Raw genomic sequence first — 57671 nt, forward strand, 5'->3', positions numbered from 1 at the left:
ATAACGGGCTCGGCGTCATTTTCATCACGCATAATGTCCGCCACGCCTATGCCGTCGGCAACCGGTTCACGGCGCTGAATCGCGGCAAGACCCTCGGGACCTATTCGAAGAGTGAAATTGGCATCGACGATCTGCAGAACCTGATGGCAGGCGGCAAGGAGTTGCAGTCCATCTCCGAGGAGCTGGGCGGAACCATCTGACTAGACATTCCCGAACGAATATCCGGTTCGGCGCGATCGCGCCGCGCCACGATCCCTCATACTCATCAGCAAGGTATTACCCATGAGCGCTTCTGCGAACTCCTTCCCACTGGCGGCCTGCGCCGAGATGTTATGGCGTGACAAGCCGATCGAATGGCGTGCTTCCCGACTCAAGGATCTGGGCTTCGGTGTCGGCCTGTGGAACTGGCCGGAACATGACATCAGCAGACTTGAAGCGACCGGTGCGACCTTCACCATCATGAACGGTTATCTCACCGGCCGGCTCACGGATGACGAAGGCGCGGCAGAGTTGCTCAGCACGGCCCGGCAGACCGCCCGGGTGGGCAAACGCCTTGGCGTTCAGCGGCTGAACCTGCATGGCACGGGCCTTGGAGATCGCGGGCTGCCGGTGCAGCCTGTCGAGGTGGTCACGGGCGCCATGTGGCTAAAGGCGCGTGACACGCTTTGCCGTATCGTTGACCTCGCGGAAGAAGAGGATGTGGTTTTCACCCTTGAGAACCTCAACCTTCCCGTCGATCATCCCGGCGTTCCGTTCGCGCGCGCGGAAGATACGCTGGCGCTGGTTTCCAGCATCAACCACCCGCGTCTGCGCCTCAATCTCGATCTTTACCACGCCCAGATCGGCGAAGGAAACCTCATCGAACTCTGCCGCAGGGCCCTGCCGTGGATCGGGGAGATTCAGGTTGCCGACGTGCCCGGCCGCTGCGAGCCCGGTACGGGTGAAGTCAACTGGAACGGCATTGCCCGGGCGCTGAAAGCGATGGGCTATGCCGGGCCGGTCGGCATGGAGGCCTGGGCATCCGGCGATGCCGACGCAGCGCTCTCGGCTTTCCGCGCTGCATTCACAATCTGACAGCATAAACCCACAGGACGATCCCCATGCCCAAGATAAAACCGGTCAATGTCGGTCTCATCGGCGCCGGCCGCATCGGCTCTTTCCACGGTGAAACCGTCGCCCGGCGACTGGTCGATGCCGAACTCGTCGCCATTGCCGATCCCGCACCGGGTGCGGCAGCAGGTCTTGCGGAAAAACTCGGCGTTGACGCCGCCTATACCGACATTGCTGCATTGCTTGCACATCCCGGTCTCGACGCCGTCATCATCGCAACGCCGGCCCGTTTCCATACCAATGTTCTTGTTCAGACTGCCGAGGCGGGAAAAGCGATTTTCTGCGAAAAGCCGATGGCGCTGACGCTGGAGGATGCCGATCGGGCGATTGCCGCGGCACGCTCGGCCGGTGTTCCCCTCCAGGTGGGCTTCAACCGCCGGTGGGATCAGGCCTTTGCGGAAGGCCGGGCCGCGATCGACGCCGGCAAGGTCGGCGCGCCGCAGCTCATCCGCTCGCTGACGCGTGATCCCGGCCCATTCGCCGCAGACCCCGGCCGTATTCCGCTCTGGACGATTTTCTACGAGACCCTCATCCACGATTTCGACACGCTGTTATGGCTGAACCCCGGCGCCAGACCCGTCGAAGTCTTCGCCATGGCGGATGCGCTTGTCCGCCCTGACGCAAAAGGTGAAGGCTTTCTGGATACGGCGGTGGTCAATATCCGTTTCGACAACGGCTCCATAGCCGTTGCGGAAGCCAATTTTTCGGCGCTCTACGGCTATGACATTCGCGGCGAGGTTTTTGGATCGGCCGGCATGGTGACGATGGGCGATGTGCGTCGTTCAAGCATGACGCTGTTCGATGGGCGCGGCGTCTCGAATGAGACCTGGCGTCGCGATACCGATCACTTTGTCCATGGCTACACCGCGCAACTCGCCTCTTTCATAACGGCCGTTCATCAAGGGACGATGAGTGAAGGGCCGACGGGCCACGACGCACGCAACGCACTGGCGGTCGCCCTTGCCGCCATTCAATCGGTATCCCGGAAACAGCCCGTTGCCCTGAATTGAACCCTATGCGCGCTGGCTTGCCGGCGTGCTTTCCGATCGACAAGGAGCAGGCTCCATGCGTACGCGGCAGACCTTTAAAACGCCGACCAGCATTCAGGACATGAAAGGTCTGATCGTAACGGGGAGCCTGCGATTGTCGGAGCAGCAGGACCATGTCGCGCGAACCATTCTGGCTCGTCCGCATATCGTCGCCTTTGGAACGATCGGTTCCCTCGCCAGCGAATGCGCCGTGTCTCCATCCACCGTCGTCCGTGTCGCCAACTCGCTGGGCTTTGATAGGTTCAGCCAATTCAGGCGGGTTTTTCGCACGCACGTACTGTCGGAAGGAAAGGGGCGTAACATAAAGAATTTTCTATAGATTTTGCCCTGTGAAAGTGAACGTCGCAGGTTCTGCGCGGTGGAGAAGAAAAATGAATATTACCGAGATTTTGCCGGCGGGGGTTCGGCTCGCCGTCAGCCCACTTTCCTGGTCGAATGACGTTCTTGAGGATCTTGGAGCGGACATCTCACTGGAGAGCTGCCTGACGGACACTGCGGATGCGGGGTATCAGGGCATCGAACTCGGGCGGAAATTTCCGCGTGATGGGGCTGTTCTGCGACCTTTGCTTCAGCATCACGGATTGGCTCTGGCGTCTGGCTGGTACTCGGGCAAGCTTGCCGAGCAAAGCGCCGGAGAGGAGATGCTGGACGTTTTCTCTCATGCGGAATTATTGCGCCTGATGGGTTGCAAGGTGATGGTTTACGGAGAGGTGGCGATGATGTCTCCAGGCTCACCGCTGGACACGCCAATGTCACAGCGCTTGGTCATGCCCAGAGAGGATTTTCCGGCATATGCCCTGCGCCTCACGGAATTTTCCAAACGCCTGGCGGGGGATTTCGGCCTGCAGCTCGCCTATCACCATCATCTCATGATGGTTGCTGAAACTTTCGATGAGATTTCTCTTCTGTTCGACAGGGTTGGTCGCGAGACCGGGCTCCTTCTGGACACCGGCCATTCTGTTGCTGCGGGCTTTGACTATCAACGTCTCATCGAGCGTTTCGGTGACCGTGTCGCTCACATACATCTCAAGGATGTCCGCGGCGCTGTCATGGAAAATGTCCGGAACCACGATCTCAGTTTCAATGCCGCGGTGCGAAGCGGGATGTTTACCGTTCCGGGCGACGGCGTGATCGATTTCCAGCCCGTTGCTGCATTCGTGCGGGACAGCTGTTATCAGGGATGGCTGGTGGTGGAAGCCGAACAGGACCCGGCCGCAGCGCCGCCGAGAGATGCGGTGACACGCGCATTCAGGCATGTCGAGAACTTTTGGACGGCTGGGTCAACACCGCATGATGTGTAAATATACGCCTAAGTCCCCATGATCGAATGCCGTTTTGCTCGTCTCCGGTCCTCGGACGATCTGTTCAAGAGGTTCCGATTCGACATTAAGGACCAGCGGCCCCACGCTTTCCGGGCCAGGCTGTCAGCGCGACATCGACCAAAGCCTTTAACCTAGCCCTGCACGCACCGTCGCAAGCCTGCGCAGACATGCCCTGAATGATGGCGCCGTAAAAGCGCGCGAGCGTATCAGTGTCGGTTTGCGTGGGTAGTTCGCCCTCGCTGACGGCGCGGTCGAACCGTGTCTTGAGAATCTGTATTGCCGCCTCGCGCAATCCTGCCGTTGTGCGGGCGACAGAGGCGTTTGCTTCCGAATGCTGGAGAACGGCGGTGGAAACGATGCATCCGCGCGGCTTGTCGGGCTGGGTATGTCCTTCAGCAATATCGTAAAGGTAAGAGGCAAGCGCCTCATAGGCGGGTATTTGCGCCTGCAGCACTTCGGCGCGGCGTTCGCTTTGCTGCGCAATGCTATGATCAAGCGCCAGCCGGAACAATTCTTCCTTTGAACCGAATGTCGCGTAGAGGGACGGCGGGGTGATGCCCATCGCATGGGTGAGGTCCGCTATCGAGGTTCCCTCATAGCCGTGTTCCCAGAACAGCCGGGCTGCGACGTCGAGCCCGGCATTCCGATCAAGCAGGCGCGGTCTACCGCGTTGTTTTCGCGTCATTTCAGACATTTTTATATCGATCACTATAAAAATATTGACAGGTCATGGCCAGGTTTTATTATAACGATCGCTAGTTAAATCACAACGGAGTGATCCATGTCTCAGAAACTATCGAACAAAGTCGCCCTCATAACGGGCAGTTCACGCGGCATCGGCCGTGCCGTGGCTCTGGCGTTTGCGAAAGAGGGTGCAGGTCTTATCGGCGTCCATTATGGCGCGAACCCCGAGGCGGCACAGGCAACGATCCGCGAGATCGAGGCTCTCGGTTCGAAGGCGGTCGCTCTCAATGCCGATCTGCGGGCCGGGAAAGCGGCGACGGACAGCTTGTGGGAGCAGTTCAGGGAGGCCGCGGTCGCTTTCACCGGCTCGCCATCGCTTGATATTCTCGTCAATAATGCGGGCATTGCCCCGGCGACACCGTTGAAAGAAACAACGGAAGCCGCTTTCGACGAGTTGATGACGATCAACTTCAAGGCGCCGTTCTTTCTCATTCAGGCGGTTGCCGATCATCTCCGCGACAATGGCCGCATCATCAATGTCTCGACCGGTTTCACGCGCATCGCGGCGCCGACGCATCCCGCCTATGCGGCGTCCAAGGGTGCGCTTGAGACATTGACGCTGGCGCTCGCCCCGGAATTCGGCCGGCGCGGAATTACGGTCAATTCGGTTCTGCCGGGTGTTACTGAAACCGACATGAACGCCGGATGGCTGGCAGCGCCGGAGGCCCGCGCAGGCGCCGAAGCCCTGTCCGTCTTTTCACGTATCGGTCGCGCCGACGATATTGCGGACGTCATCACATTCCTTGCCTCGAACGATGCCCGCTGGACGACTGGACAGATGATCGATGCGACGGGCGGTGCGCGGATTTGATTCAGGCATGGCAAATATCCTTGGACGAGCGGCGTCGGGCAGTTTCGCCTGACGCCTACCGATACTAGCCGTGCTTGCGTGCCCACCGCAGATTCTGGGTTTGCCCTCCATAACCATAGGCATCGCCATCGACGGCGTGAACCAGCACATAGCTCGCCTCGTGCACGGGGCCCAGCAGGGCGTTCATCTCGTTATAGACCCGCCGGACCCATTCGGTCGTCTCGTCCTTTATGTTGGTGTGTTCCGTAATCGAAACCTCGACATAGAAGCTTCCGACCTTCTGGTCGGCGAGGCTCGATCCGGCGATGATCCAGTCATCGGGATCGGCGCTCTCGACGAGAACCGCGGTGACAGCCGGGTCCTTGTGCAGAATTTCCGCCGTGAGGCGAGAAAGCAGAGCCGCGACTTCCAGCTTTGGGTCGCGTCCGTTCCGGGGTTTGGTGTAGCGCGCTTTGATCATGGGCATGGTCTTGTCTCCTTGTTGCAGAGACACCTTGCGCAAATTTATTCATAATGAGAATATGGTATTGGATATTCCATACATAGCGATTTTATATGATTGACCTCGAAAGCGTTCGCCTGTTCATTTTCTCTGTCGAACTCGGCAGCCTGACAAAGGCGGCGGAGGCGGCAGGAACCGTGCAACCGGTCGTCAGCCAAAAATTGAAGATGCTGGAGCAGCGTGTCGGCCGGCGGTTGATCGATCGTTCGCCGCGGCATCTGCGGCTAACGGAGGATGGCCAGGTGTTTTTGCCGAAGGCTCGCGAGCTGCTCGCCAAACACGAGGAAGCACTGACCTTCGGTCATGAATCGCCGCTGCACTTTAGCCTGGCCGCCAGTGACCACGCGATTGGGGGCCGCCTTTCGACGGCCATACGGGCGATGCGCGCGGCACTCCCCGCCAATGCGGTGATTGACGTGAATATCGGATTTTCCCGGTACGTGAAGGAAAGTTTCGCGTCCGGACAGGCCGACGCCGCCATTATCCGGCGTAACGGCGGTGGCTCAGACGGCGAAATCCTGCGTACCGACAGGCTGGGATGGCGGGCCGCCCCGGGCTGGCGGCCACGCTCCAACAGCGCCATTCCGCTGGTGTCGCTGGGGTCCGGGTGCGGTGTCCGGGAAATTGCGGTGTCGGAGCTTAGAAGAGCCGGCGTGGAGTGGCGCGATGCTTTCACTGCCGGAAGCTGTTCGGTACTCCATGAAGGAATTCTTGCAGGCGCGGGTGTCGCGGCGATGGGCGATATTAGCGCCCGTGGCCTGCCTGACAGGGGTGTGGAACTGGGGTTACCTTCGTTGCCGCCTTCCGATATCGTTCTTCTTTCCCGCGCAAGAACGCCCGCACATGCATCGGCGATCAGAGCCCTGGCCGCAGCCGTATCCGGCACCGGCGACTAGGTTGAGTAGCGGTTCCCCGCCGCTTTTTGGGCAGTTCCGCTCCAGCCCATCAACAAGTTCGCCTCGTCGCGCGCGCGAATGATGACGTCAGCCCGCATTGCTTAAATCCATGTAAGCGGGTTCAAATTCGTGGCCATCGGGATCTGTGAAGGTGCGGAGATACATGAAACCCAGATCCTTCGGTTCCCGGACATCCGCTTGCCCACCTGCTTTTGCGGCGGCGCCAACCATGGCGTCGACCTCTTCGCGGCTGTCGCGCGAAAGGGCGATCAGCATGCCGTTTGTCGTATGGGCATCGGCGATCGGTTTGGCGGTGAAGGTCTTGTAATAATCGTGCCGCAGAAGCTGGAAGGTGATGGTCTCCGACCACACCATCGAGCTTGCGTCTTCGTTGGAAAACTCTTCGTTCTTCACGCAACCGATCGCCTCATAGAAGGCGGTTGAAACGGCCAGGTCTTTCACCGGCAGGTTCAGGAAAATCATTTTGGCCATTGTCTTTCTCCTCATGGTGGAACGGGGTTACAGGAAGGTCTGCTGAAAGGTCTCGCTCGGATGGATGCAGATGATCTCCAGCCGGTCAGTGCCGATATTTTCGAAGCGATGGGGGATATTGGCAGGCCCAACGACGATGTCTCCCGACGAGCCGCGCGCCCGCTGATCGCCGATTGTGAACTCGGCCTCGCCTTTGCGCACCACCCAGGTTTCGGCATAGGGGTGAACGTGCAGATCAGGGCCGCGACCCGGATCGGCATTGACGAGAAAGATGGATACGGCGCTTCCGTATTCGCATCCTTCATAACGCACCGTCCGGCTCTGGCCGGGGTTCGGTTCCTGATGACGGCGGATGGAAAACATCTGGTCTCCTCCCTGAGACAAAACTATCTTCGCGAGAAGATATATGTGCAGTTTATCTTCCTGTCAAGATATCTATCTTCTCGCAAAGATATATTCACGAAGCCGGCAAAGCCGTATATGGTTTTCGAAATGCTGATGGGGTGATGAGATGAAGCAGGCGATGCCGGACACGACGACGGATCGGACGATGGACGCTGACAGGGAAGATCATGTCGACCGTCTCCGTGGCCAGTGGGCGCGGGAACTGCCTGATATCGATACGGAACCGATGGCTGTCTTCGGGCGCGCCAAACGGCTCAGCAACCTTCTGGCGCCATCAATCGAAGAGACATTTGCCGGCTTCGGTCTCGACCGCGGCGAGTTCGATGTCATCGCGACATTGCGCCGGTCCGGACCGCCCTACCAGCTGACGCCGACGGAAATGTATACGACGCTGATGCTCTCCTCAGGCGGTCTGACGCACCGGCTTGATCGATTGGAAAAGGCCGGCCTCATCGAGCGCAGAAAATCGAAGCTCGATGGGCGCAGCGTCGTTGTCTGCCTCATGCCGGCGGGCATTGAGCTGGCGGAAAAGGCGTTTCGCCAGGACATGGCGAGCGAGCAGACTTTCCTGCAGGGGCTCACTCCGGACGAGCGCGATAACCTCGCGGCGCTGCTGAAAAAGCTGGTGCTGGATATCGAGGCCCGCGTGTAGCTTCTGGCGCAGTTCTTTCATTCGAGCGATCTGCAAATCAGAGGCTGTTTGCCGGCACCTACGGTTCGCGCCGCCATTGGCCGCAGCATGCCCTAGAAGCATCTCTCTCAAGCGATCACTGTGTTTTCCAGGTCTCGAGCAGCATCCGCACAAATTTTTCGGCGGCTGGGGAAAGAGCGCTGCTTCGTCTTTGCACGATGCCTATCGTACGGGAGACCACCGGGTTGACGATTGGCCGGGTGATGAGGAATGGGTGCTCGTCCTGCGGCGTTGCCAATCGCGGCAGGACGGAAATGCCAAGTCCGGCTTCGACGAGACCGAGCGACGTGTTGAGATGCGTCACCTCATAAAACCAGTTCAATTTTAAATTGTGCCGTGCAAGCGCGCTGTCGAGAAGCGTCCTGTTGCCGCTCGAACGGTCCACGACGACCAGCGGATAGGCCTCCAGCTGGTCCCATTCGATTGTCTCGAAAGCTGCCAGAGGGTGGTCTTTCCTCATTGCCAGCACGAAAGGGTCATCGATGAGGGGCTCGAATGAAAGCTCGGGATCGGAATTGCCCATCAGGTTGATGCCGAATTCCACCTCGCCTCTGGCTACCGCCTGCAGACCCTCATTGGCTGTCAGATCCCTGATCCGCAGCCTTATATGGGGATATTGCTGGCTGAAGGTCTTGATGACGGTGGGAAGAAAGTAAAAAGCGGCGGTGGGAACGCAGGCCATGGTGATAAGCCCGCGCCGTTGCGCGCCGTCCTTCATGGCAAAAAGCGATCCGTCAAATTCCTCGAGCATACGCCGAACGAGTGGCATGACTTCCTGCCCCATGGCGGTGGGGGCAACGTGGCGCGTCGTTCTTTCCAGAAGTGGCGCGCCAATCGCCTGCTCCAGTTTCTGGATACGGCGGGTAAGCGCCGGTTGCGAGATATGCAGCGCCTTGGCGGCCCTGTGGAAACTGGCCAGTTCAACCACAGATTGAAACGCCCGCAAATCCAGAATTTCACAATTGATGCTCATACCGCAATAAAACTCCAAAACATTGCATTTAACAGATTAGACTCTTTTGCTCATATTGCAACAACACGGCGCATTGATCCGCCAAATGCAATATTGAGGCAACCCATGAACGATCTGCTGAAGATACCCTGTGTGCTGATGCGCGGTGGAACGTCGCGTGGACCGTTCTTTCTCGCATCCGATCTTCCCCGTGATCGGGCAGACCGGGACGCGGCCCTTCTTTCCATCATGGGGTCTGGCCATCCGTTGCAGATCGACGGCATTGGCGGGGGCAATCCGGTCACGTCCAAAGTTGCGATTATCGGCCCTTCCACGGTCAGGGGCGCTGACATCGACTATCTGTTCGCGCAGGTTCGCACCGACAGGCAGTATGTCGACTATTCGCCAAACTGCGGAAACATGCTGGCCGCCGTCGGGCCCTTTGCCATCGAAGCGGGGCTTGTCGAAGCGCAGGGCAGCGATACTCTCGTGCGGATCCATAACGTGAATACCGGCAAGCTGATCGAGGCGAAGGTTCCGACACGCGGCCGCGAGGTTATTTATCTCGGCGACGCCTCGATCGACGGTGTTCCGGGTCTGGCGGCGCCCATCGCATTGACATTCATGGATGCGGCAGGTGCGAAAACCGGCAAGCTGCTGCCCACCGGAAAGCCGGTCGATCTGATCGATGGCGTCAATGTGACGGCCATAGACTGCGCCATTCCGATGATTCTCATCCGTGCAGCCGATCTCGGCGTGACGGGATACGAGGATCCGCAAACCCTGAGCGCTCACAAGAATCTCATCGCACGGATGACCCGCATCCGCATCGAGGCCGGAAAGTCGATGGGAATGGGTGATGTGAAAGACATGGTCATTCCGAAACCGGTGCTCATTGCACCGGCCCGCAGAGGCGGCACTCTCTCTGTACGGTATTTCATGCCCAACGAGTGTCATCCTGCACTGGCGACGACCGGTGCCGTTGGCATCGCAACCGCGGCTGTCACCAAAGGCTCCATCGCTTATGATGCGGCCGGAGGCCTTTCGGTGCCGACCCAGATCCGCATCGAACATCCCGCAGGCTGCCTCGATGTTCAGCTGGAGATGCGAAACGGCGCAATAACGGCCGGACTCGTAAGAACGGCGCGCAGGCTTTTCGAAGGCTTCGCCTTCGCCAAACCAACCGCTGCGATTGAAGACGCAGCCTAGACGCGGCCATAGTGGCGCAAAATATAGTCAAACCGGGAGGAGACCCTTATGCGTAAATATCTGCTTGCAACCGCGGCGCTCTGTGCGCTGGCGGCATCTGCCAATGCCGAATCCGTCAGGATGAGCGTTGGCTCGTACAACCTCAACAACCTGCCTTTCCCCGTGGCGGCGAGCCTTGGCTTCTACAAGGAGGAGGGCCTTGATGTAACGACCGAGAACTTTGCCCAGGGCGGATCGAAGGTTCTGCAGGCGCTTGTTGCCGGTTCCACGGACGTTGCCGTGGGCTTCTACGATCATACGATCCAGATGCAGTCGCAGAACAAGCACGTGGTCGGCTTCGTGCAGCTTGCCCGCAACTCGGGTCTGGTTCTCGCCGGCAAGAACGACACGGACTTCGACCCGGCCAAGCCTGAGACGATCAAGGGCAAGAAGGTCGGCATCACGTCGCCCGGCTCCTCTTCGGACTTCTTCATTCGCTACTACATGAAGCAGCATAATCTCAGCGACAATGACATCTCCATCATCGGTGTCGGTTCGGGTGCTGCGGCCGTTGCCGCCCTGCAGCAGGGCAAGATCGATCTGCTCGTCAATTACGATCCTGCCGCAACCATCGTCGTGGAGCGCGGGCTGGGCAAGATCCTCATCGATGCCCGTAGCGATCAGGGCGCAAGGGATGTCTATGGCGGCATCTATCCCACCTCGGTCCTTTACGCCACGCAGGACTATATCAATGCCAATCCGGAAGTGATCCAGAAGGTCACCAATGCGACGGTTCGGGCGCTGCACTGGATGAAGCAGCATTCTGCGGAGGAAATCGTCGCAAAGCTTCCCGATGATTTCGTGTCCGGCGACAAGCAGACCTACATCAAGGCCGTTGAAGCGGCCAAGGCGATCTTCTCCGAAGATGGCAAGTTTGAGCCTGCCGATCTCGAAACGCCGCTCGCCGTTCTGAAAAGCTTCAATGATGCGGTCGCCAAGGCGACGATCGATCTCAACACCACCTACACCAACAAGTTCGTCGAGGCCGCGGCCTCGAAGGCCGCAAACTGAGAGGCCGCCATGTCTTCGCCAGCCAGAAAGCTAGAACCCGTGACGGAACTCGAACCCCAGCCGATGGTGGCAATCGACGACGTGACCATGGCGTTCGGTTCGTTCGTTGCCGTGCAAAACGTAAATCTCAAGGTCGGCGATGGTGAGTTTCTCTCCATCGTCGGGCCGACGGGATGCGGAAAGTCCACCATTCTCAACGCGATTGCGGGCCTGTTGAAGCCAGCGCAGGGCAGGGTTTCCATCGACGGTTCGCTCGTCAAGGGCGTACAGAACAACATCGGATATCTGTTCCAGCAGGACGCGCTTCTTCCCTGGAAGACAGCGTTTCAGAATGTCGAGCTTGGCTTGATGTTCCGGGGCGTTCCCGAAAATGAGCGGCGCGTCAAGGCTCAGGCCTGGCTTGAAAAGGTCGGCCTCAAGGGCTTCGGAGACCGCTTTCCGCACCAGCTCTCCGGCGGACAGCGCAAACGCGTGCAGATGGCGCAGGCGCTCATCACCGAGCCGAAGGTCATCCTGATGGACGAACCCTTCTCGGCATTGGATATCCACACCCGCCACCTCATGCAGAACGAGTTGCTGCGCCTATGGCAGGAGGACCGCCGTGCGGTGGTCATGATCACCCATGATCTGGAAGAGGCGATTGCGCTCGGAGACCGGGTTGTCGTTCTCGCTGCCGGCCCGAAGAGCCGTGTCATCGAGAGCTTCCCTGTCGATCTCGAGCGGCCCCGCAACGTCGCGGAAATCAAACTCGATCCAAAATTCATGACGCTCTATCGCGATATATGGGCGTCCCTGCGTGGCGAAGTGGAGAAAAGCTATGCAAGCCGTTAATGTTCGTATCATCCAGATCGCTCTTCTGGTCGTGCTTTTGGGCGGGTGGCAGCTCGGTGTGACCTCGGGCGCCATCGACCGCTTCTTCTTTCCCGCACCCTATGACATCGTTAAACAGGTGATTGACTGGGTTGCCGATGCCGGTTTTTACAAGCATGTCGGCATCACGCTGAGCGAAACGGTGCTGGGCTATCTCATAGGTACAGGTCTCGGCGTCGGCGCCGGCGTCTGGCTGGGCCTCAGCCCCTTCGTCGCGCGGGTGCTCGATCCGTTCATCAAGGCCGTGAACGCCATTCCGCGTGTCGTTCTGGCCCCGATCTTCGTGCTCTGGCTCGGTCTTGGCCTGTGGTCGAAGGTTGCGCTTGCGGTTACGCTCGTCTTCTTCGTCACCTTCTTCAATGCCATGCAGGGCGTGCGCGAAGTGAACCCGGTCGTGCTTTCCAATACCCGCATTCTGGGCGCCAGGCGTTCGGATCTGCTGCGTCACGTCTATTTCCCGGCGGCGGCGAGCTGGATTCTGTCGTCGCTGCGCACCTCCGTCGGATTTGCAGTGGTCGGCGCAATCATCGGCGAATATCTGGGAGCTTCCGCCGGCCTCGGTTATCTGATCGCCCGCTCGGAAGGCAACTTCGATGCGGTCGGCGTCTTCGCGGGCATCATCATCCTGGCGGTCTTCGTTCTTGTTATTGACCTCATTCTGGATTTTGCGGAGAAGAGGTTGATTACCTGGCGACCCAATGCAGGCGAGGAGCGTCCCGCGTAAGCGGACTGCAACAAGACTATTTCCGTTGGGGCGGTCCGCGATCGCCCCTTTTTAAATGGCTGAGCCTTGCAAGCGAAATGGGGACGTCCAAATCCTTCATTCGTTGGACAAATTGCACATGCTGGACATCTACTACGCTGATTTCGACACCACCGTCATACCCTCGGACCCGGGCTGCCTGGAACTCGCCGGCTCCATCGATCTTGATGCGCACCGTTTACTTGCGGCCCTGTTCGACAAGGCCCGGCAGGCCGGCGTCAATCTCAGATATTTCGAAGATACGCTGCTTGAACCGAAGCAGGTCGTGATATTGCTGAACATTCTCCTGGCAAACGAACATGTTTTTGAAGGTAACGAACACGCGCTGGCCGCGTTCAATTCGATGCGTGATCTCCTGCAACGGGCTGCAAAGCGAGGCGTGGGGCTCGTGGCTTTTGCTGATTGAGTGCCGGTGCAGTGTTGTGTTCCTGGCGGTGAGATTTGTAAAAGTGCTGGGAAAAGTCTCCTTCCATATCTCGACACAGGGGGTTCTTTGGTGCTCCAAGGAAGGACGTATCCGCTGAGGAGCCCTTCATGAAAACAGTCACAAGTTCGTCGCCTCTGTCACTGGATGGCCCGCAATGGGCGAGATTCCGTCAGCGGGATGAATTGCGAAAGGCGATGCTTGAACGGCGCTTCGACGAGGTGGAGCGTATACTCGCGGCGCTTGAGGCGGCATGGTGGCAGTCCGACGATCTGGCGGACGATCACTATATCCATCTTTCGACTGATACGGGCCTGTTCGACAACGCGAGCGTCGACGCGGCCCTCAGACTGGAACTGCTCGATGCCTGGAGGCAGGCATACCCGGCTTCGTATCATGCAAGGCAGGTCGCCGGCCATTATTACTTCCGCCGGGCCTGTGACATCCGAACGGCGACCTGGGCATCGGATGTTGGGGAAGACCAGTGGGCCGCCGCCCACATGGCCTGCATAATTGCGGCAGAGCATTTGCTGAAGGCGATGGCCCTTTCCGCGCGGCCTGCTCTTGCCGCGGAAACCATGATGGAGATGAGCCAGTATCTCGGTCAGCCGGATTTCGTCGATGCGCTGTTTCTGGGCACGCCGGTTGAAAAGACGATAGCTCGCGATGAGTTGGGACCGGAGCTTTACGAAGCCGCATGCGCCCGGCTTGCCAGACACGGATTGACGCCGCCCGGTATCGTAACGGCGACGCTTCCTGCCTCGCTTCCGCCCCTGCAGCAGGGGGACGCCGAAAATCCCGGCTATTACTGGCTGCGCTACTGCCTTTCGCTGCGGCCCCGGTGGCCGGAAATCCTGGTTTCTTACGCGCAATATTTGAGCCCGCGATGGGGTGGCGATGATGGCGAGGTTGAAAAATTCGCCAAAGGCCCCTTATGTTCCGCACTGAGCGAACAGGAGCGCAATTCCGTGCGCTGGCCCGGGGTGCAGGATGCATTGACCATCCCCGATTATCCCGAACCCGGCGATACCCGCGAAATTGCCGCCCGGGAGAGGATTTTCAAGAATTGGCTGGCGCGGGATCTCACCGATCGCCTGCGTTTCGTTTCCCTCGGAAAATACGCCAATTTCACTCATTATTCTCTCCAGGACGAAAAACTGGCGCACCAGCGCCATGTCGAATCCATCCGTTACTGCAAGGCGCCGGGAACCTATCCGGCCATTGACGGCCCGTTCCGGGACTTCACCAATCTGATGCTGATCCAGCATTTCGAGGATCACGACGGCGCCTATGCAAACGTGCTGCAAACGGCCGTCCGTCGTTTTGATGAGCCGACCATGCTGACAATGGCGGCGTTCGCCTGGCAGTTCGGCATGTGGGGAATAGAGGCGAACCCGGCCATCGCCACGCAGCTGGTCGACCGGGTTGCGCAACTCGAACCGCTCTACGAGCCCGATGAGTTCACGCCGATGCATGCCTGCCGGATGATCTGGGATGGAGGCTTCCAGCAGGAGTCGGCCTGGTTGACCCGCGCATTCGCTGAACGGCGCGTCTATTCGGCCGCGGCAAGCATGTATGATATCGCAACGGGATTCCGGCCCGATACAGACCAGCGACTGCTCGACGGCGACGAAGCGGGTCGCTGGCTTCAGCAGGCGGTCGAAGAGGGTGAACCGGTTGCGCTTTATAACTATGCCTGGCGGCTGGAAAATGTCGACAATCTCGATCTGTCGCTCCGGGAAAATTTCGAACGGGTTCAGGAATATTACCGTGGCGCGATGGAAGGCGGCGTGGATATGTCCCTCATTCGACTGGCGAGCGTTGATCGCAGGCACGGCACTGCGGAGGAAAAACAGCAGGCCGTCGCCAATATGAAATCCCTCATCGACTATCATGACGACCACATTGCCGGAGAGGCTTATGGTCAGGTCGTTCTCGCCTATAAATACGGCGATGGCGTTCCCAAAAGCGAGTTTATCGCCATGCAATGGTTCGACCGTTACAAGGAACTCTTCCCCGATCATTCGTCACTGGAGTGGATGGAAACGCAAGTTTATGGATCGAGCGGATTGCAGATGGCCGGGCGGGCGTTGAAGGCCTTCTTCCTCGGCAAGAAACTTTCAAGCGACCATCTCCCACCGAAATAAGCGTCGGCATGGCGAGCCCCCTCCAGTCACCGCGCGAAGGCAGATGGCGAGCCCTGGCCTGGCTCGCCTTTGGCGACATGTTCCTGTTGGCAAGCGGCCTTGCGCTGATCCTGTCGCCTCTTTTGCTTGTGTTGCTGGTGCCTTCGCGGCTTCTGCTGGTGCTTCTTGCCTTGCCGGCGCTGTCATGGGTCTTTTACGGGCTGATGGTCCTGCGAGCCTATGCGGCAGTGCCGCCCCCACCGGTTTCGGATGGAATATTGCTGGAGGCCGACAGGGTTCCCGCTTTTGCCGAAGAGCTTGAACGGCTGCGCCTCGCCTGCGATGCGCCAGCCTTCACGGCCGTCTATATCAATGCAGAGCTTAACGCGTCCATCTATCAGACAGGCTCCCGTGGCGGCCAGCCGAGGCATGTTCTGGTACTCGGCCTGCCGCTTCTCGCCCTGTTGACGGGACGGCAGGCCGCGACCGTCATCGCGCATGAATACGCCCATATTTCCCGGTTGCACGGTCATTTCGCGCGCTGGGCCTATGTGGCTCGCCAACGCTGGGCGGCGCTCGGTAAATTGCACGAGCGCAATCACCGGCTGGTCACCGCGCCGCTCAGATTGTTTCTTGCCTGGTATGTACCGCGCATGATGCGCGAGACGCTGGAGTTTTCCCGTCGCTGTGAGGCGGTTGCCGATGCGCGGGCGATTACGGTCTGCGGCGCCGACATCGCATTTGAGACGGAAATCGCTCTCACATTGCGGCAAAGAGCCCTGTCCAGCCAATTCTGGCCGGATATGTTTGCTGGGGCAGACAAGGATGACATCTCGCAGGCGCGACCCTTCGCCCTGATGTTGGCGGAGCCGGAGAACAGCCGCCCGCGAGATGGCGCGCAGGCGGCCGTCTGGCTGCATGAAGACCTCTGCCAGAAACCCGATAGTCATGGCACCCATCCCGTTTTGTCGGAGCGCATTGCCGCGACGGGGTTTGATCCGGCAGGCCCGCTTCCCGATCATCTGCCCTGGCGTCTCGAAGAGACTTCCGCTGCCACGGAATGGTTGGGGGAAGAAGCCCCCGGCATCGCTGCACGGCTTGATGCAGACTGGCGCGACAACGCCGCACGAGGCTGGCAGGACGCAAAAGACTGGCATATCCGTCAGCGCAGCGACTTCTCAAGGCTCCTGCAGCGTCGCGAACAACAGATGTTCGACGAGCGGGACTGGCTGCAACTGGCGCTGCTTTCAGAGAAATTCGATCCGTCAGGCATGCTTCGCGCCGAGGCGATCGCGGAAGGATTGCGGTATTCGCCTGAAGAGACGACGCTTCTACAGCTACGGGCAGAGGATATGGAGAAAGCCGGAGACATACACGGAGCAATGTCCTTGTGGCACCGTATCGGCCGGAATCCCTCTTTCTCCAGGTATAGGCTCCATCGCCACCTCTGCGAACTCTGCCTGCGGGTGGGAGACAGGCCGGCGGCGGAGCAGCATCGGCAGATCGCCGACCGTCTGTGGACGAGCGAAGATGCCGTCCGATCCGCCGCCAACCATACCGGTCTCCATCCTCACGGGTTGGAAGCATCCGAACTCGCCTTGCTGCAAGGCACGCTTCATCCGCTGTTTCAGCATGCACACGCCATCTGGCTCTGCCGCGACACGCCGCCCGGTGCGCCGGACCCGACACGATGGTTCCTTTATGTGCAGGCCTATAACGGCTGGTTCATGCGCCTCATCGGCAAATTGACCGGCGAGGAGGACAGGAACGCTTCCGCCTGCAAGCGGCTGTTTGAGCGTTTGCAGGCGCGGCTGCATCTTCATCTGCAGCTTCGTTTTATCGGGCCGAACGATCCAGTCCCGGCCCATTGCAGGCACGATAGCCTGATTGCCCGAGCGGGCACGGCCGTGGTCGCGTAGGTTACAGGCTTGAATAACGGCGCCGGCTGCTGCCAGGCTTGAAAACGATGCTCGAACCGGTCTGCGGCGCGGCGAATTGTCAGCACTTGCCTATCCCGGGTAACACTTCATTTAGTGATTTTGTGAAATCTAAAATACGCAGGTTCCAAGGTTTCATCGGCGGAGCCGGTAGAACAAGCGGACCCATGACGACCCGCCCGGCGGCGGCTCGAAAAAGGCATCCGCTTGTCGCCCTATGAGGAGGGGCAACAGCTACCCGCGATGTTTCATTATATATTCCCCGGCCTCCTGAGAGGGCGGCTGGAGGAGTGCTTGCCTTGAGGCCATTCATGTCTTTCCTGAACAATACCAAGATAAAAACGAAGGTCGTTTTTGTCATCTCGTTGATGAGCCTGATGTCGCTTTCCGGAATAAGCTACGTCAGCCTGCAATATAAAGGCACCGACAGCGTCTACAGCGATTTCATCGGCCATGAGGCCCTTGCTGCGGTTCTGAACGCCAGAACTAGCGGAAACCTCAACGCACTCGGCATGCAGATGCTTCGCGCCAGCCTTAACGACCCGGCCAGCGCTGATTTCGAAGCTGCCGTCAAAACCTTCAGAGCCGACCGTAAGCAGCTCGAGGAACGCCAGAACAAGATCATGGAACTGGTGCCGGCGCGCACGGATGCCGCCCGTGATATCCTTAAGGGTGTTGTCGAAGTCGAGGAGATCGGCAATCAGGTCATCGCCCTCATGCAGGCAGGGCAACGCGCCGAAGCGCAGCAGATGGCGCTCAATGTGCTTCGGAAAATTGCCGAAGTCTCGCCAAAGATCAGTGCCGGCAATGAGCAGCTCATCCAGGTGATGAATGAGGGGAGAGAACGCCTTACAGCCAGCACCAATACGACGATCTGGACGGGCCTGATTACGCTTGCGCTCGTTTCGCTGGCCGTGATCGCACTTGGCCTGCTTATTTCTTCCCGGGGCATCACCACCCCGATTGCGCGGCTTCGCGCGCGCATGGAATCGCTCGCGGCCGGTGATACGGCAAGCGAAATTTCTGGAATGGATCGCAGGGATGAAGTCGGCCAGATGGCCGCTGCGGTTCAGGCGTTTCGCGAAAGCGCAATCGAACGCCTCCGGCTTGAGAATGAAACGGAGGCCAACCGGTCGACTTCGGAAAAGGACCGGATCGAGCGCGAGAAACAGAAGGCCAGGGAAGCTGCCGACGTGCAGTTTGCCGTCGACAATCTTGCCACGGCCCTTTCGAAGATCGCCCAGGGCGACGTTACTTACCGGATCGTTCAGCCGTTCGTCTCCGGTCTTGACGGTATCCGCGGCGATTTCAACCGGGCTGCGGAACAGTTGCAGTCGACCTTGAGCCAGGTGGCGCAGAACGCGCGCGGCATCGACGCCGGCGCCAATGAGATAAGGTCTGCGGCGGACGATCTGGCGAGACGCACGGAGCAGCAGGCTGCCGCCGTTGAAGAGACTGCGGCTGCGCTGGAAGAGATCACCACGACGGTGAAGGACGCCACGAAGCGGGCGCAGGAAGCGGGTCACCTCGTCGGCCGTGCAAAAGTCGGCGCTGAAAAATCCGGAGAGGTGGTGCAGCAGGCCGTCGCTGCAATGGAGCAGATAGCGACATCCGCCAATGAGATTTCCAACATCATCGGCGTGATCGACGAGATCGCATTCCAGACCAACCTTCTGGCGCTGAATGCGGGCGTGGAAGCTGCCCGTGCGGGTGAGGCGGGCAAGGGCTTTGCCGTCGTCGCGCAGGAGGTTCGCGAACTGGCGCAGCGCTCCGCCGGTGCGGCCAAGGAGATCAAGAACCTGATCACGACATCCAACGGTCAGGTTCAGCAGGGCGTGCAGCTGGTTGGTGAAACCGGCAAGGCGCTGGAACTGATCGTGACGGAGGTGCAGGAAATCAACCGGCACGTCGCCGCCATTGCGGAATCGGCACAGGAGCAATCCTCCGGTCTTCAGCAGATCAATACGGCCGTGAACCAGATGGATCAGGACACCCAGAAGAACGCCGCCATGGTGGAGGAAAGCACCGCCGCCAGCCACGGGCTTGCACGCGAGGCGTCTTCGCTCAACGGGCTGATCGCGCAGTTCAAACTGTCCGAAGGCGGTTATGGCGAGGCTTCTGTCCCCGTGCGCACGGCATCGGTCGCCGACAGACCCGCAGCGTCTCCCGCGCGTGCGCTTGGCGGCAGGATAAGGGCGGCGTTTTCAGGCAATGCCGCGTTGAATACCTCCCCCGACAACTGGGAGGAGTTTTGATCCTTGCCCTGCCTTTACGGCGCACTCGGTTGAGGCGCTGAAAGCATCGCTCTAAATATTGGCACCGGGGATCGGAGATCCCCGGTGTCCTGCTTTTGGGCGATATCCGCCCGTTGAGGGCATGAGCGGCTTTCCCCTTCGGCACTTGCAGCGACCGCCTTGCCCCGTGTGAAACAGTCGGCGCTTTGGCCCAAATACGCGAAAGCATTTCTCAAAATATGCGGCTTTTGGAATGAGCGTCTTTGATAGCCTATTAAAAACATAGAAAATACACAAAAAAGAAGGGCGAACGGATATGAAGATCCTTGGCATTTCCGGTAGTGTGAAGCGGCCATCCCGCACGGCGCATGTTGTTGAACGAATTGTTGCCGCGATCGGGCGGACGGCGAAGGTTGAAACCGACCTCATCGATCTTGCCGATGCCGCCCCGGTTCTATTTCGGGCATTGCGCGCAGATGAGCTCGACGAGGCCGGGCGTGCAATTGTCGATGCCGTCGAGGCTGCCGATGTGCTCGTCGTCGGTTCGCCGGTCTATCGCGCCTCCTATACGGGCGCGCTCAAGCATTTATTCGATCTCGTCGATTTCCGTGCCCTGCAGGGTCGGCGCGTGATCCTTGCCGCGACCGGCGGCTCGCCGCTGCATGGCCTGATGCTGGAACACCAGTTCCGTCCGCTGTTCGGCTTCTTCGGCGCTGTTACCATGCCGACCACGGTTTATGCCGTCGAGGCGGATTTTACCGGATACACGCTTTCAAACCCGGCCGTCGAAGCGCGCATTGAGCGCGCCGTCGCCGATCTGTTCGAGCTTCTGCCCGCCAAAGCGCTTGGCGGCGGCGATCACCATCCGACCCTTTCCGTCGTTTCACGCGAAGCGGCTGCCAACTGAGATTGCAAGAGAGGAATTTATCATGACCGCACGCACAGCCGAGCCCGTTAAATTCGCCTATTGGGTTCCGAATGTTTCCGGTGGCCTCGTCATCTCGAATATCGAGCAACGCACCAGCTGGACCATCGACTATAACCGCAAGCTCGCGCAGATCGCGGAAGCGAGCGGTTTTGACTATGCGCTGAGCCAGATTCGATTCACGGCCGGTTACGGCGCCGAGTTCCAGCATGAATCCGTGTCTTTCAGCCATTCCCTGCTGGAGTCGACAAAGACGCTGAAGGTCATTGCTGCCATTCTGCCTGGGCCGTGGAACCCGGCGCTCGCTGCAAAACAGATCGCCACGATTAACCACCTCACCAATGGCCGCGTTGCGGTCAACATTGTCAGCGGCTGGTTTCGCGGCGAGTTCCATGCCATTGGCGAACCGTGGCTCGACCACGACGAGCGCTATCGCCGCTCGGAGGAGTTCATCCGTGCATTGCGCGGCATCTGGACGGAAGACAGCTTCACCTTCCGCGGCGATTTCTATCGCTTCAACAATTATTCCCTGAAGCCGAAGCCGATCGATCCGCAGCCTGAAATCTTTCAGGGCGGTTCTTCGCGCGCAGCCCGCGATATGGCGGCCCGCGTTTCCGACTGGTATTTCACCAACGGTAACACCCCGGAAGAGATCGCAAGGCAGGTCGATGACATCCGTGCCAAGGCGGCTGAGAACAATCATTCGGTCAAGGTCGGCGTAAATGCCTTCGCCATCGTGCGTGAGACGGAAGAAGAGGCAAAGGCCGTGCTTGCCGAAATCATCGAGAAGGCCAATCCGGAAGCGGTCAACGCTTTTGGCCATGAGGTGAAGAATGCCGGTAAGGCCTCCCCGGAAGGAGAGGGCAACTGGGCGAAATCCAGCTTCGAGGATCTCGTTCAGTACAATGACGGTTTCCGCTCAAACCTCATCGGCACCCCCCAACAGGTGGCGGAGCGCATCGTGCGCCTGAAGCGCGCCGGCGCCGATCTCATCCTGCTCGGTTTCCTGCATTTCCAGGAGGAGGTCGAGTATTTCGGCAAGCACGTCATTCCGCTGGTGCGCGCACTCGAAGAGGCCGAGGAAAGCGCGGCGATTGCGGCCGAATAACGCAGACAGAACAGGTGGAGCGGCGGCCTTCGCCGCTGATCCGCCGAAAGCGCCGCAGCCGGACCGGACGGGACACATGCGTTCGAACCTGCGTGGCCTGACGCGCATCGCTGTGAACTTTTCATCCCGGCTGCTAAAATTGGACGTTATTCGGGGTGTGCCGCCGAGATCGCGTGAGTTGAAATGTCAGTGAGCCGGAAGAATGCCATTGTCGCCATCATAGGCGGTGGATTTAGCGGGGCAGCGATTGCCCTTCATCTCCATCGAGCCGCTGGGGCGTTCGAAAATGTGCGGATCGTCGTGTTCGAGCCGAGAGCGGCATTGGGTGCGGGGCTTGCCTATTCCACGCCGGAGCCGGCCAACCGGATCAACGTGCCGGCCGGGCGCATGACGCTTTATCCTGATGATCCGGATAATTTCCTCCACTATCTCGACAGGTCGAATGCCCTGGCGGGCGATGAGGCAGCGGTGTTGCCCGACGGGCAGGCCTATCCGCAACGCAGGGTCTTCGGCGCCTATGTCGCGGCCGAGATCGCGCCCCTGCTGGATGCGGGCATTGTTGAGCACAGGCGCAGCACGGTGGAACATGTGGCCCGCCATGATGATGGCTGGGAGTTGCAAACCGCAGACGGCGATAGCCATTTCGCGGACATCGTGGTGGTTGCGACAAGCCATCCGCCGCCGGCGCTTCCGCAGGTGTTGAAACCGCTTGCCGGTCATCCGAAACTGGTGGCGGACTTGAATGCGGACGCCGCGCTGGAAAATATCGCCGCGGGTGACCGCATTCTGATCGTCGGCAATGGCTTGACCGCGGCTGATGCCTTTGCCGCGCTCCACCGGCGCGGCCATCATGCGCGGGTCGTTTCGCTGTCGCGCCGCGGCTTGCGGTCGCGTGGCCATCCGGCCTTGCCGCAGGAACCCTACGGCGATTTTGTCGATCCGCCGTCCAAAAGCGCGTCGGAACTATTGCGGCGGATTCGAGAGGCTGTGCGAGTGTCGCAAGCGGGCGGTGCGAGCTGGCATGGCGTTCTGGACGCCGTTCGCCTGCAGGGACGCGACATATGGCGGAACCTCCCGCTGATCGAAAAGCGCAGGGTGGTGCGGTGGCTGCGGCCCTTCTGGGACGCGCACCGGTTCAGGATCGCGCCGCAGGTGGAGAGACTTCTGGATGAGGCCATAATTTCGGGCCAATTACAGATCACCGCCGGGTCGCTTGTGTCCGCAAAGGCTGGCGAAGACGGTTCGCTGCATGTCGATCTGCGGTTTCGTGGCAAAAGGGACATCGCGCGGCTCGACGTCGATGCAATCGTCGTGACGACCGGTCCCGCCCATGGTGGAATTCTGAAATCGCAGGCTTTTCTTTCCGGTCTGGAGCAGGCGGGTTTTCTGACCTTTTGCCCCACGGGGCTGGGCATCCACTGCGACGAGCGATCCCGCGCCATCGACAGCCGCGGCCAGGCCATTGAAACGCTGCTGATCGGCGGCCCGCTGGCGCGCGGAACCTTCGGTGAGCTGATGGGCCTGCCCCAGGTGACCGAGCACGCGATCTTCATTGCCGGAGAAATCGCACGGAGCCTTGCGCCAGCGACGAGCAGTCCGGCCCCGGTTTGAACGCACACTGGCGCGGCGTTGATGAGCCGGCGAAATAGCGGCTGCCATCAGGCGATGGCAGCTATCCCGGCCCGGTTATTTCCCTCTATTCGCAGGCTAAAGTCAGACGTCCAGATAAGACAAAATGGTTGCAGCGACGTCAGACACCTCCTGCGTTTCACTCGAAGCCTCCACTGAGGTGCTGGTCGCACTGTCCTGGGTCGAAGCCGTCTCATCGGTGGTTGAGATCAGGGAGGCGATATCCTGGACAGAGCTGTTGGTGGTCTTGGCGCTGTTCAAGGCCGTAACCTGCGCCGATGTCATGGCGGCGACCTGGCCTGGCGTGAAGGCTGCCGCCTGGGATGCCGTCAGGGCAGCGAGCGTACCCGTGCCCAATCCCGAGATTGCGCTCGAACTCAGGCTGATGATCTGTTCGGTGGAAAATGCCGTGAGGTCGTCGCCGCCAAGCGCGGCTGCCTGCAGCGCGTTGAGGACGCTGACCTGTGACAGTGACAGCGCTCCGATTTGCGCGGACCCCATTGCCGCGACCTGACCGTAGCTCAGCGAAGCCACCTGGCCCGTCGTCAAAGCGGCGATCTCCTGAGAAGACAGGGACGCCACGACGGTGGCGGACAGTCCCTTTATCGCCGTCGAACTGATGGCGGCGAGTTCCCCGGTGGAGAATGTATCCAGATCATCCGCCGTCAACCCCGCAAGTCCGGCCGAACTCAATGCGGCGATCTGGCTGGTGGAGAGTGCTTCGATCTGGTCCTTGCCGAGGGCATTGATCTGATCGCTGGTCAATCCGGCGACGCCAGCCGTGCTCAGGGCCGCAACCTCGGCGGTGGAAAGAGCGGCGATAAAGTCCGTGGACAGTCCCTTTATCGCGCTTGAGCCGATAGCCGCGAGTTCCTCCGTCGAGAAGGTTTCCAGCATCTCCGAGGACAGGCCCTTGAGCGCATCCGAATTCAGCGATGCTATCTGCCGGGTGGATAATGTCTGGACCTGTTCAATGCTCAGCGCGCCGGTCTGTGCGCTGCCAAGGCCTGCAATCGCCTTGGCGTCCAGAGCCGCTATCTGGCTGACGGAAAGGGAGGCGATGTCGGCGGTATTCAGGGCCGCAACCTGTTTGGAGGTGAGGGCGCCGATCTGGGCATTGGTCAGCGCGCTTACCTGACCGGTGCCGAGAGCCGCGATCTGATCCGTGGTCAGGCCCGGTATTGCCGCCGCGCCGAGCGCGGCGATCTGAGCAGTCGTCAACGAGGCGATGGTCGCTGTCGACAGGCCTGAGACCGCATTCGAACTGATGGCGGCCAGCTCGGCGGCAGTGAATGTATCGAGATCGCCGGCGCTGAGGGCTGCGATCTGTTTCGAACTGAGAGTGCCGATCTGACTGCTGGTCAGGGCCTCGACCTGAAGGGTGTCGAGGGCCGTGATCTGATCGGTGGTCAGGCCCGCCGTGCTGAGGGCGGCTATCTGGGCTGCCGAGAGCGAGGCGATACTGGCGATGCTGAGAGCCGCAACCTGCTTGGAGGTGAGGGCGGCGATCTGGGCGCTGGTGAGGGCATCCACCTGACCGGTGCCGAGGGCCGCGATCTGGGCGGTGGTCAGGCCGGGTACTGCGGCCGCGCCGAGGGCTGCGATCTGCGCCGTCGTCAGCGAAGCGATTGCCGCTGTCGACAGGCCCGAGATCGCACTCGAGCTGATGACAGCCAGCTCGGCGGCGGTGAATGTATCAAGGCCACCGGCGCTGAGGGCCGCAATCTGTTTTGCGCTGAGGACGCCGATCTGAGCACTGGTGAAGGCCTCGACCTGAGCGGTGTTGAGAGCGGCGATCTGATCGGTGGTCAGGCCTGCTATGCCCGCCGTGCTGAGAGCGGCTATCTGGGTTGCCGAAAGCGAGGCGATGCTGGCCACGCTGAGGGCGGCAACCTGTCTGGAGGTGAGGGCGCCGACCTGGATACTGATCAGGGCGTCGACTTGATCGCTTGTCAGGACTGCGACCTGCCCGGTGTTCAGCCCTCCAACGCCAGCCGCACTCAAGGCTGCGACCTGGGCCGTGGTCAGCGACGCTATGGTCTCCGTTGACAAGCCCGGGATGGCATTTGAACTGATCGCGGCAATGTCCTTGGTCGAGAACGTTGCCATATCGTCCGTACCCAAGACCGCAATCTGTTTCGAGCTGAGAGCACCGACCTGTGTATCGGTCAAAGCCTCGACCTGCGCGGTGTCGAGGGCTGCGATCTGGTCAGTGGTCAGGCCCGTTATGCCCGCCGTGCTGAGGGCGGCTATCTGGGCTGCTGACAGCGAGGCGATGTCAGCCACGCTCAAGGCCGCAACCTGTTTGGAGGTGAGTGCCGCGATTTGGGTACTGGTCAGGGCTTCCACCTGATCGCCAGTGAGCGCCGCGACCTGTCCGGTGCTCAGCCCACCAATACCAGCCGTACTCAGCGCTGCGATCTGCGCTGTTGTCAGCGACGCTATGGTTTGGGTGGACAAGCCCGGGATGGCATTCGAACTGAGGGCGGCAATGTCCTTGGTCGAGAACGTCGCCATATCCTCCGCGCTCAGGACCGCTACCTGTGTCGAGCTGAGAGCGCTTACCTGGGCGCTGGTCAAGGCCTCGACCTGAGCGGTGCTCAGGGCGGCGATCTGCGCGGTGTTCAACGCACCGATGCTTTGCACATTCAGGGCGGCAATCTGCGCTGTCGTCAGGGAGGCGATGGTCTCTGCCGACAGTCCGGCGATCGCACTGGAACTGATCGCGGCGATATCCTTGGTCGAGAATGTCGCAATGTCGTCCGCGCTCAAGGCGGCGATCTGTTTCGAGCTGAGCGCGCCGACCTGGGCGGTGGTCAAGGCTTCGACCTGGGCGATACTCAAGGCGGCGATCTGTGCGGTGCTCAACGCACCGATGCTTTGCGCGTTCAGGGCGGCAATCTGGGCTGTCGTCAGGGAAGCGAGGGTTTCCGCCGACAGTCCTGCGATTGCGCTGGACGTGATCGCGGCGATGTCCTTGGTCGTGAATTTCGCCAGATCGTCCGTCCCCAGCTGCGAAATCTGTGTGGAGCCGAGATTGACGATCTGCGCGCTCGTTAGGGCTTCGGCCTGGCTGGTGGTGAGGGTCGCCAGCTGCTGCGCGCTTAGTCCGGTAATGCCCGCAGCGCTCAGGGAGGCGATCTGGGCTGTCGAAAGAGCGGCTATGTCGTCTGTGCCGAGGGTGGCAATTTGTGCCGCGCTCAACCGCGCCATCTGCTTGGTCGACAGCTTGGAAACCTGATCGGTGCTGAGGGCGGCGATCTGGCCGGTCGAAAGTCCCAGGATGCCGGAGGTGCTCATTGCCGCAAGCTGGGCCACGGAAAGCGATGCTATATTGTCCGTGCTCAATGCCGCAATCTGCCCCGAGCCGAAAGCCGCGATCTGGGCTGTGGTCAGGGCCGCGAACTGATCGATGCTGAGGGCCGCAACCTGATCGCTGGTCAGGCCCTTGATGCCCGACGTGCTCAACATGGCCGTTTGGCTGGTGGACAGGGCGGCCACGTCGTTGCCCAGGGCGGCGACCTGAACCGAGCTCAACGCCTTGATCTGCGCGGTGGATAGAAGGCTGACCTGATTGCCGCTCAGGGCTTCGATCTGATCGGAAGTGAGGCCGGCAATGGCGCTGGTGGTGAGGGCGCCGATCTGAGCGGTGGTGAAGGCCGCGATAACATCGGTGTTCAAGCCCGACATGGCTTTATTCGTGATCGCTGCGATATCGGCGGTCGAGAATGTCGCCAGATCCTCGATGCTCAGGGCTGCGAGCTGCGCTGAACTCAGGGACTTCACCTGCGTCGGAGACAGCGCCTCGACCTGCTCGGTGCTCAGAACTTCGATCTGATCGGCCGTCAGGCCGGCAATGGCGCTGGTGGTCAGGGCGGCGATCTGGGCGGTGGACAGCGCCGCGATTGCATCCGCGCTCAGGCCGGACATGGCTTTGCCGGTGATCGCCGCGATATCGGTGGTCGAGAATGTTGCTATGTCCTCGGCGCTCAGGGCGGCAAGCTGGACCGAGCTCAGCAACTTCACCTGTGCCGAGGACAGGGCCTCGACCTGCTGGGTGCTGAAGGCTTCGATCTGGTCGGCTATCAGGTTTGCGACCACGCCGGTGCTGAGGGCGGCAATCTGAGCGGTTGACAGGGCCTCAATCTGAGCAGCGCTCAAGGCCTGGAACTGCGCTACGCCGAGGGCGTTCATCTGGGCCGTGGTCAATGCGGCGATCTGCTCTTTGGTAAACGTGCTGATCGTTTCCGTGCCCAGACGGGGCATGGCTTTGCCGGTGATTTCCGCTATATCGGCGGTTGAGAATGTCGCGATGTCTTCCGCGCTGAGGGCCACGAATTGTGCCGCGCTCAGCGACCTCACCTGTTCCGGCGACAGGGCTTCGACCTGGCTGGTGCTTAAGGCGGCAATGTGCGTCGTCTTGAGTGCGGCAATCTGCGCCGTCGTCAATGCGGCGATCTGGGCGGTGCTTAGGGTTTCGATCTGGTCGATCGTCAGGCCGGCAATCGTGCTTGCGCTGAGGGCGGCGATCCGATCCGGGCTAAACGCTGCGATTGCCTCGGTGCTGAGGCCCGGCATGGCCTTGACGGTAATCGCCGCGATGTCGGCGGTCGAGAATGTCGCTATATCGTCCGTGCCGAGAGCAGCGAGTTGCATCGAACTCAGCACCTTGACCTGCGCCGGCGACAGGGCTTCGGCCTGTTCCGGGTTCAGGACCGCGATCTGGTCGGTCGTCAGGCTCGCAATGGCGCTCGTGCTCAGGGCCGCGATCTGATCCGGGGTCAGCCCTGCGATCACCTCCGTGCTGAGGCCCGGCATGGCTTTGCTTGTGATTGCGGCGATGTCGGCGGTTGAGAATGTCGCTATATCTTCCGCGCTCAGGGCGGCAATTTGCGTCGCATTGAGGGCGCGCACCTGAGATGAGGTCAAAGCCTCCGCCTGTTCCGTCGTCAGGGCATGGAGCTGGGTGGTGGTGAGCGCAGAAATCTGGCTCGAATTCAGGCTTTTGATGGCGTACTGATCGAGAATGTTGAGCTGATCCAGCGTCAGGCCAACGATGGCGCCCTGCGAAATGGCGCTCAACTGTTGTGAGTTGAGGACTTTGACATCCTCCACATCCAGTGCCGCGATCTGAGCCGACGAGAGCGCTTTGATCTGCGTTGTGGAAAGCGACGCCACGTCGTCGGTTGTCCAGGCTGCGACCGCCTCTGTCGAAAGATATCTGATCTGATTGACGTTCAGGGAAGAAATGATCGACGTCATGTCTGAAAAATCCTAAAGTCCAGGCCCAACAGGTGGATTTTCCGCCCGAGCCCCCGGAGGGGCATCGGTTACTCAGGTCCACCATTTTTCAGATGTTGAGTACGCAATCGGGCTTGCCTGAACCTGAAGTTGCTACGCTTCGCCCGCCGTCACGTTAAGTGACTGCATTCATGGAAGAGAACGGACGGGCCCGTCTCAGACGGGCGAATGCAGAAATGCCGGCATGGGAGCGCCCTCCGCTCGCCGGGCGAGATAGAGCCGGGCGGTGTCGAGCGCCTCGCGAATGGTCGCATCCATGTCGAGATAACGGTAGGTCCCGAGCCGCCCGACAAAGGTTACCGACGCTTCCCGTTCGGCGCGCGCCACATATTCGGCGAGCTGTTCTTTGTCCTCGACCAGCCGGATGGGATAATAGGGAATGTCCTGCGGGCCGCATTCATGGGAGAACTCCCTGTAGCAGACGGAGCCGGCATGGTCTTCCCACGGAGAAAAGTGCTTGTGTTCGGTGATGCGGGTAAAGGGCACCGAAACGTCGCCATAATTCATCACCGCACAGCCCTGGTAGTCGCCGTCATAGGTGAAGCGTTCGAAATTAAGCGTCCGATACGCCAGACGTCCGAATTCGAAGTCGAAATAGCCGTCGAGCGGACCGGAATAGAAGACGTGTGCAGAGGCCGGCGCTTCGGCGCGCTGGAAATGTGTGCCAAGTTTGACGCTGATGTTTGGATGATCGAGGATGCGTTCGATCATGTCCGTATAGCCGGTTTCCGGCATGCCCTGATATTTGTGGAAGAAGTAGTTGTCGTCATAGTTGAAGCGCACGGGCAGGCGTTTCAGGATCGAGGCCGGCAGTTCCGTCGGTGAGCAGCCCCATTGTTTCTCGGTGTATCCCTTGAAGAAGGCCTCATAGAGATCGCGGCCGACGAAGCGCAGCGCCTGCTCCTCGAAAGTCTGTGGATCGGTAATCGACTTGTCGGCCTTTTCCTCGATGAAGGCTCTGGCTTCATCGGGCCGGAAATTCTTGCCGAAGAACTGGTTGATCGTGTGCAGATTGACCGGCAGCGAATAGACGCGCTCGCCGCTCGTCGTTTTGACCCGGTTCTTGTAAGGCATGAATGTCTGAAAGCCGTTCACATAGTCCCAGACTTCCTTGTCGTCGGTATGGAAAATATGCGGACCGTAAACATGCACCATAACGCCGGTCTCACCGTCGCGTTCGGTGTGGCAATTGCCGGCAATGTGATCGCGGGCATCGACGATATCGACCCTGTGGCCTGCCAGCGCCAGCTCCCGGCCGATGACCGCGCCGGAAAGCCCGGCGCCCACAATGACAATTCTTTCGTCCGCGAACATTGGTAATCAGTCCCGTTCATACGTCGCCCGGTGGGCGGTCGAGATTTGCATCGAAGAAGTGCCGCGCAGCGCATGCCCCGGCCGGTTGAGACTATCCCGTGCTCAGTTATCCGGTTTCCGCCAGAGGCGATTGTCATAGGGAATTGGCGAATAGTCGTGCCACTGGGTGAGTTTCTTGAGATAACGATTGCGATAGCTCTGCTCGTCTTCGAACTCAATGTTCTCGAACACGGCTTCCGCGCCCAGCTCGTAATAAAGATCGAGATTGCCAAGATCCGGCACCGGCGTCTCGCCGCGTTCACATTCGCCCTGCATTTGCCAGAACAGCTCTTCCAGACGGCGCGCCAGAGCGGGAATATCCCGCAATACGCTGGTGTCGCGCTGCCGGGCGATCGATTCTCTGACCTCCAGAAGCTTCTTCCTGTCGCGTTCGAAGCCGATGGCGCGGGCGACATAGTCTTCCGGCGAAGAACAAATCATTTCCGGAACACCCGCTGCGGTGACGATGCTGCCGCAGAACCGTGCCGCAAATGTCTTGCCGGACATGGTGAGGACGGGCAGGCCGGATGTTATGGCGTCCGCGGCCGTGGAGTGAGCGCCATAGGGGAACGTATCCAGAAACAGGTCGGCAACGCCGATACGGGCGATGTGCTGCGGGTTCGGAACCTTCGGCGCAAAGACGAGCCGGTCAGGTGAGACGCCGCTTTTTTCTGCGATTGCCTGCAGGTGCTGATTGACGTCTTCATCGCCCGCCAGCAGCCACAACAGGCTGCCCGGCGTCTGCGACAGGATCGTCATCCATCGCGCAAAGCAGCTTTCGGTAATCTTCTGCATGCCGTTGAAGCTGGCATAGACGAACGCATCTTCAGGCAATCCGACCTCGGCCCGGCTTGGCCGGGCGGCGATGGGCCGCTTGCGGTCGAGCGGCTGGTCGCAGGCGATGCGCAGGACCTTTTCGGAGTAATAGATGTCGTTCTCCGGCGGGATCATGTAACCGTCCGAAATCAGGTACTGATGGAACGGGCTTCCCATCGATCCGGGGTAACCGCAGAAACTGACGATGACCGGCGCGGGGCGATAGGCGAAAATCTTCGTGCGCGCGTCCTTGGTGTAGCCGTTCACGTCGATCAGAATATCGATTTCGTCGGAGATGATCTGCGAGGCCGCTGCGGCATCGTCCAGGCCGTGGATATCCCGCCAGCAATGGACTGCTGCCTTGATCCGCTCCTGCGTGCTGTCCGTGTTGCGGACGTTACCGCAATAATAGGCGAAGACCTCAAGGTTGTCCTTATCATGCAACTCCAGAACCTCGCAGAGAGCGAAGCCCACGGCATGATCGCGAAGATCCGACGAGAGGTAACCGACGCGCAGCCGCTCACCGGTTCCAGACTTCAGCTTCGGCGACCTGCGCGGAAAACGGCTGAGGTCCGGCCGCGTGCCGACCACCGTTTTGCTGTAGCGATATGCCTTGGCCAGCTGGAACATCGGATCGTCGGCGTAGCAGCTCAGCGTCAGCGAGGACATCGCATCGAGCATCTTGCGCGCAGGGACATGGTTTGAAGGAGCAAGCACCGGCCACTTGCACTGGCGCTGCCGCAACGACACCCAGTGCTGGCCTGCCTCCGGCAATTCCGGACGCAGCTCGAATGCCTGTAGCAAGGCGGTTTCAGCGTCCTCGAGCTTGCCGGCGCCTTCGAGAACCCGGCCGATGTTCTGCAGGGCCATGTGCCGATGGCCGATCGCTTCGGCGTCGAGGTGCTTCGTCGTTTCGGCATATTGCGACCACTGTTCCACGGCCTGACCGATCAACCCGCTATCTTCGAGGACACGACCGAGATTGATGTAACCGGGAGCGAATTGCGGATTGGCCTTCAAACAGGCGCGGAACGCCTGTACGGCGCCCGCGCGGTCGCCAAGCTGGCTGAGCGCAACGGCATAGTTGAAATAGGCAAGATGAATGACGGGATTGTTGTCGTTGAACGCAACCCAGGTCTTGTAGAGTTCCGCAGCCGCGGTTCGCTGACCGGCGGCACTGAGCGCCTCGGTTACGCTCAGCAGATCCATGAGACTCATCCGCTGGTTCCGCGCAAGATCAAGGGCGCTGGGAGCGGCGGCGTCGTTTGAAGGTGAGACGGGATTGGCGGTCATGACATCCTGCGGCAAGCGACAAAGGGTCGAAGAAAAGAACAGCCTGTTGATGGGCCGTCCTTAGCTATCGCAGGTAACTTGCCTGTGGCTGGATGTGTTGGAAGCGGGGTTGCTTGCCTGGATCAGCCGGTAGTGTGGCCGCACGAAGTTTCCTCCCGGTCAGGCGCCGGCTTCCGGGAGATTGATGCTGTCATGCCGCAGTAAGGATCGCTCACATCATCTAACGATGAGAGTATTTCATCCTGTAGCTCGCCAGCGCGATCGACGGGTTGATCCGATAGACACTGTCGAAGTCTTCATCTGTAAAGTATTGGTATGAATGCGCGACATATTCGCGGAAAAGACCGTGCAGGTCCTGCCGCATCTGCTTGGCCGCCCATTCCAGCAAACCCGCCTTGAAGACGATGAAGATCGGGTAATATTTTGCCCTGAAGATCGGATTGTCCAGGAAAAGCTTCTCGATGTCTTTCAGTGCTGCGAACATCTCAAGCCGGCGCTCGTCGAACGTGCTTGTATGCTGCTCCCGCCCCGGGACGAGGCGGTGTGTTGTCAGGCTGCTGTTAATGGCCAGAAACCGTCCGGCATTCATATAGGCCGCCCAGTGCGGCAGGATATCTTCGTTGATCCGCGCCGTGGAGAAGCGCCAGTTCGTCCGGCGAATGAAAGATGTCCGCAGTATCTTGTTCCATGGGTAATTGATCGTCACCAGGAATTGCGCGGTCGAGTCGAGGTCGATCATTGCGCTGTCGCGGCTGCCGAGGACGCTATCCCAGATATTCTTGTCGATAGGCGCCATTTCGCCGGCAGGGCCATCGGCCGTTCTCAGCACGCTATATCTGAATGCGGCGACATCGATATTCGTCTCATCCATCAAGGGCAGAACGGTATCGATGGCTCCCTCATGCAGGAGGTCGTCAGCATCGTGAAACAGGCAATATTGGCTGTCGATGGTTGCCAGCGCCCTGTTGCGGGCAACGCCCGGTCCGGTGTTCGTCTCGCTGCGCATCAGCCTTATATTGGCGTGCCGCGCGATGTATTGCTCGACGATGTCGCAGGTATTGTCGGTGGAGGCATCGTCGACGACGACGATATCCATCTCGGTTTCATTGCGCAGAACACTGTCGAGTGTTTCGCCGATAAGACTGGCCATGTTGTAGGCCGGGATGATGACGGATATTTTTGCCATGACGGATACTGAATGTCCTTCTGGGGCATTCTGCAATTAAAATGTTACGACGCGGCCTGAGCCGCGTCGTAGGTTTCGTCGGGTCGTTTAAGGCTTATACTGCCTTGTAGGCTTTGATAACCGCCTCGACCTGTGCATCGTTCATGACCTTCAGCTGCTGGGCCGAGAGCGCACCGGCCTGGCTGCTGCTGAGACCGGCGATGGCAGCGGTGGAAAGGCCTGCGATGGCATTGGCGCTGATGGCCTTGATCTCGTCGGTCGAGAAGAGGCCCAGTTCAGTGCTGTTCAGGGTCGCGATCTGAGCGGAGCTGAGGCCGGAGACCTGATCGGAGTTGAGGGCTGCGATCTGGTCGGTCGACAGGGCTGCGAACTGCGTCGAGGAGAGCGCTGCTGCCTGTGCTTTGCTGAGGGCGGCGACGTTGCCGGTGCTCAGCTTGCTGGCGTCGATACCGGCGAGGGCCTTGGTGCTGATCGCCTTGATCTCGTCGGTCGAGAAGGTGGCAAGGCTGTCGGAGGACAGAGCGTTAAGCTGCGTCGAAGACAGGCCGGCGATCTGCGTCTTGGTCAGAGCGGCGGCGTTTTCCGTGCCGAGACCAGCCAGGGTAAGACCGGCGATGGCGTTGGCGCTGATGGCCTTGATCTCATCGGTCGAGAACAGAGCCAGTTCGGCGCTGCTCAGGGTCGCAATCTGAGCGGAGCTGAGGCCGGAAACCTGCTCCGAACCGAGGGCCTTGATCTGGTCCGTCGACAGGGCCGCGAACTGTGCCGAAGAGAGCGCTGTCGCCTGTGCTTTGCTGAGGGCAGCGACATTGCCGGTGCTCAGCTTGGTGACATCGAGGCCGGCGAGGGCCTTGGTGCTGATCGCCTTGATTTCATCGGTCGAGAAGGTGGCAAGGCTCTCGGAAGACAGGGCGTTAAGCTGTGCCGAAGACAGGCCAGCGATCTGCGTCTTGGTCAGCGCGGCAGCATTTTCAGTGCCGAGGCCAGCCAGGGTAAGGCCGGCGACAGCATTGGCGCTGATGGCCTTGATCTCATCGGTCGAGAACAGAGCAAGTTCGCTGCTGCTCAGGGTCGCAATCTGAGCGGAGCTGAGGCCGGAAACCTGCTCCGAACCGAGGGCCTTGATCTGATCGGTCGACAGGGCCGCGAACTGCGCCGAAGAGAGCGCTGCCGCCTGTGCTTTGCTGAGGGCAGCGACGTTGCCGGTGCTCAGCTTGGTGACGTCGATGCCGGCGAGGGCCTTGGTGCTGATCGCCTTGATTTCATCGGTAGAGAAGGTGGCAAGGCTCTCGGAGGACAGAGCGTTAAGCTGCGTCGAAGACAGGCCGGCGATCTGCGTTTTCGTCAGAGCGGCGGCGTTTTCAGTGCCGAGACCAGCCAGGGTAAGGCCGGCGACAGCATTGGCGCTGATGGCCTTGATTTCGTCGGTCGAGAACAGAGCCAGTTCGGCGCTGCTCAGGGTTGCGACCTGAGCAGAGCTGAGGCCGGAAACCTGTTCCGAGCCGAGGGCCTTGATCTGGTCGGTCGAGAGGGCCGCGAACTGTGCCGAGGACAGTGCCGTGATCTGCGTTTTGCTGAGGGCGGCGACGTTGCCGGTGCTCAGCTTGGTGACATCGAGGCCGGCGAGGGCCTTGGTGCTGATCGCCTTGATTTCATCGGTCGAGAAAGTGGCAAGGCTATCGGAAGTCAGGGCGTTGAGCTGTGCCGAAGACAGGCCAGCGATCTGCGTCTTGGTCAGTGCAGCGGCATTTTCGGTGCTGAGAGCAGCGAGCGCTGCTGCGGAAAGGCCGGCAACGGCGTTGGCGCTGATCGCCTTGATTTCATCGGTTGAGAAGAGTGCCAGTTCGCTGCTGTTCAGGGTTGCGACCTGAGCGGAGCTGAGGCCGGCGACCTGATCGGAATTGAGGGCCTTGATCTGGTCCGTCGAGAGGGCTGCGAACTGTGCGGAGGACAGTGCTGCGGCCTGCGTTCTGCTGAGGGCGGCGACGTTGCCGGTGCTCAGCTTGCTGGCGTCGAGGCCGGCAAGGGCTCTGGCGCTGATTGCCTTGATCTCGTCGGTGGAGAAAGTGGCAAGGCTATCGGAAGTCAGGGCGTTGAGCTGCGTCGAAGACAGGCCAGCGATCTGCGTTTTTGTCAGGGCAGCGGCGTTTTCGGTGCTGAGAGCAGCCAGCGCTGCTGCGGAAAGACCGGCAATGCCGTTAGCGCTGATGGCCTTGATCTCGTCGGTCGAGAAGAGTGCCAACTCGCTGCTGCTGAGGGTCGCGATCTGTGCGGAGCTGAGGCCTGCAACCTGATCGGAATTGAGGGCTGCGATCTGGTCGGTCGACAGGGCTGCGAACTGTGCGGAGGACAGTGCTGCGGCCTGTGTTCTGCTCAGGGCGGCAATGTTTCCGGTGCTCAGCTTGGTGACATCGAGGCCGGCGAGGGCCTTGGTGCTGATCGCCTTGATTTCATCGGTCGAGAAAGTGGCAAGGCTCTCGGAAGACAGGGCGTTAAGCTGCGTCGAAGACAGGCCGGCGATCTGCGTCTTGGTCAGGGCGGCGGCGTTTTCAGTGCCGAGACCAGCCAGGGTAAGACCGGCGATGGCGTTGGCGCTGATGGCCTTAATTTCGTCGGTCGAGAACAATGCCAGCTCGCTGCTGTTCAGGGTTGCGACCTGAGCGGAGCTGAGACCGGCGACCTGATCGGAGTTGAGGGCCTTGATCTGGTCCGTCGACAGGGCTGCGAACTGTGCCGAGGAAAGCGCCGAAATCTGCGTCCTGCTCAGGGCGGCGACGTTGCCGGTGCTCAGCTTGGTGACGTCGAGGCCGGCGAGGAGCTTGGTGCTGATCGCCTTGATCTCGTCGGCGGAGAAGGTGGCAAGGCTATCGGAAGACAGGGCGTTAAGCTGCGTCGAAGACAGGGCGGCGATCTGAGACTTTGTCAGGGCGGCGGCGTTTTCGGTGCTGAGAGCGGCGAGCGCTGCTGCGGAAAGGCCGGCGACAGCATTGGCGCTGATGGCCTTGATCTCGTCGGAGGAGAACAGCGCCAACTCGCTGCTGTTCAGGGTCGCAACCTGTGCGGAGCTGAGACCGGCGACCTGAGCCGAGTTGAGAGCCTTGATCTGGTCGGTCGAGAGGGCATCGATCTGGCTGGTATAAAGCGCCGTAACCTGAGACGCCGACAGGCCGCTGATCTGAGCGGAGCTCAGCTTTGCGATCTGGGTCAGCGTCAAGCCCTTGAAGGCGCTTACCGAAATGGCCCGGAGATCTTCAGAACTGAAAAGAGCAAGGTTATCTGTGCTCAAAGAAGCGATCTGAGACGACGAGAGGGCCTTGATCTTGGTGCTGTCCAGCGCATTCACGTCTTCCGAGGTTAGGCTGGCGATCGTGGAGGTGGAAAGCTTGGAAATCTGCACAGCAGACAGTGAGGAAAGAATCGAAGTCATGAACGTGTCCTTTACCGGATGGCGACTGGTCACGCCTATCTGCTGCCAGACACTGCCCGTGATGACAGCGGTCCGACATCCGCAAATAAAGCGAAATTGTGGAGAACATGGCTCATGTGAACCTGCGCTGGAAACGCATCATGCAATTCGAGCCGGAGAAGGGGGCCCGGATTTTCCACGCTAGCTTGTGCGAATGCCGCTTAATAATTTCTGCCGCTTAAGATTTTCGCGACGTGCGTGTCATATCAGGCCAACATTTAAAGCCTAGTTAATATTTGGAGGCGGTGCATTTTATTCTTGATGTTTGCGTATCTTAGAGTCTTATAGAGTATAAAATTACGAAGCTAACTATCGATTCGATCAGCTTCCACTGCGGGCAATCAGACGTGGTCGCTCCCGGATAAGTAGTATCCGTTTGGAGGGGAGAGAGCGCAAGGGTTTGACCGTTATTTTCGTCTAAAACTGCCCTGCGATGCTTGCCGGGAGCTGACACGCCTATGTAACGGCTGCCAGAATCGGACAATGCTTTGCTTTGTCGCCTTTATTTCGGGTGCCGTGTAGTTGGTTTTTTCGAAGCGGAAGCTGTTATTCCGGTTTCCGGGCCACGGCAATGCTTTGGACGGACAGGCACGGGTCGCGCGATGATTCGGCGACGCCATTCAAGAAATCGGATATCGAAAGCGACGGGTCGTTCCCGTCATCGACCATCCATCCGGTGCCGTGAAGGAACAATCCCGATCTTGGTGCGCGGGCCGTGGCGGTGCGTGAATTTGTGACCGCCCCATGCCGGAGAAAGCGTGGTGCGGGCCTAGTCCAGCATCACCATATGTGCCGGCAACTGCTCTTCGAAGAATTTCGAGAACGTCGCGATGCGGGGCGGCAGCGCCTGATAGGGCGGATAATAGAGTGTCAGCCAGAGTTCGGGCGGCGCCCAGCCGGGCAGGACATGAACGAGCCGGCCGCTGCGGATATGTTCTGCGATGTGAAATCCCGGCAGCATGGCCACACCGGCGCCTTCCGCCGCCATATCGGCCAGAACCTCACCGCTATTGGCGCTGAATGCGCGGCCGGCCGAGATGGCGATGCTCGATCCGCCGTCCGACAGGACCCAGTTCTCCCGCCGGCTTTCACCGCTATAGGCAAGGCAATCGTCAGGGGTCAGTTCGCCCGGATGTCCCATCTGTGTGAACCGGCTGCCCGGGGCCGCCACCAATATTCTCGGCACGGCCCTGATCTTGCGCCAGATGGTGAATTTGTCCGATGGGGCCGACGAAATGCGGATCGCCAGATCGTAGTCGTCATCCACGATATTGATCAGGCCGTCCGAGAGCGAAATCTCGAAGCACATTTTCGGATAGAGTTCCCGGAAGCCGGACAGGATCGGCGGCAGCACCGTCTTGCCGAGCCATGTCGGCGCGCTGATCCTCAGACGCCCTTCATCGGCCTTATGGGCGTTGCGGACATCGCGCCGGGCATTCTCCAGCGCCTCGACCGCCGGCTGGATCTGTGCGGCGAAGACGGCGCCGTCGGTCGTCAACGACACCTGGCGGGTGGTGCGGACAAACAATTGCACACCGAGATCATCTTCAAGCGCGGCAATCGCACGGGTGACGGCAGCCGCCGTCATGCCCAGTTCGCGGGCGACCTGCGCGAAGTTGCGCTTTTCGGCCGCCATCAGAAAGGTTTTGAGAGCTTTATGATCGTTCATCGCCATTATTTCAAAAATCGCAATTCATTCGAGAAAAATATTGCAATTCCGCGATGCAATCAAGCGGGTTACATCTTTATCCATCGAAACGGACACACCAAAGACGAAAGGCGCCGACGATGATCAAGGATATCAAGGGCCTGCACCACGTCACCTCCATGGCGTCGGATGCGCGGCAGAACAACAGTTTCTTCACCGATACGCTCGGCCTGCGCCGGGTGAAGAAGACCGTCAACTTCGACGAACCCAGCGTCTATCACCTTTATTACGGCGACGAAAAGGGAACGCCCGGCACGGTCATGACCTATTTTCCCTTCGCCAACATGATGGCCGGCCGTCCCGGCGTCGGCGAAGTGGGCGAGACGCAGTTTTCCATCCCGAAGGGTTCGCTGGGCTTCTGGAAAGAGCGTCTCCTTGCCAAAGGCGCCGCCGGCATTCAGGCCGACACGGTCTTCGGCGCCAATCGCCTGCGCTTCACCGGTCCCGATGGCGATGGCCTTGCACTGATCGAAACAGGCGATGACGCCCGTGCTGCCTGGCTGGCCGAGGGAATTTCCGAAGACAACGCCATACGCGGTTTCACCGGCGCACGTTTTAATTTGCATGACACTGCCGCAACCGAAGAACTGCTGCGTTTCATGGGTTATGAGCGGACTGACGTTGAAGGCAATGTGACGCGCTTCGTCATTCCCGGCGGCAACGGGGCAGATACGATCGATCTTGCAGCCTTGCCCAAGACACCCTTTGCCCGGTCGGGAGCAGGCTCGGTCCACCATATCGCCTTCGCAGTCGAAAACCGCGAGAAGCAACTGGAAGTGCGCAAGGCGCTGATGGATACCGGCTATCAGGTCACCCCCGTCATCGACCGCGATTATTTCTGGGCGATCTATTTCCGCACGCCGGGCGGCATCCTGTTCGAGATCGCCACCAATGAACCCGGTTTCGACCGTGACGAGGATACCGCGCATCTGGGCGAAGCGCTCAAGCTGCCGAACCGCTACGAGCCTTTCCGCAATCAGATCGAGGCGAACCTCGCTCCGCTTGCAGCATAAAGCGGGTCTCTGATCCGCATCCACTGACCAAGATAGATTCTCGCTTTTCAAGACGGCTGCCCTGCCGGGCAGCCGGCCGGCGAAGCCTTCTCGATTTCCACCGCCGCAGATCGGCAACCACCACCTGAACGGAGAACTGAAAATGTCCAAGCTCGAAGTCCTGACCCCCGCCAACAGCCAGCTCATCTTCATCGACCAGCAGCCGCAGATGGCATTCGGTGTGCAGTCGATCGACCGCCAGACCCTGAAGAACAATGTCGTCGGCCTCGCCAAGGCGGCAAAGATTTTCAATATCCCGACGACCATCACCACGGTCGAAACGGAAAGCTTCTCCGGCAACACCTTCCCGGAACTGCTCGCGGTCTTCCCGGAAAACGACATTCTCGAACGCACTTCGATGAATTCCTGGGATGACCAGAATGTCCGCGATGCGCTGGCGAAGAATGCGGCGGCCGGCCGCAAGAAGATCGTCGTCTCCGGCCTCTGGACGGAAGTGTGCAACACCACCTTTGCGCTCTCCGCGCTTCACGATGTCGCGGATTACGAGATCTACATGGTGGCGGACGCCTCCGGCGGCACCTCCGTCGATGCGCATAAATATGCCATGGACCGCATGGTGCAGGCCGGCATCATTCCCGTCACCTGGCAGCAGGTGCTGCTCGAATGGCAGCGCGACTGGGCACGCAAGGAAACCTATGACGCCGTCACCTCGCTGGTGAAGGAACATTCCGGCGCCTACGGCATGGGCATCGACTATGCCGTCACCCATGTCCATGGCGGCAAAGAGCGCGTCAAGCATGGCAAGCGCATCGGCCCCAACCCGGCCAAGAAATAAACTTTCAACCGCGCCGCACCGGCAGGATCGCCATCCAGCCCGGTGCGGCTTTCACCCATCGAGGAGGTTCCCATGAAAGTCTATCTTCTGTCCCTCGGCGCCGGCCTGCTGGTCGGCATCGTCTACAGCCTGCTCAATGTGCGTTCTCCCGCACCGCCCGTCATCGCTCTCGTCGGCCTGCTCGGCATCCTGGTTGGGGAGCAGATCATTCCTTTCGCGAAGACGATTGCCGGCAAGGAACCGGCCGTCGTTTCGTGGATCAACCAGATCAAGCCGCACATGTTCGGCCATATGCCGAAGGGTGGCGCTGAAACCACGGGTCTCGCCGAAGTCAAACAGCCGACCGAGCGGGAGAGAAGCTGATGCCGACACGACGCACCTTCCTTGGCGCGGCCTCGAGCCTTGCCTTTCCGAATCTGTTTTCGCCGGCTAAGGCCGCTGATCCCATCAAGACCGGAGGTTCTTCCATGCATCCAGATACGATCCTTCACAATGGCCGCTTCACGACGCTCGACCGCGGCAATCCGAATGCAACGGCAGTCGCCATCAAGGACGGCCTGTTCCTGGAGGTGGGAAGCGACGCCGAGGTCATGGCCCTTGCCGAGCCGGATACGAAGATCATCGACCTCAGGGGCAAGCGGGTTCTGCCCGGCCTGATCGACAACCACACCCACGTCGTGCGCGGCGGCCTGAACTTCAACATGGAACTGCGCTGGGACGGTGTGCGCTCGCTTGCCGATGCCATGGACATGCTGAAGCGTCAGGTGGCGATCACCCCGGCGCCGCAGTGGGTGCGGGTCGTCGGCGGCTTCACCGAACATCAATTCGTCGAAAAGCGCCTGCCGACCATCGAGGAGATCAATGCGGTGGCGCCGGATACGCCGGTCTTCCTGCTGCATCTTTACGACCGGGCGCTGCTGAACGGCGCAGCCCTTCGCGCCGTCGGCTATACGAAGGATACGCCGAACCCGCCCGGCGGCGAAATCACCCGCGATGCGAACGGCAATCCGACCGGCCTGCTGCTCGCCAAGCCGAATGCCGGCATCCTCTATTCGACGCTTGCCAAGGGGCCGAAGCTGCCGCTCGATTATCAGGTCAATTCCACCCGCCACTTCATGCGTGAGCTGAACCGGCTGGGTGTGACCGGCGTGATCGATGCGGGCGGCGGCTTCCAGAATTACCCTGATGACTACGAGGTGATCCAGAAACTGTCGGATGAGAACCAGATGACGGTTCGGCTGGCCTACAATCTCTTCACGCAGAAGCCGAAACAGGAGAAGGAGGATTTCCTCAACTGGACTTCGTCGGTCAAATACAAGCAGGGCAACGACTATTTCCGGCACAATGGCGCCGGCGAAATGCTGGTCTTTTCCGCTGCCGATTTCGAGGATTTCCGCCAGCCGCGCCCGGACATGCCGCCGGAAATGGAAGGCGAGCTCGAAGACGTCGTCCGCATTCTGGCGGAAAACCGCTGGCCCTGGCGTCTGCACGCCACCTATGACGAGACGATTTCGCGGGCGCTGGATGTCTTCGAAAAGGTCAACCGGGACATTCCGCTCGAAGGCTTGAACTGGTTCTTCGATCATGCCGAAACCATCTCCGACCGCTCCATCGACCGCATTGCCGCCCTCGGTGGCGGCATCGCCACCCAGCACCGCATGGCCTATCAGGGCGAATATTTCGTCGAGCGTTATGGTCAGGGTGTGGCGGAAGCCACACCGCCGATTGCGAGAATGCTGGAAAAGGGTGTGAATGTTTCGGCCGGTACGGATGCAACGCGCGTCGCCTCCTATAATCCCTGGGTGTCGCTGTTCTGGATGGTGACGGGCAAGACGGTGGGCGGCATGCAGCTTTATCCGCGCGCCAATTGCCTCGACCGCGAGACGGCGCTGCGCATGTGGACCGAAAAAGTCACCTGGTTCTCGAATGAGGAAGGCAAGAAGGGCCGCATCGAAAAAGGCCAGTTCGCCGATCTCGTGGTGCCGGACAAGGATTATTTCTCCTGCGCGGAAGATGAAATCTCCTTCCTCACCTCGGAACTGACCATGGTGGGCGGCAAGGTCGTTTATGGCGCCGGTGACTTCAGAACGCTGGATAAAAGCAATATTCCGCCGGCGATGCCCGACTGGTCGCCTGTGCGAACCTTCGGCGGTTATGCCGCCTGGGGTGAACCGCAGGGCGCCGGAAAGAACTCGCTCAGACGGGCCGCGATCTCCTCCTGCGGCTGCGCCAATGATTGCGGCGTTCACGGCCACGACCATGCCGGCGCATGGACGTCGAAATTGCCGATTGCCGATCTGAAGGGCTTCTTTGGAGCGCTGGGCTGCTCCTGCTGGGCAGTCTGAGCCCGGCCAGCGGAAAAATCCACCGGGCAGCTGATCGCCGCTGCCCGGCCTCTCGGGAACGGGATTATGTTGCAAATATCGCAATTATATCGAAACTATTGATGCAATTGTTGGCGGTAATCCTTTGCGCCAATATCGCTCCATCAGATGAACGCAGCGCCGCTCGAACCGACCGGCCAGATCGCAGGAGCAGAAAATGACCGAGCCGTCTTCAACCCTTCGCCTTCGCGGGCTTCTCGCGGATATCGTTGCCGCACCCGCCACAAAAACCTTAGCGCTTCTGGCGCTCTGCTCGGCCTATATTCAGGGGCCGCTGACCAAGATTTTCGACTTTCCCGGTGCGATTGCGGAGATGAACCATTTTGGCCTTCAGCCGGCGGTCGCATTCGCTGTCGTTGTCATCCTGTTCGAGCTCACAGCCTCCGCTCTGGTGGTGTCGGGCTTCCTGCGCTGGGCCGGCGCTCTGGCGCTTGCAAGCTTCACGCTTCTCGCCACTTTCATCGCTCTCCGCTTCTGGGAAATGGCGCCCGGCATGGACCGCATGATGGCCACTAACGCCTTCTTCGAACATCTTGGCCTTGCCGGTGCCTTCATCATCGTCGCTGCAATCGATCTCACGAAAGGAACAGGCAAATGAGTGCCGCAAAATCCTCCGCGAGCAGTTTTGCTCCCCTTGCACAACCGGTTTTCGCGGTTCTCTGGGCGGCGACGGTGCTCGGCAATACCGGCAGCTTCATGCGCGATGTCGCCAGTTCATGGCTGATGACCGATCTTTCTGCTTCGCCGGCGGCCGTCGCCATGGTTCAGGCGGCCGGAACCCTGCCGATCTTTCTTCTGGCGATCCCGGCCGGCGTGCTGACCGATATTCTCGACCGCCGCAAATTCCTGATCGCGGTGCAGCTTCTGCTGGCCTCGGTCAGCGTCACCCTCATGGTTCTTTCCCATACCGGCCTGTTGTCCGTCAGCGCGCTGATCGGGCTCACCTTCCTCGGCGGTATCGGCGCGGCGCTGATGGGGCCGACCTGGCAGGCCATCGTGCCGGAACTGGTGAAACGTGAGGATATCAAGAGCGCCGTGGCGCTGAACTCGCTGGGCATCAATATCGCCCGCTCCATCGGTCCCGCCGCCGGCGGCATCCTGCTTGCGGCCTTCGGGGCGGCCTTCACCTATGGCGCCGATGTCGCAAGCTATTTCGTGGTCATCGCCGCCCTTTTATGGTGGCCGCGGGCAAAGAACGCCAATGATGCGTTGGCCGAAGGTTTCTTCGGCGCATTCCGGGCGGGCCTTCGTTACACCCGTGCCAGCCGGCCGCTGCATGTCGTCCTGCTGCGGGCTGCGATCTTCTTTGCATTCGCCAGTGCCGTCTGGGCGCTGTTGCCTCTGGTCGCCCGGCAATTGCTCGGCGGAGATGCGAGCTTCTACGGTATCCTGCTCGGCGCTGTCGGAGCCGGCGCCATCGGCGGTGCGCTGGTCATGCCGAAGCTGCGCGACCGGTTCGATGCCGATGCCCTGCTGCTGGGTGCGGCTCTCACCACCGCGCTCGTTATGGCCGGGCTGTCCTTTGCGCCGCCAAAGTGGCTTGCCATCGTCATCCTGCTGTTTCTCGGCGGTGCCTGGATCACGGCTCTGACGACGCTTAATGGAGCGGCCCAGGCGATCTTGCCGAACTGGGTGCGCGGCCGCGGTCTCGCCGTCTATCTCACCGTCTTCAACGGCGCGATGACAGCGGGCAGCATCGGCTGGGGTGCGGTGGGCGAAGCGGCGGGCGTGCCGGGCACGCTGCTCATCGGTGCGGCCGGCCTTTTCATTGCCGGTCTCGTCATGCACCGCCTGAAACTGCCTGCCGGCGATTCGGATATGGTGCCGTCCAACCATTGGCCTGAGCCGCTCGTTGCCGAGCCGGTGGCCCATGATCGCGGCCCGGTTCTGATCCTCATCGAATATAATGTCGAAAAGCATCACCGCTCCGCTTTCCTGCATGCGCTGGACGAGCTTTCACAGGAGCGTCGCCGCGATGGCGCCTATGGCTGGGGCGTGACGGAGGACTCCGCCGATCCGCAGAAGATCGTCGAATGGTTCATGGTGGAATCCTGGGCCGAGCATCTGCGCCAGCACAAGCGGGTTTCCCACGTGGATGCGGATTTGCAGAGCAAGGTGCTGGCCTATCATTCCGGGCTGGAAAAGCCGGTGGTGCGGCACTTCCTCACAATCAACCGGCCGGGGAAGGCGTAAAACGGAAAGGGGCCGAAAAGGCCCCTTTTTCGTTGTTGCCATGCGATTGTCCGATTATTGCGTGATCCGCTCCAATACACGGCTCAGCGCATCTTTCAGCGCCCCTGAGCCGCCCTTACCGTCGAAATCCAGCAGCACCTGCTCGTTGAGGCCGCCCTTGGTGGCGAATTCGCGGCTGAGATCGATGAAATCCGTCCTGCTTCCGGCAAGCAGGGCCACCTCGGAAAGGCCGGCAAAGAGGGGCGCGAGATAAGCGCGCCCCTTTTCTTCCGGCAGACCGTTCTCGGCAAGCCATTCCGTCGTCGTTTGCATGATGCCGAAATAGGTGGCCATCAAAGCGCTGGCGGCGGCCAGAAGATCGTATTCCGCCTTGGTTTCGCATTCCACCGCATTGCCGAGCACGTTGAAAATAGCAGCCGTATCCGTATCGGCAGGATAAATGGCGGTGACGCCCTTGCGCCGGGCAACGAAGGGCAGCGGGATCGCCTGGCTGAGACGCACATCCGCGCCGATCCAGTCCAAAAGCGCCTCGCGGCCGGTTGCGGCAACGACGCTGACGATCTTCTGCCCGTCCCGGAACCGCAGCGGCCGGATGACTTCTTCAGCGATCTGCGGCCGGATAGCCAGCATGACGGTATCGCAGCCATCGACGATTGCCTGATTGTCGCCGGAGACGATCACCTGCGGGAAATCGGCGGCAAGCCTCGCGGAGATATCGGCACTGCGCTGGGACACCATGACATGCGGCACGGCGGCAGGTCTGGCGAGCAGGCCCCTGACCATCGCATCGGTGATGGCTCCCGTTCCGATAAAACCGATTTTCTGGGGAAGTGACATGATTGCTCCGCTGCGGCGTTTCGCGTGATGCTAATTTTTCCGTCCGGAATTGTCGACAAGCAGAGGGGTAAATTTGCGGTCGAGGCGGAGCCACGCCCGGTTTATGCCGGCTGATCGATACGGTCACGGACCGAAACACGGCTATTCGGGCGTCGTAAAATCAATGCGCATCCTTCCCGGTGGGCGTTTCTTCCAGCCCCAATATCGCCGGCCATGCCGGTGCTGCACGCTCTGACATGACCTCGATATGGCGCAGCGAGGTGAGACCGAATTCTTCCGGGCGCAGGGTTCTGCGGTTGACGCTTCCCTGCGGGAAAACATCGGCATAACGCCAGACGGCGGCGGGCGGCACCACCACATCGTCTGCCATCGTCATCATGCGCAGATCGAAGCGGGTGGCGGAAAAATCCGGTTCTGGCAATGATTTGCCGATATCCCGCCGGAAGAAATCCCTGCTCGTGCACCAGCGCCGCCATTGCCAGTAGATTCCGGCGGGCAGATCCGCACCCAGCAGCAGCCTTCGACCGGGAAGGTAGCCGGCGAGTGTCGTGCTGACAGGCCCGAGCAGATACCAGAAGGCGATGACCGTGGGCCGATAGGTCCATGGGTGATCGCCGACATGGGCAAAGCCCGAACCGATGGTGATGACACGCTCGAGCCGTTCGTCATGGCGTCGAAAAGGAAATGTCAGTCCGCCGAGGGAATGGCCGAGCAGCCAGAGGGGGCCTTCCGGTGCTATCCGGCAAAGTGCGGCCTCGGCCGCTGTCTGATCGGCAATTCCCCAGTCGGCCATCGTGGCCCGGCTTTCGCGGACGGGGCGTTGTCGGGATGCGCCGAAATCGCGATAATCATAGGTCAGGACACCGATGCCCTGACCGGCCGCCCATGTGGCGAAGGCGCGATAATAGCGCGCCGGAACACCCGTTGCGCCGTGAAGGACAAGATGCGCGCGGGCTGGCCCCCTGGGCGGAAAGAACCGGCCGGCGAGCCTGTGCCCTTCCGAAACAATGTCGATCTCCCGGCTCTCTGCAATATCAGTCATCCATCCCTTCCTCCTCCTGGACCGTTTGGTCTAATAACATCTCTAGACCAAACGGTCTACAGCGCTTAAAACAGGCGAATGGACGAAAGCAAGAACCGCCACGCTCTGATACGGGCCACCTCCGCGCTGTTTCGGCGGCGCGGTTATGCGGGTGTGGGGCTGGCCGAAATTCTCGCGGAGACGGGCCTGCCGAAAGGCTCTCTCTATTATCATTTTCCCGGTGGCAAGGAGCAGCTTGCCGCCGAGGCGACGCGATGGGCGGGCCGAAAGGTGGCAGAGCTGATCGACGCGAGTTTCGAGGAGGCGGAGAGCTTCGCTTCGGGCTCGGTGGCGCTGTGCCGTGCGATAGCCCGCCTCTCGCAGGAAAATGGCCGCATCATGGGTTGCCCGGTGCTCAGCATCATTCAGGCCGGCGATGAAAAGCCCGATTTGCGCCAGATAGGTGCGGATGTGCTCAACGACTGGACCGCAAGGACCGTAGCTCAGGCAAGGCGTCTGGGCAGTCACGATCCGCAGGCCGATGCCGAAAGACTGGTGATCGGGCTGCAGGGCGCGTGGGTTGTTGCGCTGGCCCGTCAGGATGTCACGTCGTTTAAGACGCTGGAGAGCAGCCTGCTTCAGTCTGCCTAGGCGTATGCCGATGCGTTTTCAAGCAGAGGCCTGATCGGAGTCATCGGTGCTTGTGGTGCCGCATGCTGCGGAATAAATGAAAAGCGCGGCCGCCTTCAGGCTGACCGCGCTTGTTGTCGTAGAAGAGAATAGAACTTTTACGTCTCTTTAGTCTGCTGCTTTCCCGGTGTCGGCTGATCCGTGGCGTTCGCGATTGATGCAGCCAGCAGAGCCTGTGTCGGGTCCGTACCCTTGAAGCCGGCCTGTGCAAGGATTTCGTCAAGAACCGGCTTTTGCGCAGTGAAGCTCAGAAGCTGGCTCGAAAGATCGCCGAGGCCATTGCCGTTTTTGACGTCGCCGCCGCCACCGAGGGCGCCGGCCAGATTACCCGCGCTGAAGATGCGGATATCGGAGATCTTCTCGATGGGCTTCATCGCCTCGGAAAGTGCTTCGGGAATGATGGCGATCCTTGCACGGGCGAGCTCGAATGCGATGATGTCGCCCGATAGCGCATTGCGTGCATCGTTCTTTGCGCGTTCCGCCTGCGCCTCTGCATCGCCGAGAGCGATGACGCCTTCGGCACGGATTTTCGCGGCCTGTGCCTCGGCTTCGGCGCCGATCTTGGTGGCGGCAGCCAGGTTTTCGGCGGCTTGCCGTTCGGCTTCCGCCTTTACCGTGATGGCCGTCGCCTCCTGCTCTGCCGCCTTGCGGGCGTCGATCACGGCGATGCGCTTGGCGCGTTCGGCTATTTCCACTTCGCGGGCTGTTGCCACCTGTTCTTCCGCAGTGATGGCGGAAGCCTTGGCTTCGTCCGCCTTGGCGCGGGCGGCCTGTTCCTGCTCCACCTTCTGTGCCACGGCGATAGCGGCTTCGATTCGCGCCGTTTCGGTGATCTTGCGCGCTTCCGCCTCGCGTTCGGCAATACCGCGCTCGGCTTCGATGCGGGCAGTTTCACGCGCCTGGCGGGCTTGAGCATCCCGTTCGGCGATGCCGCGTTCCGTATCGAGCTTTGCCGTTTCCTCGTTGAGGCGGGCCGCCTGCTCGGCCCTTGCCGCTTCCGCCCGGGTTTCCGCCGTCTTGTTGGCGATGTCGCGCTCCTGCGTCAGTTCCGCATCGCGCTGTTCGCGTTCGATGGTCAAGCGCCGCAGCACCGCTTCGCGGTCCTTCGTGGCAATTTCGACTTCGTTGTCGCGGACAATCTGGTTGCGTTCGCGTTTACGCTCTTCGGTGATCCGGGTGAGCGCCGTCAGGCCCTCCGCGTCGAACGAGTTGTTGGGGTTGAAGTGCTTGATATCGGTTTGATCGAGCCGTGTCAGCGAGACCGATTCCAGTTCCAGACCGTTGGACTGCAGATCGTGCGCGACGGCCGCCTGCACGGATTTGACGAATTCGGCACGCTGCTCCTGAAGATCGCGCAGCGACATGGTCGCGGCAACCGAGCGCAAACCGTCGACAAATTTCGCTTCGACCAGTGACTTCAGCGCATCGGCATCATTTGTCCGGTCGCCGAGTGTCTGGGCGGCAAGTGCGATGTTTTCTGCATCGGGTTTAACCCGCACGTAAAATTCGGCAGTGATGTCGGCTCGCATGCGATCCTTGGTGATCAGGGATTCATGTTCGGATCTTTTCACTTCCAGCCGCAATGTGCTGAGAGAGACCCAGGAATAGGAATGGAAGATCGGCAGGATGATGGCGCCGCCATCGAGAACGACTTTCTTACCGCCGAGCCCGGTCCTTACATAGGCTTTGTCGCGTGTCGACCGCGTGTAGAGCGATGTCATGATGATGCCGATGACGACGATGGCCGTGACGATGGCCCCCGCAATCAGGCCCAGAGAAAAGAAATCCATGGTGAGTTAGCCCCTATGATGCCCGCTATGGTGAGTTTCCAGGTCCGGCGGTACGGGAATGGCCTGAAAAAGCCCATCCGCACCGTCGACGATCAATACCTGCGCACCCGTATCGATCGTGTGACCGGATGCAGCCTGTGCGCGCAGGAAGTGAATATTCTCGTGCCGGTCCTTGACCCGCACGGTGCCGGGCTTGCCCTGATCGAGAGGCCCGATGGTGACAGTGCCCACAAGTCCCAGAAAATCGGTCTGCTCGAGTGCGTTTGTCTCATCGCGTGGAATGACCTTCGCAACGGCGCGGCTGAGTGACCGCGTGGCCGGCAGGGCGGCGGCAATGGCACCGGTCATGGCCAGATAGGGCGGCAATGGCCCGAGCGGCGTTGCGGAAGCGATCCCCTGAATGAAGAACCCGGCGACGGAAAAAGCCGAGAGCAGGATGACCGCCAGAACAAGAAGCGGCACGCCGCCCGCATTAAGCCAGGACATCCAGCTGCCGAGTAACCCCGCCTCGGCATCGCCGGGCGCGTGGTAACTGAAGTTGTCGTCAAGCAGTCCCGAAGCCGATACACCAAGAAGGACCGAGACGAGTTCGACGATGCCGAGGCCGAAGACCGTCAGCAAGGCGATCCAGAAGGGAGCAGTGCCTGGCTGGACAATGCTCTCCATCAGCGCTGCCCTTCACGAAATGCCTTGAGCCGTGCTTCGATGGCGCTCTGGCGCTGCATCCGGCCGAGTTCTTCAACCTCCGCCGTTCCGTTATTGGGCTTGGCGGGGGTGCCGGTTACTCTTTCGATGGCGTCGAGCGCGTCAGCCAGACGGCGGTCGTTGCGCTGGGATGGGGTCGTATCGGTTACCGGTGCGATGCGTTCGGCGCGCTTGGCGTCCTCAAGCCGCTTTTGCGCATCCGCCTTTGCGGAAGCGATGCTGCGCAATGTAGTTTCCGCCTCGGCAATTTCGGCAGCGTTCTCGAGTATCGCCTTGTTCAGCGCTTCCCGCTGCGCTTCCAGATCGATCTGCAGCCCGGTTGCCGCGCGGGCCAAATCCTCGCGGCCGTTTTCAAGTCCGATCCTGATCTTGTCGTCGAGGTCGCGAATTTCTTCGTCGAGATCGGCGGCCTTGGTTTTCAGGCGATGGCCGGCTGCGACCGCCACGCCAAGCGCGGATCGGGCCTCATCGGCGATCTGAGCGATTTCCCGCACCGCCTGCTGCGCTACTGCGACCGGATTGGACGCCTCCGCCGCATCGACAGCGTTGTTCATGACACCGGCGATGACACGCCCGAGTCGCCCAAGAATACCTTCATTGTTCATCGAAGCCTCCCTGCTTGGTTGAAAGCCGGTTTTTATTCCGGCATGGATGCTGATGGTTTCGCCCTCGAACACAAGGCGTGCTTCTGAAAAGTCATTCCAGCCGTCGTGATAGCCACGAACGGTATAGGGCACCACGACGCGGCCCGAGAGGGTGGCGATGCTCACCGTATCCGGCCCCTTGACCGAAAAGAGCTTGCTGTCGAGCGGAATGTCCCGCACCGGCTCTTGCGGATCGCGCTGGCTATGGTCGCGCAGAGCCAGCGTCACCATGCGGGAAGGAAGGCTGGTCTTGACCCTGATCTCTTCATAAGCTGCCGCATGCAGGGTTACGAGATTGGCGCCTTCAGTCCGGTCAAGGATCGCCATCGCCCGCCGATAGGCAAGGAGCGTTTCTTCGAGAGAAGAGCGGTTCCCCTCCGAAAGATTCAGTGCCAGGACAACGTTGGACAAAAGTTTCGCGCTCATGCGAAATATATAAAGCACTTCATTTGTGCTTTCAAGATATGGCCCATGCGAAATGAAAGGCTGGCTCATGAAAAAAGCAATCATATTCGACTGCGAGTTCCTCTGCCTGGAAGGTTCCCAGCGCAGGTTCTGGTGTGCGGCTCATGATCCCGATCCGGTTATTGCGCAGATTGGCGCCGTCAGGCTTGGGCTGGAGGGCGACTTTCCGCTTCTGGGGACTTACAAGGCCTATATATGTCCGGTCGACCGTCATGGCGGAAGATATGCGATCGATCCGTTCTTCACCCGGCTGACGGGTATCACCGGGGAAATCATCGAAGCGGAAGGCGTTCTCTTGCAGGAGGCCCTTTCAAGCTTCGACAGTTTCACGGAAGGTGCCCAATGCTGGTCATGGGGCAAGGACGAGCTGAATATGGTGGCGATCAGCTGTTATGTCGCCGGCATACAGCCGCCCATCCCTGCCGGGCGTTTCGACAATGCCGTCAAACTTCTGCTTGCAGCGGGAATGCCGGTGGAGGATCTGGCAAAAACGCCGAGCAACAGGCTGGCCGATTATTACGGCGTCGAGCATCCGCCATTGCAGGGGCACGATGCGCTCGACGATACGCTTTCGGTTTCCTATACGCTGCAACATCTGCTGAGGGGCGGAAAACTGACGCCGGAAGCGTTCGGCGTTTAGCCGGTGACGGGATTGCGTCACGATCCCGGCCGATGTTCGCGAAAGGCGGCGGCGAGCGTGCGTAAGGCTTCCCGGGATCTGCTGTCCGTCAGGGTCGAGAACATGATGATTTCCGTGGAGGGCAGGGGCGGCAGGCCAAAACGCTGGCTCACCTCCACGGTGCCGGGCGGTGCAAGGCGGGAGGAAAAGGCGGAAACCGCAAGCCCGGCCGAGACGGCGGCGGTCACCATCGACGATGTGCCGCCAAGAAACACCTCCGTCCACGCAATCGCAGCCGCGTCGAGGGCACGGGTGGCGATGTCGCGCACGCCACAGGCGGGAGAGAGCGCCGCCAGACGCAGCGGTTCACCCTGACGGTGTTCGAATTGCGGGGTTGCATACCAGCCGAAATGTTCCGGCCCGAGCACCTCGCCGTCGCGCCGGTCATCCTCGCGCCGGATGATTGCCGCATCGATCTCCCCACGGTCGAAGGCGTCCAGCAGGGATCGGGAATGATCCATGCGGACTTCAATCGTAAGCCCGGGGTCGTGGTCGTTGAGACGTGCAAGCAGGGTCGGAACCTCCGGTCCTGCCACATGGGCGGCGATTCCAAGGCCGAAGCGGCGGCGCGGGGAGGAAAGACCCGCCAGCGCCCGGTCATGCGCGGCGAGGAACTCGCGGGCGGGCGCCAGAAATACCGCGCCCTGCGCTGAAAGCCGCACTGAGCGCGGCGTGCGTTCGAGCAGCCGCTGGCCGAGCCTGTCTTCCAGCCGCTTGAGCTTGACGCTGATGGCGCCCTGGGTGGTGCCGAGCGCTTCGGCAGCGCGGGTGAAGCTCTGCATATCGGCGATGGTGACGAAGGCTTCGACGGCCTCCACATCCAGCGTGCTCATTTCGATTATTCCAATTTGTTGTCTCTGAAATAGCCAATCATCCAATTCAGTTATGGTCAAGCTTTGTCTAGCGTGCCTCCTCCACAGATCGGCTTTCGCAGTTGCGGGCCGACCCATGAAAGGCTGAAGAATGACCCTTGCCGTTGCCGCACCCGCAAGCAGCAGAAGCGCCATGGCGCTTGCTGCCGTTTGTCTCTCCGCCCTGATGTTCGGACTGGAAATTTCCAGCGTTCCGGCGATCCTGCCAACACTCGAACAGGTGCTGCATGCGGATTTCCGCCAGCTTCAGTGGATCATGAACGCCTATACCATCGGCGTGACGATGGTGCTGATGGCGACGGGTGCGCTGGCAGATCGCTTCGGCCGCAAACGTGTCTTTATCGCCAGCATCGTCGCTTTCGCGCTGTCCTCTCTGGCCTGCGGAATGACGGAAAACGTCTCGGTGCTGATCGGCGCCCGTTTCCTTCAGGGGCTGAGCGGCGGGGCGATGCTGGTGTGCCAGATCGCCATCCTGTCGCATCAGTTTCGCACGGCCCGCGAACGCGGCATGGCGTTCGGCTGGTGGGGCATCGTCTCGGGCGTCGGGCTGGGCTTCGGCCCGATCATCGGCGGCGCCATCGTTGCGCTGTGGAGCTGGGAATGGGTGTTCCTCGTTCACGTCGTGCTTGGCGCGGGAACATGGCTGCTTGCCACGGGTGGCGTCGGAGAATCGCGCGATCCGGAGGCGGCGCGTCTCGATCTTGCCGGCATGGTCACCCTTTCGGCCGCCGTTTTTTGCCTTGCCTTTTTCATCACGCAGGGACCCGCGCTCGGTTTTGTGAGCCCGGCGGCGCTTCTGATCCTCGGCGTCGCGGCTGCGAGCTTCATTGCCTTCGTGATTGCTGAAAAGCTTAGTTCAAGACCGATGTTCGACTTCTCCGTGTTTCGCATTCGGCCTTTTTCCGGGGCGATCATCGGTTCGGCGGCGATGAATATCAGCTTCTGGCCGTTCATGATCTATCTGCCGATCTGGTTTCAGGCGGGCCTCGGTTATGACAGCGTCACCGCCGGCCTTGGCCTGCTTGCCTATACGCTGCCGGCGCTGGTGATACCGCCGCTGGCGGAGCGCCTGTCGCTGCGCTACCAGCCGCGCCTCGTCATTCCGGCCGGGCTGTTCACCATCGGCCTCGGTTTCATGCTGATGAAATTGGGAAGCGGCATCGAAAATGCGAACTGGCTCACCATGCTGCCCGGCTGCATCCTCGCCGGTATCGGGCTCGGGCTGACCAATACGCCTGTTACCAACACCACCACGGGAGCGGTTTCCCCCGCCCGTTCCGGCATGGCCTCGGGCATCGACATGAGCGCACGGATGATTTCGCTCGCCATCAACATCCCGATCATGGGCTTTATTCTGGTGGAGGGCGTCCGGGCTTCGCTTCGGGCGAACCCGCAGCCCGGTGCGGATGTGCATGAATTACAGTCGCTGGCGGAAAAGATCGCGGCGGGAACTGCCGGCGCCTCGGCGCAGGGCGTTTCGGAAGAACTAGTCCATCGGGCGCTTGCGGATGGGTTCGGCCTCGTCATGCTCTATGCCGGCATCAGTGTCTGGCTGCTCGCCGCCATCAGCTTCATGATCTTCGGCCCGGCGCGAAAGCCTGCCCAAGGTTAGGGCGACGGCCGCAAAGGGAAGGCTATTTCCTTCGCCCAGCAGGAGCATGAGCAGCGGTGCGCCGACGAGAGCGGAAACCAGGCCGGCGGGCAATTGGTAGGGAAAGGCTGCCATCCGCCCCACCCAGTCGGCAAGCACCATCAGGCAGCCGGCGGCGAGTGCCGCGGCGATGAGATGCGGGCCGGCGCGGCGAAATCCGATTTCGCGGGCAAGGTGCGGCCCCATCAGCCCGGCAAAACTCAAGGGGCCGATGATGAGCGTCGCCGCCGCCGTCATGGCGGCTGCGAGAATGAACAGTGCGGCCCGTGCCGACGGAACATGGACGCCGAGTTCCCGCGCCGCGCCCGCGCCGAGCGGCAGCAGGGTAAGCCACCGATGCGCCAGAATGGCGAAGGTTGCGAAAACCACCGCGCAGACGGCCGCGATCCGGGCGGTGAAACCATCGACGAGATAGGTCGAGCCTCCCATCCAGCGAATGATCATCATGGCGCGCGGGTCGCCGCCGGCCGCCAGCACGCCGATCACCGCGTCGAGCATGGCCGTCAGCACCACGCCGGTCAGAAGAACACGCTCGGGCGTGAAGCCTGACTTGAGGCCAAGCGACAGGATGGCGAAAAGAACCGCGGCGGCGCCGGCGCTCGCAAAACCCAGCTGCAGCATCGGCCCGGAAGCGGTGAAGGCGAAAAGCGCGACGGCCATGCCCAGCGTCGCGCCGGCTGAAACGCCAAGCACTTCCGGGCTTGCTATCTCGTTGCCGGTCAGGCGCTGGAGAATGGCGCCGGCTGCACCAAGCAGGCTCCCGGCTGCGAAGGCCGCGACGACCCGCGGCCAGCGATAGGGCAGAATTTCGCTCCATTCACCGACGGGCAGCAAACCCCAGCTTCCATCCGGCGCACGGCCGAAAAGAATGGCGGCCGTTACGCCCGCAGCCAGCAGGCCAACGAAAGACAGGACCATGATGGGGGAAAGGCGACGCTGTTTAACGATGCCCGGTGGCGGAGCGGGCAATTCCCTCTGCATGGCTTTCAGGCGGGGCAGCAGAAACAGCACCAGCGGCGCGCCGAACAGGGCCGTCATGGCGCCGGTCGGTATGAGCCCGCCGGTGATATCCGAAAGGCGTTTGACGATTTCGTCCGTCAGAAGCAGCAGCCCTGCGCCGATGAGCGGAGACCAGAGGATTTGTTGGGCGATGCGGCGGGCACCCGCAAGCCGTGCTATGGCGGGTGCGACAAGGCCGACGAAACCGATGACGCCGACGGCGCTGGTAACAAGCGCGGCCAAGGAGACCGCGATCGATACCGCAAGAACCCGCAGCCGCACGACGGAAAGGCCGAGCGCTCCGGCGCTGACATCCCCCAGTTCCATCAGCGATAAAGGCCGCATGATCAGCCCGGCAAGCGCGGCCAGGACCAGAATTTTCGGAAAGAGGGTGACTGGAACGGCCCAGCTTTGCAAAGACAGCGACCCCGCACCCCAGATGAACAGGCCGCTCAGATACCGTTCGTTGAGAAGGACGAGAATGGCCGAGGCGGCGGCGCACCAGATGCCGATCATCAGACCGGCGAGGACGAGCGAGAGCGGTGAAAATCCGCGTCTTGCGCCGATGGAAAAGACCGCAAGGGCGGCCAATGCGCTGCCCGCCATCGCCACCACATCGCGGCTGATGCCCTCCAGAGTGGGAAAGGCGAACATGGTTGCGGCAACGGCAAGATTGGCGCCCGCTGAAATGCCGAGCGTCGAGGGCGAGGCGAGGGGGTTGCGCAAGGCCTGCTGCAACAATGCGCCGGCCAGCGCCAGCGCAGCGCCCGCCAGAAGCGCCGTCACCATGCGCGGCAGGGTGGAATAGAGCAGCATGAGCCGCTCAACATCATATTGCGCACCGTCGCCGCTCAATCGATGCAGATCCGGCCAGATATCGCTGACGGCAAAGATGGCGCCGAGGAAGAAGAGGCTGGCGGCAACACCGGCGGGGGTGAGGAGGCGCAGGAGGACCGGCGGCATCAGGCGTGGCTTTCCAGATGCTCGGTCACCAGACGGGCAAACCGCATGGCTTCCTGCACCATGCCGAACATCAGCACTCCGGGAAGGGTGGAGACCCGGCTCGCCCGGACGAAGGGCAAATTGCTCCAGAGCGGGCTCTGATTGAGCCGCGAGAGAACGTCGGGCGGTGTCAGCGGTTCGAAGGCGATGAGCCGGGCATCCGCCGAAAGGACGGCCAGCGCCTCCAGCGCAATGGTTTCGAACCCCCAATAATTGGTCTTGCCCGGCCAGGCATTGGCAAGGCTGATCTTTTCCATGGCGCCCTGATAAAGACCGGGGCCGCCATAGACCCGCGCATGGCGCTCATCCATGAAATTGATGACGGCGACCGGCGGCGGCCGCAATTTTTCAAGCCGGCGACGGCAATCGGCAAAGCAGGCTTCGGCCCGCGAGAGGAAATCCTCTCCCCGCTGTTCCCTGCCAAGGGCCGCGGCAAGCTTACGGGTCGCGGCGTAGGACGCCGTCAGGGCGTCGCTCTCCGGTGTATAGATGGAAAATTCCATCACCGGAGCGATCGACTGTAATTTCGGGGTAAGCGAGGCAAGGAAAGGCGTTGACAGGATGATGTCGGGTTTCAGCCTCGCCAGCACTTCGAAATTGATTTCGGCGGTCAAGCCGAGGTCGGCCACGCCTTCCGGCATGGCAGGCTCCACCATCCATGTGTCCCAGTCCGCGCGTGCGGCGATTGCCGCCGGCGCGGTGCCGAGCGCGAGCAGGGTGGAGGCAAGCCCGTAATCGAGCGAGACGATGCCGCCCTTCGGCATCGCCGCTTTCGCCACGCTCTGCCATGGCAGGGTAAGCGCTGCGGCCATAAGCAGCCGGCGAGTGGGCGAATGGTCAGGCATCATGCGTGTCCCGGTTCTGTCCGCAGGGCAGAGGACAGCTTGCGCCGCATCCGCCAATGGTGGGGATCATGTATCGCAGGCAGCAAACGCGCCTGTTGCCCTTAACCACCATGCCGGACATGGGATTGCGGCTGCCATCCGGCCACAGGGCATCGTCGATAACCGCCCGGCAGGCGCGTGCGAGCGCCGGATCGGCCTGCGTTTCGATTTCCCCGATGATCCACGACAGATAGACGGCGGCATTGTTCCACAGCAATTTGGGAGCAAGTTTCGCAGCCCTGGCGATGGAGGGGATGAGTGCCGCGAGGTGATCGCGCAAAAGCCCATGCAGATCTTCGGGTGCGGATGCCTTGCCGGCCTGATCGCCGGCGTGGGGGAGCAGGAATGCGACCGGCAGGGCGTTTTCCGGATCGATGATCACGCTCAGATCGCCGAGGGCCAGAGGCAGGCGGCGGCCGTGTACGAGGCGGCAGACGGTGGGCGTGATGGTCAGCAGGCTGAAATAATAAAGTGTCCAGAGCGACGCCGCGGCTCTCGGGTCGGCGTCCGGATGGGCAGCGTTGTGGCGGGACATCAAGCCGCAAAAAACATCTTCGCAGGCAAGCTGCCGGCAGGGCAGAACCTCCGCACCGCAGGGCGGTGCAAGCAGGAACTTGTCCGTGCAATAGCCGAAA

General features: G+C 60.7%; 47 protein-coding genes and 1 pseudogene (2 of these 48 cut by a window edge). 28 read left to right on the forward strand and 20 right to left on the reverse strand.

Going from position 1 to position 57671, the window contains the following annotated elements; translation table 11 throughout:
• From I3J13_RS11185 to iolE, 5 genes are all read left to right on the forward strand, one after another.
• Window positions 1-200, forward strand: the final stretch of a protein-coding gene (locus I3J13_RS11185) for an ATP-binding cassette domain-containing protein (protein ID WP_003523955.1). It extends 589 nt beyond the left edge of the window; the window shows 200 of its 789 coding nt (coding positions 590-789); the start codon falls outside the window, past its left edge; its stop codon occupies window positions 198-200.
• Window positions 201-282: 82 nt separating this feature from the next.
• Window positions 283-1074 (forward strand): TIM barrel protein, encoded by a 792-nt coding sequence (locus tag I3J13_RS11190; protein WP_196378832.1) that lies wholly within the window; start codon window positions 283-285, stop codon window positions 1072-1074.
• A gap of 26 nt (window positions 1075-1100) precedes the next feature.
• Window positions 1101-2120: a Gfo/Idh/MocA family oxidoreductase gene (locus I3J13_RS11195; protein WP_196378833.1), complete on the forward strand. Its 1020-nt coding sequence runs from the start codon at window positions 1101-1103 to the stop codon at window positions 2118-2120.
• A 55-nt stretch (window positions 2121-2175) separates the two neighbouring features.
• Window positions 2176-2478, forward strand: coding sequence for a MurR/RpiR family transcriptional regulator (locus tag I3J13_RS11200; protein WP_059756109.1), 303 nt, complete (start codon window positions 2176-2178; stop codon window positions 2476-2478).
• A gap of 52 nt (window positions 2479-2530) precedes the next feature.
• Window positions 2531-3460, forward strand: coding sequence for a myo-inosose-2 dehydratase (gene iolE / locus I3J13_RS11205; protein WP_196378834.1), 930 nt, complete (start codon window positions 2531-2533; stop codon window positions 3458-3460).
• Window positions 3461-3545: 85 nt separating this feature from the next.
• Here iolE and I3J13_RS11210 read toward each other — a convergent pair whose 3' ends face one another.
• On the reverse strand, window positions 3546-4175 hold the full coding sequence (locus tag I3J13_RS11210) for a TetR/AcrR family transcriptional regulator (protein ID WP_196378835.1): 630 nt from the start codon (window positions 4173-4175) through the stop codon (window positions 3546-3548).
• Between the two features lie 87 nt (window positions 4176-4262).
• Here I3J13_RS11210 and I3J13_RS11215 point away from each other — a divergent pair, with 87 nt between their 5' ends.
• Entirely contained in the window at window positions 4263-5036 is a 774-nt protein-coding gene (locus I3J13_RS11215; protein WP_196378836.1) for an SDR family NAD(P)-dependent oxidoreductase, read from the forward strand.
• Window positions 5037-5100: 64 nt separating this feature from the next.
• Here the strand turns inward: I3J13_RS11215 and I3J13_RS11220 are convergent, their stop codons facing one another.
• On the reverse strand, window positions 5101-5502 hold the full coding sequence (locus tag I3J13_RS11220; RefSeq protein WP_196378837.1) for a tautomerase family protein: 402 nt from the start codon (window positions 5500-5502) through the stop codon (window positions 5101-5103).
• Between the two features lie 89 nt (window positions 5503-5591).
• Between I3J13_RS11220 and I3J13_RS11225 the strand changes: the two genes are divergently transcribed.
• Window positions 5592-6434 carry a LysR family transcriptional regulator gene (locus tag I3J13_RS11225; RefSeq protein ID WP_196378838.1) on the forward strand — a complete coding sequence of 281 codons (843 nt, stop codon included), beginning with the start codon at window positions 5592-5594 and terminating at the stop codon, window positions 6432-6434.
• An 87-nt stretch (window positions 6435-6521) separates the two neighbouring features.
• Here the strand turns inward: I3J13_RS11225 and I3J13_RS11230 are convergent, their stop codons facing one another.
• Window positions 6522-6926: a VOC family protein gene (locus I3J13_RS11230; RefSeq protein ID WP_196378839.1), complete on the reverse strand. Its 405-nt coding sequence runs from the start codon at window positions 6924-6926 to the stop codon at window positions 6522-6524.
• Between the two features lie 27 nt (window positions 6927-6953).
• Window positions 6954-7289, reverse strand: a complete 336-nt coding sequence (locus tag I3J13_RS11235; protein ID WP_003523945.1) for a cupin domain-containing protein — start codon at window positions 7287-7289, stop codon at window positions 6954-6956.
• Between the two features lie 148 nt (window positions 7290-7437).
• On the opposite strand from I3J13_RS11235, the gene I3J13_RS11240 reads away from it, so the two are divergent.
• Window positions 7438-7983 (forward strand): MarR family winged helix-turn-helix transcriptional regulator, encoded by a 546-nt coding sequence (locus I3J13_RS11240; RefSeq protein ID WP_196378840.1) that lies wholly within the window; start codon window positions 7438-7440, stop codon window positions 7981-7983.
• Between the two features lie 115 nt (window positions 7984-8098).
• On the opposite strand, the gene I3J13_RS11245 is transcribed toward I3J13_RS11240, so the two are convergent.
• The gene (locus I3J13_RS11245) at window positions 8099-8995 is read right to left on the reverse strand and encodes a LysR family transcriptional regulator (RefSeq protein ID WP_196378841.1); all 897 of its coding nucleotides are present in this window, start codon (window positions 8993-8995) and stop codon (window positions 8099-8101) included.
• Between the two features lie 105 nt (window positions 8996-9100).
• Here I3J13_RS11245 and I3J13_RS11250 point away from each other — a divergent pair, with 105 nt between their 5' ends.
• The 11 genes from I3J13_RS11250 to I3J13_RS11300 all read left to right on the forward strand — a co-directional run bounded on the left by I3J13_RS11250 (window position 9101) and on the right by I3J13_RS11300 (window position 23231).
• Complete coding sequence (locus I3J13_RS11250; RefSeq protein ID WP_196378842.1) at window positions 9101-10183, forward strand: 4-oxalomesaconate tautomerase; 1083 nt, start codon at window positions 9101-9103, stop codon at window positions 10181-10183.
• Window positions 10184-10231: 48 nt separating this feature from the next.
• Window positions 10232-11233 carry an ABC transporter substrate-binding protein gene (locus tag I3J13_RS11255; RefSeq protein WP_003523942.1) on the forward strand — a complete coding sequence of 334 codons (1002 nt, stop codon included), beginning with the start codon at window positions 10232-10234 and terminating at the stop codon, window positions 11231-11233.
• 9 nt (window positions 11234-11242) lie between these two features.
• Complete coding sequence (locus I3J13_RS11260; RefSeq protein WP_196378843.1) at window positions 11243-12064, forward strand: ABC transporter ATP-binding protein; 822 nt, start codon at window positions 11243-11245, stop codon at window positions 12062-12064.
• The gene (locus tag I3J13_RS11265; protein ID WP_196378844.1) at window positions 12051-12827 is read left to right on the forward strand and encodes an ABC transporter permease; all 777 of its coding nucleotides are present in this window, start codon (window positions 12051-12053) and stop codon (window positions 12825-12827) included. Before I3J13_RS11260 ends, I3J13_RS11265 begins: the two co-directional genes overlap by 14 nt.
• 118 nt (window positions 12828-12945) lie before the next feature.
• On the forward strand, window positions 12946-13272 hold the full coding sequence (locus I3J13_RS11270; RefSeq protein WP_196378845.1) for a hypothetical protein: 327 nt from the start codon (window positions 12946-12948) through the stop codon (window positions 13270-13272).
• Between the two features lie 128 nt (window positions 13273-13400).
• Window positions 13401-15437: a DUF4034 domain-containing protein gene (locus I3J13_RS11275; protein WP_196378846.1), complete on the forward strand. Its 2037-nt coding sequence runs from the start codon at window positions 13401-13403 to the stop codon at window positions 15435-15437.
• Between the two features lie 8 nt (window positions 15438-15445).
• Complete coding sequence (locus I3J13_RS11280) at window positions 15446-17335, forward strand: M48 family metalloprotease (protein ID WP_196378847.1); 1890 nt, start codon at window positions 15446-15448, stop codon at window positions 17333-17335.
• A gap of 329 nt (window positions 17336-17664) precedes the next feature.
• Window positions 17665-19608, forward strand: coding sequence for a methyl-accepting chemotaxis protein (locus I3J13_RS11285; protein ID WP_003523937.1), 1944 nt, complete (start codon window positions 17665-17667; stop codon window positions 19606-19608).
• A gap of 295 nt (window positions 19609-19903) precedes the next feature.
• Window positions 19904-20494: an FMN reductase gene (gene msuE, locus I3J13_RS11290; RefSeq protein WP_196378848.1), complete on the forward strand. Its 591-nt coding sequence runs from the start codon at window positions 19904-19906 to the stop codon at window positions 20492-20494.
• Window positions 20495-20516: 22 nt separating this feature from the next.
• The gene (gene sfnG, locus I3J13_RS11295) at window positions 20517-21620 is read left to right on the forward strand and encodes a dimethylsulfone monooxygenase SfnG (protein WP_142780941.1); all 1104 of its coding nucleotides are present in this window, start codon (window positions 20517-20519) and stop codon (window positions 21618-21620) included.
• Between the two features lie 183 nt (window positions 21621-21803).
• The gene (locus I3J13_RS11300; protein WP_196378849.1) at window positions 21804-23231 is read left to right on the forward strand and encodes an FAD/NAD(P)-binding protein; all 1428 of its coding nucleotides are present in this window, start codon (window positions 21804-21806) and stop codon (window positions 23229-23231) included.
• 102 nt (window positions 23232-23333) lie between these two features.
• Here I3J13_RS11300 and I3J13_RS11305 read toward each other — a convergent pair whose 3' ends face one another.
• The 6 genes from I3J13_RS11305 to I3J13_RS11335 form a co-directional block, all read right to left on the reverse strand.
• A complete protein-coding gene (locus I3J13_RS11305; RefSeq protein WP_196378850.1) occupies window positions 23334-28511 on the reverse strand; it encodes a beta strand repeat-containing protein in 5178 nt (1725 codons plus the stop codon).
• A 195-nt stretch (window positions 28512-28706) separates the two neighbouring features.
• On the reverse strand, window positions 28707-29864 hold the full coding sequence (gene glf / locus I3J13_RS11310; RefSeq protein WP_020811333.1) for a UDP-galactopyranose mutase: 1158 nt from the start codon (window positions 29862-29864) through the stop codon (window positions 28707-28709).
• Window positions 29865-29966: 102 nt separating this feature from the next.
• On the reverse strand, window positions 29967-32012 hold the full coding sequence (locus I3J13_RS11315) for an O-linked N-acetylglucosamine transferase, SPINDLY family protein (RefSeq protein WP_196378851.1): 2046 nt from the start codon (window positions 32010-32012) through the stop codon (window positions 29967-29969).
• Window positions 32013-32232: 220 nt separating this feature from the next.
• On the reverse strand, window positions 32233-33198 hold the full coding sequence (locus I3J13_RS11320) for a glycosyltransferase (protein WP_196378852.1): 966 nt from the start codon (window positions 33196-33198) through the stop codon (window positions 32233-32235).
• A 94-nt stretch (window positions 33199-33292) separates the two neighbouring features.
• On the reverse strand, window positions 33293-36625 hold the full coding sequence (locus I3J13_RS11325; RefSeq protein WP_236000882.1) for a beta strand repeat-containing protein: 3333 nt from the start codon (window positions 36623-36625) through the stop codon (window positions 33293-33295).
• A gap of 808 nt (window positions 36626-37433) precedes the next feature.
• Entirely contained in the window at window positions 37434-38333 is a 900-nt protein-coding gene (locus I3J13_RS11335) for a LysR family transcriptional regulator (protein ID WP_196378853.1), read from the reverse strand.
• Between the two features lie 119 nt (window positions 38334-38452).
• Here I3J13_RS11335 and I3J13_RS11340 point away from each other — a divergent pair, with 119 nt between their 5' ends.
• The 6 genes from I3J13_RS11340 to I3J13_RS11365 all read left to right on the forward strand — a co-directional run bounded on the left by I3J13_RS11340 (window position 38453) and on the right by I3J13_RS11365 (window position 44797).
• Window positions 38453-39385, forward strand: a complete 933-nt coding sequence (locus I3J13_RS11340; protein ID WP_003523923.1) for a VOC family protein — start codon at window positions 38453-38455, stop codon at window positions 39383-39385.
• Window positions 39386-39527: 142 nt separating this feature from the next.
• Window positions 39528-40220 carry a hydrolase gene (locus I3J13_RS11345; protein ID WP_196378854.1) on the forward strand — a complete coding sequence of 231 codons (693 nt, stop codon included), beginning with the start codon at window positions 39528-39530 and terminating at the stop codon, window positions 40218-40220.
• A gap of 72 nt (window positions 40221-40292) precedes the next feature.
• Window positions 40293-40583, forward strand: coding sequence for a XapX domain-containing protein (locus I3J13_RS11350; protein WP_003523921.1), 291 nt, complete (start codon window positions 40293-40295; stop codon window positions 40581-40583).
• On the forward strand, window positions 40583-42565 hold the full coding sequence (locus tag I3J13_RS11355) for an amidohydrolase (RefSeq protein WP_196378855.1): 1983 nt from the start codon (window positions 40583-40585) through the stop codon (window positions 42563-42565). Before I3J13_RS11350 ends, I3J13_RS11355 begins: the two co-directional genes overlap by 1 nt.
• Window positions 42566-42761: 196 nt before the next feature.
• A complete protein-coding gene (locus I3J13_RS11360) occupies window positions 42762-43202 on the forward strand; it encodes a DoxX family protein (RefSeq protein WP_196378856.1) in 441 nt (146 codons plus the stop codon).
• A complete protein-coding gene (locus I3J13_RS11365) occupies window positions 43199-44797 on the forward strand; it encodes an MFS transporter (protein ID WP_196378857.1) in 1599 nt (532 codons plus the stop codon). The genes I3J13_RS11360 and I3J13_RS11365 overlap by 4 nt, the downstream gene beginning before the upstream one ends.
• A gap of 54 nt (window positions 44798-44851) precedes the next feature.
• Here I3J13_RS11365 and I3J13_RS11370 read toward each other — a convergent pair whose 3' ends face one another.
• On the reverse strand, window positions 44852-45634 hold the full coding sequence (locus I3J13_RS11370) for a pyrroline-5-carboxylate reductase (RefSeq protein ID WP_196378858.1): 783 nt from the start codon (window positions 45632-45634) through the stop codon (window positions 44852-44854).
• A gap of 160 nt (window positions 45635-45794) precedes the next feature.
• Entirely contained in the window at window positions 45795-46676 is an 882-nt protein-coding gene (locus I3J13_RS11375) for an alpha/beta hydrolase family protein (RefSeq protein WP_196378859.1), read from the reverse strand.
• Between the two features lie 78 nt (window positions 46677-46754).
• Here I3J13_RS11375 and I3J13_RS11380 point away from each other — a divergent pair, with 78 nt between their 5' ends.
• Window positions 46755-47306, forward strand: a complete 552-nt coding sequence (locus I3J13_RS11380) for a TetR/AcrR family transcriptional regulator (protein ID WP_196378860.1) — start codon at window positions 46755-46757, stop codon at window positions 47304-47306.
• Window positions 47307-47443: 137 nt separating this feature from the next.
• On the opposite strand, the gene I3J13_RS11385 is transcribed toward I3J13_RS11380, so the two are convergent.
• Genes I3J13_RS11385 through I3J13_RS11395 form a run of 3 tightly spaced genes read right to left on the reverse strand, consistent with a single transcriptional unit; the run spans window position 47444 to window position 50895 of the window.
• Window positions 47444-49135: a flotillin family protein gene (locus tag I3J13_RS11385; RefSeq protein ID WP_080853925.1), complete on the reverse strand. Its 1692-nt coding sequence runs from the start codon at window positions 49133-49135 to the stop codon at window positions 47444-47446.
• A gap of 6 nt (window positions 49136-49141) precedes the next feature.
• Window positions 49142-49801 (reverse strand): OB-fold-containig protein, encoded by a 660-nt coding sequence (locus I3J13_RS11390; protein WP_196378861.1) that lies wholly within the window; start codon window positions 49799-49801, stop codon window positions 49142-49144.
• A complete protein-coding gene (locus I3J13_RS11395; RefSeq protein ID WP_196378862.1) occupies window positions 49801-50895 on the reverse strand; it encodes a PspA/IM30 family protein in 1095 nt (364 codons plus the stop codon). Before I3J13_RS11395 ends, I3J13_RS11390 begins: the two co-directional genes overlap by 1 nt.
• 82 nt (window positions 50896-50977) lie before the next feature.
• Here I3J13_RS11395 and I3J13_RS11400 point away from each other — a divergent pair, with 82 nt between their 5' ends.
• A complete protein-coding gene (locus I3J13_RS11400; RefSeq protein WP_196378863.1) occupies window positions 50978-51589 on the forward strand; it encodes a 3'-5' exonuclease in 612 nt (203 codons plus the stop codon).
• A 17-nt stretch (window positions 51590-51606) separates the two neighbouring features.
• On the opposite strand, the gene I3J13_RS11405 is transcribed toward I3J13_RS11400, so the two are convergent.
• Entirely contained in the window at window positions 51607-52461 is an 855-nt protein-coding gene (locus I3J13_RS11405) for a LysR family transcriptional regulator (RefSeq protein ID WP_003522061.1), read from the reverse strand.
• Between the two features lie 130 nt (window positions 52462-52591).
• Here I3J13_RS11405 and I3J13_RS11410 point away from each other — a divergent pair, with 130 nt between their 5' ends.
• The gene (locus I3J13_RS11410; RefSeq protein WP_196378864.1) at window positions 52592-54112 is read left to right on the forward strand and encodes an MFS transporter; all 1521 of its coding nucleotides are present in this window, start codon (window positions 52592-52594) and stop codon (window positions 54110-54112) included.
• 36 nt (window positions 54113-54148) lie between these two features.
• On the opposite strand, the pseudogene fhuB reads toward I3J13_RS11410, so the two are convergent.
• From fhuB to fhuF, 3 genes and pseudogenes are all read right to left on the reverse strand, one after another.
• A pseudogene (fhuB, locus tag I3J13_RS11415) lies at window positions 54149-56113 on the reverse strand (Fe(3+)-hydroxamate ABC transporter permease FhuB); the annotation flags it as partial.
• Window positions 56113-57000, reverse strand: coding sequence for an iron-siderophore ABC transporter substrate-binding protein (locus I3J13_RS11420; RefSeq protein ID WP_236000884.1), 888 nt, complete (start codon window positions 56998-57000; stop codon window positions 56113-56115). The gene I3J13_RS11420 and the pseudogene fhuB, both read right to left, overlap by 1 nt.
• A protein-coding gene (gene fhuF, locus I3J13_RS11425) for a siderophore-iron reductase FhuF (protein ID WP_236000886.1) crosses the window boundary here: on the reverse strand, window positions 56990-57671 show its 3' portion. 164 nt of this gene lie beyond the right edge of the window; the window shows 682 of its 846 coding nt (coding positions 165-846); its start codon lies beyond the right edge, outside the window — the gene reads right to left on this strand; its stop codon occupies window positions 56990-56992. Before fhuF ends, I3J13_RS11420 begins: the two co-directional genes overlap by 11 nt.

Source organism: Agrobacterium leguminum (assembly GCF_015704895.1).
Lineage (GTDB): Bacteria > Pseudomonadota > Alphaproteobacteria > Rhizobiales > Rhizobiaceae > Agrobacterium > Agrobacterium leguminum.

Coding starts and splice junctions, on each gene's coding strand:
- I3J13_RS11190 (WP_196378832.1), top strand. CDS start 283: ATGAGCGCTTCTGCGAACTCCTTCCCACTGGCGGCCTGCGCCGAGATG.
- I3J13_RS11195 (WP_196378833.1), top strand. CDS start 1,101: ATGCCCAAGATAAAACCGGTCAATGTCGGTCTCATCGGCGCCGGCCGC.
- I3J13_RS11200 (WP_059756109.1), top strand. CDS start 2,176: ATGCGTACGCGGCAGACCTTTAAAACGCCGACCAGCATTCAGGACATG.
- iolE (WP_196378834.1), top strand. CDS start 2,531: ATGAATATTACCGAGATTTTGCCGGCGGGGGTTCGGCTCGCCGTCAGC.
- I3J13_RS11210 (WP_196378835.1), bottom strand. CDS start 4,175: ATGTCTGAAATGACGCGAAAACAACGCGGTAGACCGCGCCTGCTTGAT.
- I3J13_RS11215 (WP_196378836.1), top strand. CDS start 4,263: ATGTCTCAGAAACTATCGAACAAAGTCGCCCTCATAACGGGCAGTTCA.
- I3J13_RS11220 (WP_196378837.1), bottom strand. CDS start 5,502: ATGCCCATGATCAAAGCGCGCTACACCAAACCCCGGAACGGACGCGAC.
- I3J13_RS11225 (WP_196378838.1), top strand. CDS start 5,592: ATGATTGACCTCGAAAGCGTTCGCCTGTTCATTTTCTCTGTCGAACTC.
- I3J13_RS11230 (WP_196378839.1), bottom strand. CDS start 6,926: ATGGCCAAAATGATTTTCCTGAACCTGCCGGTGAAAGACCTGGCCGTT.
- I3J13_RS11235 (WP_003523945.1), bottom strand. CDS start 7,289: ATGTTTTCCATCCGCCGTCATCAGGAACCGAACCCCGGCCAGAGCCGG.
- I3J13_RS11240 (WP_196378840.1), top strand. CDS start 7,438: ATGAAGCAGGCGATGCCGGACACGACGACGGATCGGACGATGGACGCT.
- I3J13_RS11245 (WP_196378841.1), bottom strand. CDS start 8,995: ATGAGCATCAATTGTGAAATTCTGGATTTGCGGGCGTTTCAATCTGTG.
- I3J13_RS11250 (WP_196378842.1), top strand. CDS start 9,101: ATGAACGATCTGCTGAAGATACCCTGTGTGCTGATGCGCGGTGGAACG.
- I3J13_RS11255 (WP_003523942.1), top strand. CDS start 10,232: ATGCGTAAATATCTGCTTGCAACCGCGGCGCTCTGTGCGCTGGCGGCA.
- I3J13_RS11260 (WP_196378843.1), top strand. CDS start 11,243: ATGTCTTCGCCAGCCAGAAAGCTAGAACCCGTGACGGAACTCGAACCC.
- I3J13_RS11265 (WP_196378844.1), top strand. CDS start 12,051: ATGCAAGCCGTTAATGTTCGTATCATCCAGATCGCTCTTCTGGTCGTG.
- I3J13_RS11270 (WP_196378845.1), top strand. CDS start 12,946: ATGCTGGACATCTACTACGCTGATTTCGACACCACCGTCATACCCTCG.
- I3J13_RS11275 (WP_196378846.1), top strand. CDS start 13,401: ATGAAAACAGTCACAAGTTCGTCGCCTCTGTCACTGGATGGCCCGCAA.
- I3J13_RS11280 (WP_196378847.1), top strand. CDS start 15,446: ATGGCGAGCCCCCTCCAGTCACCGCGCGAAGGCAGATGGCGAGCCCTG.
- I3J13_RS11285 (WP_003523937.1), top strand. CDS start 17,665: ATGTCTTTCCTGAACAATACCAAGATAAAAACGAAGGTCGTTTTTGTC.
- msuE (WP_196378848.1), top strand. CDS start 19,904: ATGAAGATCCTTGGCATTTCCGGTAGTGTGAAGCGGCCATCCCGCACG.
- sfnG (WP_142780941.1), top strand. CDS start 20,517: ATGACCGCACGCACAGCCGAGCCCGTTAAATTCGCCTATTGGGTTCCG.
- I3J13_RS11300 (WP_196378849.1), top strand. CDS start 21,804: ATGTCAGTGAGCCGGAAGAATGCCATTGTCGCCATCATAGGCGGTGGA.
- I3J13_RS11305 (WP_196378850.1), bottom strand. CDS start 28,511: ATGACGTCGATCATTTCTTCCCTGAACGTCAATCAGATCAGATATCTT.
- glf (WP_020811333.1), bottom strand. CDS start 29,864: ATGTTCGCGGACGAAAGAATTGTCATTGTGGGCGCCGGGCTTTCCGGC.
- I3J13_RS11315 (WP_196378851.1), bottom strand. CDS start 32,012: ATGACCGCCAATCCCGTCTCACCTTCAAACGACGCCGCCGCTCCCAGC.
- I3J13_RS11320 (WP_196378852.1), bottom strand. CDS start 33,198: ATGGCAAAAATATCCGTCATCATCCCGGCCTACAACATGGCCAGTCTT.
- I3J13_RS11325 (WP_236000882.1), bottom strand. CDS start 36,625: ATGACTTCGATTCTTTCCTCACTGTCTGCTGTGCAGATTTCCAAGCTT.
- I3J13_RS11335 (WP_196378853.1), bottom strand. CDS start 38,333: ATGAACGATCATAAAGCTCTCAAAACCTTTCTGATGGCGGCCGAAAAG.
- I3J13_RS11340 (WP_003523923.1), top strand. CDS start 38,453: ATGATCAAGGATATCAAGGGCCTGCACCACGTCACCTCCATGGCGTCG.
- I3J13_RS11345 (WP_196378854.1), top strand. CDS start 39,528: ATGTCCAAGCTCGAAGTCCTGACCCCCGCCAACAGCCAGCTCATCTTC.
- I3J13_RS11350 (WP_003523921.1), top strand. CDS start 40,293: ATGAAAGTCTATCTTCTGTCCCTCGGCGCCGGCCTGCTGGTCGGCATC.
- I3J13_RS11355 (WP_196378855.1), top strand. CDS start 40,583: ATGCCGACACGACGCACCTTCCTTGGCGCGGCCTCGAGCCTTGCCTTT.
- I3J13_RS11360 (WP_196378856.1), top strand. CDS start 42,762: ATGACCGAGCCGTCTTCAACCCTTCGCCTTCGCGGGCTTCTCGCGGAT.
- I3J13_RS11365 (WP_196378857.1), top strand. CDS start 43,199: ATGAGTGCCGCAAAATCCTCCGCGAGCAGTTTTGCTCCCCTTGCACAA.
- I3J13_RS11370 (WP_196378858.1), bottom strand. CDS start 45,634: ATGTCACTTCCCCAGAAAATCGGTTTTATCGGAACGGGAGCCATCACC.
- I3J13_RS11375 (WP_196378859.1), bottom strand. CDS start 46,676: ATGACTGATATTGCAGAGAGCCGGGAGATCGACATTGTTTCGGAAGGG.
- I3J13_RS11380 (WP_196378860.1), top strand. CDS start 46,755: ATGGACGAAAGCAAGAACCGCCACGCTCTGATACGGGCCACCTCCGCG.
- I3J13_RS11385 (WP_080853925.1), bottom strand. CDS start 49,135: ATGGATTTCTTTTCTCTGGGCCTGATTGCGGGGGCCATCGTCACGGCC.
- I3J13_RS11390 (WP_196378861.1), bottom strand. CDS start 49,801: ATGGAGAGCATTGTCCAGCCAGGCACTGCTCCCTTCTGGATCGCCTTG.
- I3J13_RS11400 (WP_196378863.1), top strand. CDS start 50,978: ATGAAAAAAGCAATCATATTCGACTGCGAGTTCCTCTGCCTGGAAGGT.
- I3J13_RS11405 (WP_003522061.1), bottom strand. CDS start 52,461: ATGAGCACGCTGGATGTGGAGGCCGTCGAAGCCTTCGTCACCATCGCC.
- I3J13_RS11410 (WP_196378864.1), top strand. CDS start 52,592: ATGACCCTTGCCGTTGCCGCACCCGCAAGCAGCAGAAGCGCCATGGCG.
- I3J13_RS11420 (WP_236000884.1), bottom strand. CDS start 57,000: ATGATGCCTGACCATTCGCCCACTCGCCGGCTGCTTATGGCCGCAGCG.